The organism is Gordonia sp. UBA5067 (genome assembly GCF_002414845.1).
GTDB classification, from domain to species: Bacteria; Actinomycetota; Actinomycetes; order Mycobacteriales; family Mycobacteriaceae; genus Gordonia; species Gordonia defluvii.
The window spans coordinates 1,221-56,600 of sequence record NZ_DIAX01000034.1 but is presented as its reverse complement, the minus strand read 5'-3'; the positions used below and the strand labels follow the sequence as shown (position 1 = coordinate 56,600).

The 55,380-nt window shown below is 68.0% G+C and carries 44 protein-coding genes and 1 pseudogene; 23 read left to right on the top strand and 22 right to left on the bottom strand.

Translation table 11 applies throughout. The features are described 5' to 3' along the window. Nucleotides 1-42 precede the first annotated feature (42 nt). Complete coding sequence (locus tag B4M62_RS05505; protein ID WP_290705971.1) at nt 43-957, bottom strand: cation diffusion facilitator family transporter; 915 nt, start codon at nt 955-957, stop codon at nt 43-45. Between the two features lie 47 nt (nt 958-1,004). Here B4M62_RS05505 and B4M62_RS05500 point away from each other — a divergent pair, with 47 nt between their 5' ends. Next, on the top strand, nt 1,005-1,559 hold the full coding sequence (locus B4M62_RS05500) for a hypothetical protein (protein WP_290705994.1): 555 nt from the start codon (nt 1,005-1,007) through the stop codon (nt 1,557-1,559). Nucleotides 1,560-1,589: 30 nt separating this feature from the next. Here B4M62_RS05500 and B4M62_RS05495 read toward each other — a convergent pair whose 3' ends face one another. Next, nucleotides 1,590-2,165, bottom strand: a complete 576-nt coding sequence (locus tag B4M62_RS05495) for an HdeD family acid-resistance protein (RefSeq protein WP_290705970.1) — start codon at nt 2,163-2,165, stop codon at nt 1,590-1,592. A gap of 112 nt (nt 2,166-2,277) precedes the next feature. Here B4M62_RS05495 and B4M62_RS05490 point away from each other — a divergent pair, with 112 nt between their 5' ends. The 6 genes from B4M62_RS05490 (at nt 2,278) to B4M62_RS05465 (ending at nt 8,676) form a co-directional block, all read left to right on the top strand. Further along, entirely contained in the window at nt 2,278-3,147 is an 870-nt protein-coding gene (locus B4M62_RS05490) for an acyl-CoA thioesterase domain-containing protein (protein WP_290705969.1), read from the top strand. A 63-nt stretch (nt 3,148-3,210) separates the two neighbouring features. Then, entirely contained in the window at nt 3,211-4,275 is a 1,065-nt protein-coding gene (locus B4M62_RS05485) for a DUF4185 domain-containing protein (protein WP_290705968.1), read from the top strand. A 42-nt stretch (nt 4,276-4,317) separates the two neighbouring features. Then, nucleotides 4,318-4,581, top strand: a complete 264-nt coding sequence (locus B4M62_RS05480) for a hypothetical protein (RefSeq protein WP_414651788.1) — start codon at nt 4,318-4,320, stop codon at nt 4,579-4,581. A gap of 55 nt (nt 4,582-4,636) precedes the next feature. Next, nucleotides 4,637-5,407, top strand: a complete 771-nt coding sequence (locus tag B4M62_RS05475; protein WP_290705967.1) for a deoxyribonuclease IV — start codon at nt 4,637-4,639, stop codon at nt 5,405-5,407. 206 nt (nt 5,408-5,613) lie between these two features. Continuing rightward, complete coding sequence (locus B4M62_RS05470) at nt 5,614-7,446, top strand: acyl-CoA dehydrogenase (protein ID WP_290705966.1); 1,833 nt, start codon at nt 5,614-5,616, stop codon at nt 7,444-7,446. Nucleotides 7,447-7,617: 171 nt separating this feature from the next. Beyond that, entirely contained in the window at nt 7,618-8,676 is a 1,059-nt protein-coding gene (locus B4M62_RS05465) for a zinc-dependent alcohol dehydrogenase family protein (protein ID WP_290705965.1), read from the top strand. 74 nt (nt 8,677-8,750) lie between these two features. Here B4M62_RS05465 and B4M62_RS05460 read toward each other — a convergent pair whose 3' ends face one another. The 4 genes from B4M62_RS05460 to B4M62_RS05445 all read right to left on the bottom strand — a co-directional run bounded on the left by B4M62_RS05460 (nt 8,751) and on the right by B4M62_RS05445 (nt 14,334). Next, nucleotides 8,751-10,136 (bottom strand): glutamate decarboxylase, encoded by a 1,386-nt coding sequence (locus tag B4M62_RS05460; RefSeq protein ID WP_344716384.1) that lies wholly within the window; start codon nt 10,134-10,136, stop codon nt 8,751-8,753. A gap of 141 nt (nt 10,137-10,277) precedes the next feature. Beyond that, nucleotides 10,278-11,054, bottom strand: a complete 777-nt coding sequence (locus B4M62_RS05455; RefSeq protein WP_290705963.1) for an SDR family NAD(P)-dependent oxidoreductase — start codon at nt 11,052-11,054, stop codon at nt 10,278-10,280. A 71-nt stretch (nt 11,055-11,125) separates the two neighbouring features. Beyond that, nucleotides 11,126-12,781, bottom strand: a complete 1,656-nt coding sequence (locus B4M62_RS05450) for a VanW family protein (protein ID WP_290705962.1) — start codon at nt 12,779-12,781, stop codon at nt 11,126-11,128. Between the two features lie 113 nt (nt 12,782-12,894). Next, complete coding sequence (locus B4M62_RS05445; RefSeq protein ID WP_290705961.1) at nt 12,895-14,334, bottom strand: acetyl-CoA C-acetyltransferase; 1,440 nt, start codon at nt 14,332-14,334, stop codon at nt 12,895-12,897. Nucleotides 14,335-14,470: 136 nt separating this feature from the next. On the opposite strand from B4M62_RS05445, the gene B4M62_RS05440 reads away from it, so the two are divergent. Together B4M62_RS05440 and B4M62_RS05435 are read left to right on the top strand one after the other, a co-directional pair. Continuing rightward, nucleotides 14,471-15,838 (top strand): 3-oxoacyl-ACP reductase, encoded by a 1,368-nt coding sequence (locus tag B4M62_RS05440; protein WP_290705960.1) that lies wholly within the window; start codon nt 14,471-14,473, stop codon nt 15,836-15,838. After that, a complete protein-coding gene (locus B4M62_RS05435) occupies nt 15,838-16,728 on the top strand; it encodes a MaoC/PaaZ C-terminal domain-containing protein (RefSeq protein WP_290705959.1) in 891 nt (296 codons plus the stop codon). The genes B4M62_RS05440 and B4M62_RS05435 overlap by 1 nt, the downstream gene beginning before the upstream one ends. A gap of 121 nt (nt 16,729-16,849) precedes the next feature. Here the strand turns inward: B4M62_RS05435 and B4M62_RS05430 are convergent, their stop codons facing one another. Together B4M62_RS05430 and B4M62_RS05425 are read right to left on the bottom strand one after the other, a co-directional pair. Beyond that, nucleotides 16,850-17,470 (bottom strand): TetR/AcrR family transcriptional regulator, encoded by a 621-nt coding sequence (locus B4M62_RS05430; RefSeq protein WP_290705958.1) that lies wholly within the window; start codon nt 17,468-17,470, stop codon nt 16,850-16,852. Between the two features lie 107 nt (nt 17,471-17,577). After that, complete coding sequence (locus B4M62_RS05425) at nt 17,578-18,765, bottom strand: glycoside hydrolase family 3 N-terminal domain-containing protein (RefSeq protein WP_290705957.1); 1,188 nt, start codon at nt 18,763-18,765, stop codon at nt 17,578-17,580. Between the two features lie 24 nt (nt 18,766-18,789). Between B4M62_RS05425 and B4M62_RS05420 the strand changes: the two genes are divergently transcribed. Further along, nucleotides 18,790-18,990: a DUF2613 family protein gene (locus B4M62_RS05420; protein WP_290705956.1), complete on the top strand. Its 201-nt coding sequence runs from the start codon at nt 18,790-18,792 to the stop codon at nt 18,988-18,990. 62 nt (nt 18,991-19,052) lie between these two features. Continuing rightward, complete coding sequence (locus B4M62_RS05415) at nt 19,053-23,342, top strand: alpha-(1->3)-arabinofuranosyltransferase domain-containing protein (RefSeq protein ID WP_414651790.1); 4,290 nt, start codon at nt 19,053-19,055, stop codon at nt 23,340-23,342. Nucleotides 23,343-23,397: 55 nt separating this feature from the next. Here the strand turns inward: B4M62_RS05415 and B4M62_RS05410 are convergent, their stop codons facing one another. Beyond that, a complete protein-coding gene (locus B4M62_RS05410; protein WP_290705991.1) occupies nt 23,398-24,513 on the bottom strand; it encodes an acyltransferase family protein in 1,116 nt (371 codons plus the stop codon). Nucleotides 24,514-24,628: 115 nt separating this feature from the next. On the opposite strand from B4M62_RS05410, the gene B4M62_RS05405 reads away from it, so the two are divergent. Beyond that, nucleotides 24,629-25,645 carry a DUF3068 domain-containing protein gene (locus tag B4M62_RS05405; protein ID WP_290705955.1) on the top strand — a complete coding sequence of 339 codons (1,017 nt, stop codon included), beginning with the start codon at nt 24,629-24,631 and terminating at the stop codon, nt 25,643-25,645. Here B4M62_RS05405 and B4M62_RS05400 read toward each other — a convergent pair. After that, nucleotides 25,642-27,657: a TPM domain-containing protein gene (locus B4M62_RS05400; RefSeq protein ID WP_290705954.1), complete on the bottom strand. Its 2,016-nt coding sequence runs from the start codon at nt 27,655-27,657 to the stop codon at nt 25,642-25,644. The genes B4M62_RS05405 and B4M62_RS05400 overlap by 4 nt on opposite strands. 38 nt (nt 27,658-27,695) lie before the next feature. Between B4M62_RS05400 and B4M62_RS05395 the strand changes: the two genes are divergently transcribed. Beyond that, the gene (locus tag B4M62_RS05395; RefSeq protein WP_290705953.1) at nt 27,696-29,165 is read left to right on the top strand and encodes a phytoene desaturase family protein; all 1,470 of its coding nucleotides are present in this window, start codon (nt 27,696-27,698) and stop codon (nt 29,163-29,165) included. Here B4M62_RS05395 and B4M62_RS05390 read toward each other — a convergent pair. Beyond that, nucleotides 29,108-30,247 (bottom strand): DUF475 domain-containing protein, encoded by a 1,140-nt coding sequence (locus B4M62_RS05390; protein WP_290705952.1) that lies wholly within the window; start codon nt 30,245-30,247, stop codon nt 29,108-29,110. The two genes, B4M62_RS05395 and B4M62_RS05390, sit on opposite strands and share 58 nt — an antisense overlap. Nucleotides 30,248-30,342: 95 nt before the next feature. Here B4M62_RS05390 and B4M62_RS05385 point away from each other — a divergent pair, with 95 nt between their 5' ends. Beyond that, nucleotides 30,343-32,931, top strand: a complete 2,589-nt coding sequence (locus B4M62_RS05385; protein WP_290705951.1) for a LuxR C-terminal-related transcriptional regulator — start codon at nt 30,343-30,345, stop codon at nt 32,929-32,931. Here B4M62_RS05385 and B4M62_RS05380 read toward each other — a convergent pair. Together B4M62_RS05380 and B4M62_RS05375 are read right to left on the bottom strand one after the other, a co-directional pair. Then, on the bottom strand, nt 32,918-34,939 hold the full coding sequence (locus B4M62_RS05380; protein WP_290705950.1) for an AAA family ATPase: 2,022 nt from the start codon (nt 34,937-34,939) through the stop codon (nt 32,918-32,920). The genes B4M62_RS05385 and B4M62_RS05380 overlap by 14 nt on opposite strands. A 3-nt stretch (nt 34,940-34,942) precedes the next feature. Continuing rightward, nucleotides 34,943-35,383 carry a T3SS (YopN, CesT) and YbjN peptide-binding chaperone 1 gene (locus B4M62_RS05375; RefSeq protein WP_290705949.1) on the bottom strand — a complete coding sequence of 147 codons (441 nt, stop codon included), beginning with the start codon at nt 35,381-35,383 and terminating at the stop codon, nt 34,943-34,945. Nucleotides 35,384-35,579: 196 nt separating this feature from the next. Between B4M62_RS05375 and B4M62_RS05370 the strand changes: the two genes are divergently transcribed. Further along, the gene (locus B4M62_RS05370) at nt 35,580-35,987 is read left to right on the top strand and encodes a hypothetical protein (protein WP_290705948.1); all 408 of its coding nucleotides are present in this window, start codon (nt 35,580-35,582) and stop codon (nt 35,985-35,987) included. Here the strand turns inward: B4M62_RS05370 and mgtA are convergent. From mgtA to B4M62_RS05350, 4 genes are all read right to left on the bottom strand, one after another. Beyond that, on the bottom strand, nt 35,932-38,571 hold the full coding sequence (gene mgtA / locus B4M62_RS05365; RefSeq protein WP_290705947.1) for a magnesium-translocating P-type ATPase: 2,640 nt from the start codon (nt 38,569-38,571) through the stop codon (nt 35,932-35,934). The genes B4M62_RS05370 and mgtA overlap by 56 nt on opposite strands. A 45-nt stretch (nt 38,572-38,616) precedes the next feature. Further along, a complete protein-coding gene (locus B4M62_RS05360) occupies nt 38,617-39,606 on the bottom strand; it encodes a zinc-dependent alcohol dehydrogenase family protein (RefSeq protein WP_414651789.1) in 990 nt (329 codons plus the stop codon). Between the two features lie 108 nt (nt 39,607-39,714). Continuing rightward, nucleotides 39,715-40,809, bottom strand: coding sequence for an inositol-3-phosphate synthase (locus B4M62_RS05355; RefSeq protein ID WP_290705945.1), 1,095 nt, complete (start codon nt 40,807-40,809; stop codon nt 39,715-39,717). Continuing rightward, on the bottom strand, nt 40,802-41,401 hold the full coding sequence (locus B4M62_RS05350) for a PadR family transcriptional regulator (RefSeq protein ID WP_290705944.1): 600 nt from the start codon (nt 41,399-41,401) through the stop codon (nt 40,802-40,804). Before B4M62_RS05350 ends, B4M62_RS05355 begins: the two co-directional genes overlap by 8 nt. 173 nt (nt 41,402-41,574) lie before the next feature. Between B4M62_RS05350 and B4M62_RS05345 the strand changes: the two genes are divergently transcribed. The 3 genes from B4M62_RS05345 (at nt 41,575) to B4M62_RS05335 (ending at nt 45,856) form a co-directional block, all read left to right on the top strand. Beyond that, nucleotides 41,575-42,006, top strand: coding sequence for a DUF5318 family protein (locus B4M62_RS05345; protein ID WP_290705943.1), 432 nt, complete (start codon nt 41,575-41,577; stop codon nt 42,004-42,006). A 68-nt stretch (nt 42,007-42,074) separates the two neighbouring features. Beyond that, a complete protein-coding gene (locus B4M62_RS05340) occupies nt 42,075-44,279 on the top strand; it encodes a transglycosylase domain-containing protein (protein ID WP_290705942.1) in 2,205 nt (734 codons plus the stop codon). 17 nt (nt 44,280-44,296) lie between these two features. Beyond that, complete coding sequence (locus tag B4M62_RS05335; RefSeq protein WP_290705941.1) at nt 44,297-45,856, top strand: glycosyltransferase family 87 protein; 1,560 nt, start codon at nt 44,297-44,299, stop codon at nt 45,854-45,856. Here the strand turns inward: B4M62_RS05335 and B4M62_RS05330 are convergent. From B4M62_RS05330 to B4M62_RS05320, 3 genes and pseudogenes are all read right to left on the bottom strand, one after another. Next, nucleotides 45,857-46,378: pseudogene (locus B4M62_RS05330) on the bottom strand (GNAT family N-acetyltransferase); the annotation flags it as partial. A gap of 51 nt (nt 46,379-46,429) precedes the next feature. Next, the gene (locus B4M62_RS05325) at nt 46,430-46,819 is read right to left on the bottom strand and encodes a DUF1304 domain-containing protein (RefSeq protein ID WP_290705940.1); all 390 of its coding nucleotides are present in this window, start codon (nt 46,817-46,819) and stop codon (nt 46,430-46,432) included. A 435-nt stretch (nt 46,820-47,254) separates the two neighbouring features. After that, a complete protein-coding gene (locus B4M62_RS05320) occupies nt 47,255-48,700 on the bottom strand; it encodes a hypothetical protein (protein WP_414651787.1) in 1,446 nt (481 codons plus the stop codon). A gap of 151 nt (nt 48,701-48,851) precedes the next feature. Here B4M62_RS05320 and rpsF point away from each other — a divergent pair, with 151 nt between their 5' ends. From rpsF to rplI, 4 genes are all read left to right on the top strand, one after another. Then, a complete protein-coding gene (rpsF, locus tag B4M62_RS05315) occupies nt 48,852-49,133 on the top strand; it encodes a 30S ribosomal protein S6 (RefSeq protein WP_290705938.1) in 282 nt (93 codons plus the stop codon). Between the two features lie 131 nt (nt 49,134-49,264). After that, nucleotides 49,265-49,771, top strand: coding sequence for a single-stranded DNA-binding protein (locus tag B4M62_RS05310; protein WP_290705937.1), 507 nt, complete (start codon nt 49,265-49,267; stop codon nt 49,769-49,771). A gap of 20 nt (nt 49,772-49,791) precedes the next feature. Beyond that, entirely contained in the window at nt 49,792-50,046 is a 255-nt protein-coding gene (gene rpsR, locus B4M62_RS05305) for a 30S ribosomal protein S18 (RefSeq protein WP_290705936.1), read from the top strand. 20 nt (nt 50,047-50,066) lie between these two features. After that, a complete protein-coding gene (gene rplI, locus B4M62_RS05300; protein WP_290705935.1) occupies nt 50,067-50,519 on the top strand; it encodes a 50S ribosomal protein L9 in 453 nt (150 codons plus the stop codon). 67 nt (nt 50,520-50,586) lie between these two features. Here rplI and B4M62_RS05295 read toward each other — a convergent pair whose 3' ends face one another. Then, nucleotides 50,587-51,141: a hypothetical protein gene (locus tag B4M62_RS05295; RefSeq protein ID WP_290705934.1), complete on the bottom strand. Its 555-nt coding sequence runs from the start codon at nt 51,139-51,141 to the stop codon at nt 50,587-50,589. 592 nt (nt 51,142-51,733) lie between these two features. Here B4M62_RS05295 and dnaB point away from each other — a divergent pair. Further along, nucleotides 51,734-53,911, top strand: a complete 2,178-nt coding sequence (gene dnaB / locus B4M62_RS05290; protein WP_290705990.1) for a replicative DNA helicase — start codon at nt 51,734-51,736, stop codon at nt 53,909-53,911. A 607-nt stretch (nt 53,912-54,518) separates the two neighbouring features. On the opposite strand, the gene B4M62_RS05285 is transcribed toward dnaB, so the two are convergent. Continuing rightward, a partial coding sequence (locus B4M62_RS05285; protein ID WP_290705933.1) for a DUF932 domain-containing protein occupies nt 54,519-55,380 on the bottom strand: 862 nt, incomplete at its 5' end.

Genomic DNA, 55,380 nt, shown 5'->3' with positions numbered 1-55,380 from the left:
TTTGGGTGCCCACTCGGCGGGGTTGAGGTGCCCACTCAGCGATCAGCGGCGCCAGGACTCGTACGATCGCGGGTCCTCGATCGGCTCGAGATGGATGGTGATGTGCAGGTCCTCAACGACCTCGTGCAACCCGGCCTCCACGTCTTCAACGACGTCATGACCGCGCTGGACGGACCATTCGCCGGGGACCAGCATATGCAACTGCAGGTAGCGCAGGTGCCCGCCGACACGGGTGCGCACGTCGTGGAACTCGACATCAGGAGACCGGAAGCCGTCGAGCGCCTCCTCGATGAGCCCGACGTCCCCGTCGGGAAGCGCGGTATCCATCAAGCCCAGGGTCGACTCGGCAATCAACCGGTAGCCGACGAACAGGATGTTGATCGCCACCGCAATCGCGATGATCGGGTCGAGGATGGTCCAGCCGGTGAAGGCGACGACGCCGATGGCGACCAACACCCCGGCCGTGGTGACGAGGTCGGTCATCAGGTGCCGACCGTCAGCGGTGAGCGTGATGGACCTGTGCCGGCGTCCCGCCCGAAGCAGGATCACCGCAACCACACCGTTCACCACTGCGGCGACCACCGAGATCGCCAGACCGATACCGAGTGCCTCGAGCGGTCGAGGGTTGAGCAGCCGTTCGACGGCCGCGTAGATGATCGCGACGGCGGCCACGAAGATCAGCGCCCCCTCGACGCCGGCCGAGAAGTACTCCGCCTTTGCGTGACCGAAGTTGTGGTTGTCGTCGGCCGGCTTGGCCGCCACCCCCAACGCGATCAGCATGGCAACCGCGGCGACGAGATTGACCACCGACTCGGCGGCGTCGGACAACAGCCCGACCGATCCGGTGATCCACCACGCCCCCGTCTTCAGCGCGATGGTGACGATGGCCGTGGCAATGCTGAGCCACGCAAATCGCTGCAGGTTGTCTCGTCGAGTCACCCGCCCAGTGTCCCTCATGGTCGCGTTATGACCCCGATCACACCTCGATGAGACACACTGGGATCATGCTCGACGAGATGCAAGCCGAGGCCGTGGCCCTCTATGCCGACGGGGAGTACATGCGGGCGTTGGCGGAGTTCTCCGTGCTTGCGGAGATACGCGCTCGCCGCGAAGGACCCTACTCGCCGCTATACCTGCACAATCTGCACGACTGCATCCGATGTGCTTACGAACTGAACCGGTGGCCAGACTGTGTCGGATTGTGCACCGAATTGCACGGCAAGTACGTCCGGACACATGGTCGCGCCGAAACCGACACCGTCGACGTCGCTAAGAAGTGGGCTTGGGCCCTCCTCAACCTGCGCGACTACCAGCGCGCGGTCGAGGTCTATCTCCAGACGGCCGATGCATTGTGGGACAGCGACCCGGTTGCCGCGCGACGATTGTTGGGCGCGCCGGCGACCTATCGCACCGAGGTCGACCCCGCAACATTGGTGCGACCCTTGCGCCACGGCGCCGATCTCTTGACGACAATTGCGGAGTTGAGCAATTCGGCATTGCAACAAAACAAAGCCGACGCCAACCCGCTCACAGTGGACGGACTGGCGTCGGCCTCGTAGTTATCGCGTCGGTCCTCCGACGCGCGTTGTTCAGACCTTCTTGGGGAGAGTGAACAGCGATACGACGCTGACGACGATCAGCAGAATGCCGGCAACCCACACGAAGGTCGACAGTGCGAGCGCGGGCCAGGCGAGCATGATGATGCCGGCGGCAATCGACACGATGCCCGACAGAACGGCCATCCACACCGACGAGTGGCGCGAACCGGTTGTGGCGCTGAACAGTTCGGCGACGCCCTGGAAGATCCAGCCAATGCCGATGAAGACTGCGAGGAACCAGATCCGGTCGGCCTCGCCCCAACCACTGTTCGACGGGTGCCACAGCACCACGATGCCCGCCCAGAGAATCATCAGGCCGATAATCCCGAGAGCGAATCGCAGGCCGCCGGAAAGGAATGTGGCCGCGAAGGACTGATAGATGCGGTACAAACCGGCCACCACCAGTGCGATGCCGAGCAAGATTGCCAGGACGTTGACGGTCGCGGCGGGCCACACCAAGCAGGCGATGCCGACGGCAATGCCCACAAGAGCCGAGAAAATCACGGTGCCCCGGACGGCACCGACAACAGTTTCCGGGATTTGACGTTCGATATCAGCAATGGTCATGGGTTGAGGCTATCCCACCACCCACGTTATGTCTGTGCGAACCGGAAGGATTCTTCTTGCCCTAATCCAGGGCGGTGCTATCGGCGTGCATAGCGAGGTGTAACAAGGAGGAATGGCGACTTCCAGCTTCTTCACCGAGGAGGACGGGCACTTCGCAGCCACCGCCTTCGCCCTGAGCCTGTGGGGGCCGCGCACCCTCAACGGCCCGGCCGTTTGTGCGCTGGCCGCCCGGTCGGCCGAAATGGCCGGCCCGGCCGACGGGTTTCGGCCCGCACGCTTCACCATCGACCTGTTTCGCGCGGCCCGCCAAGACCCGACCACGACGACGGCGACGCTGCTGCGCGACGGTGGTCGCGTCCGCGTCATCGGGGTCGACGTGTATCAGTACCCCGATGGCCTCGGTACCGACCCTGTTCGGGTGGCCCATTCGACCACGGTCTTCCTGAAGTCGGCCGGCGATCCGCCCGGACAGCGGTGGTCCCGCGAAGCCACCGGTTTCCACCCCCCCGTTGTCGCCGACGACGACTTCTATCCGCGGTTCGCCGCTGATGCGACGATCGACTCCGACGGAAATGTCGTCGCGGCCATCGACTGGACCTCCGATATCGCCGCACTTCAGGGATCGGGCCGCAAGCGGCAGTGGACTCGTCCACTTCCGGTCGTCCCCGGCGAGTCGCCGTCACCGTTTGTCGGTGCCGTCACCGCCGCCGAGTCGAGCAGCTTGTTGGGCAACTGGGGGTCGACGGGGATCGGGTTCATCAATTGCGACCTCACTGTCGCGCTGGCGCGGTTGCCGCGCAGCGTGCGCGTCGGGGTCGAATCGGACTTCCACGTCGAGAACGACGGAATCTCGGTGAGCCAGTCCGTCCTCTATGACTCCGCCGGCCCCATCGGCACCGGCTTGGTGACCGCCGTCAACAACGCCAAGGCCGAGATCGACTTCACGACGGTCAAGCCCGAGGACCGCCTCCGACAGGCGTGATGCCGCCCACTCGTTACCGTCCCGAAGTCTCAACTTGGTAACACCGCTGGTAATCTGCTGCATATGATTTTCCGTGCCACCCGCGTGAAACTGATCGCCGTGGGCGCTGCCGCCGCCACCGCCGCGACCCTCGCGACCGCCACCGCCCCGAACGCGGATGCCTTCGTCATCGGCCGGGGGACCACGGTCGCCCGTATTACCGGCCCCGGTTCCATCAACGACACCGTCGGGCGTTTCAACATCGTCGGCACCGACCTGGGCATTCTGTGGGACAACGGCCACGATGAGATCCTCGCCGCCTTCGGCGACACCCAGTCTTTCAACGGCTGGTCGCTGCTGTACGGCCAACTCTTCTACATTCGGTCCAACGTGCTGCTGCGCAGCCGTGACCGGTTCCTCGCCGACGGCATGACCTTCTCCGGCCATGCCGGCCGGCCCGGGTATGCGAAGCGCTTGATCAAGCCGACGCGCCGCGAGATCACCGTCGTCCCCACCGGCGGAGTCTCGGTGAACGGCAAGCAGTACATGGGTATCCAGGCCGTCAACGTGTGGGGCGACGCTGGCCGCTGGCAGACCCGGTACGGTGCGCTCGCCGTCTCCGACGACAACGGCAACTCGTTCAAGCGCGTCGTCGCCTACCGCCCCAACTACCAGGGCAACCGTAAATTCCAGCAGACCGCCCTGATGAAGGACGGCGGCTACGTCTACGCCTACGGCACACCGAGTGGTCGCTATGGCGCGGTCTACCTCGCACGCGTTCCGGAGGCGAAGATCGAGAACGTCGGGGCGTACGAGTACTGGTCGGTGAACCGCTGGGTCAAAGACCAGCCGACCGCCGCGACACCGGTGATGAGCGCGCCGACGGGCGAGCTCTCCGTCGCCTACAACCGATATTTAGGGCGCTACGTGTCGCTCGCGACACGCGACGGCGCCCTCATGCGCACCGCGCCGAGGCCGGAGGGGCCGTGGAGCCCCGGCGAGAACATCGTCCCGGGCAACGACCCGCTGGGCGGCTATGCGCCATTCATCCACCCGTGGTCCCTCGACGGCCCGACGATGTACTTCACGTACTCGATCTGGCACGGGTACCAGGTGTATCTGATGCGCGTGAACCTCCGGCGGCCCTGATCCCGTCGGCGCAGGGGCGCTGACGCCGATTCGGCTATCCTGGTGAGCCAGATCACAGTCCGGCCGGAGGTCCCCATGCCCAATCGCTTCTTGCACTACGGCGGCAGCAAGTACATCCTCAACCGTGAGGGCGAGGCACGGTTGCAGCGGGTCTTGGAGTCCGTCTACGGGAGTGGTGTCAACCACCACTGGTTCACGCTGTACCCGGAGAGTCCGACGCCGTGCAGCCTGCTCATCGCGCCGGGCGTGCCCATGTCGGTGGAGACCGAGTACGAGATCGGCGACGACGCCGCCGTGCGGCGGTGACCGCCGACCGCACGCCGCCGACCCCGCGGCGCGGGCGGCACCTATCGTAGAGTCCATGCAAATCGGAGCGCACCTGCGCGAGGACGACGACCCGTTGGCGACTGCCGAGGAACTCGGGATCGACGTCTTTCAGATGTTCGTCACCGATCCACAGGGCTGGAACAAGCCCGTGCCGCGCCCGGACGCCGCGGCCATCGCCGCATCGCCGATCGACGTCGTCGTCCACTCCAGTTATCAGATCAACGTCGCCAGCCTCAACAACCGGTTGCGCATGCCCTCGCGCAAGGCCGTCGAACAGCAGGCGGCGGCGGCGGCGGAGCTCGGCGCATTGGGGCTCGTGGTGCACGGCGGACATCTGCGCGACGGCGAGCAGTCCGGGCTGGGGTTTGAAAACTGGCGCAAACTGTTTGAGCGCCAGCAGGATAAGGGTGGGTTCGGCGTGCCCATCCTGATCGAGAACACCGCCGGCGGGGATCACGCCATGGCCCGCACGCTCGAGTCGATCGAACGGTTGTGGGATGCCGTCGGGGATTTCGAACAAGCGGGATTCTGCCTCGACACCTGCCACGCGTGGGCCGGCGGCGAAGATCTCATCGGGTTGGTCGAGCGGGTCCGGGCGATTACCGGACGCATCGATGTGGTGCACCTGAACAACTCTCGCGACGAGTTCGACTCCGGCCGCGACCGACACGCCAATCTCGCCGACGGCAGCATTGACCCCGACGTCCTGGTGGGCGTGATCACCGCCGCACAGGCTCCCGTCGTCCTGGAGACCCCAGCTCCGGGAATACCCGATGACCTGGCATATCTTCGCGATAGCCTGTAGGTGGCAGATACCCCGCTTCGGCCATGTCGGCCCGTCGACTAGATCACAGCCGGTCCAGTTGTCGGGCATGGGAGGACGGGGTATTCTACTGTTGTTACCGGCGAGTAACTTAGTCGCCGGTACCGCCTTTCTTATTCGGCGGACAACCGCACAGCGAGATCCCCCCAGGGCGCCGACAGCCCGGAAACCCGAAGGAATGCACCACCATGGGCCATTACAAGTCCAACATGCGCGACCTCCACTTCAACCTTTTCGAGATGTACAACCTCGATAAGGTCCTGGAGTCCGGCGAGTTCGGCGACCTCGACCACGACACCGCCGTCGACATGCTGCGCGAAGTCCGCGTCCTCGCCGAGGGCCCGATCGCCGAATCATTCGCCGACGCCGACCGCAACCCCCCGATCTTCGACCCCGTCGAGCACGCGGTCGCCATTCCCGAGGGCTTCGCCAAGTCCTACCAGGCCTTTATCGACGCCGGCTGGGACAAGGTGGGCGTCGACGAGGAACTCGGCGGCCTACCGGCACCGCGGTCGCTGTACTGGGCCATGGGCGAAATGGTCCTGGGCGCCAACCCGCCGGTCTTCATGTATGCAGCCGGCTCCGGCTTCGCGAACATCTTCTACGACAATGGCACCGACGAGCAGAAGAAGTGGGCCGCGATCTGCGCCGACCGCGGCTGGGGCGCCACCATGGTCCTCACCGAACCCGATGCTGGTTCGGACGTGGGCGCCGGCACCACCAAAGCCATCGAGCAGGAGGACGGCAGCTGGCACATCGAGGGCGTTAAGCGCTTCATCACCTCGGCCGACCAGGACATGACCGAGAACATCTTCCACCTGGTCCTGGCCCGTCCCGAGGGCGCCGGCCCCGGCACCAAGGGACTGTCGCTGTTCTTCGTGCCGAAGTTCCACTTCGACCACGAGACGGGCGAGCTGGGCGAGCGCAACGGCGCCTTCGTCACCAACGTCGAGCACAAGATGGGCATCAAGGCCTCCAGCACCTGTGAGCTCACCTTCGGACAGCACGGCATCCCGGCCCAAGGCTGGCTCGTCGGTGAGACCCACGCGGGTATCGCCCAGATGTTCGACGTCATCGAGCACGCCCGCATGATGGTCGGCACCAAGGCCATCTCCACCCTGTCGACCGGGTACCTCAACGCCCTCGACTACGCCAAGCAGCGCGTGCAGGGCGCCGACCTGACCCAGATGATGGACAAGGCCGCCCCGCGCGTCACCATCACCCACCACCCCGACGTGCGCCGCTCACTGATGACCCAGAAGGCCTATGCCGAGGGCCTGCGCGCCGTGTACCTGTACACCGCATCGCACCAGGATCCCGTCGCCGCCCAGATCGTCTCGGGTGCCGACGCCAAAATGGCCCACAAGGTCAACGACCTTCTCCTCCCGATCGTCAAGGGGGTCGGCTCCGAGCGCGCCTACGAAAAGCTCACCGAGTCGCTGCAGACGTTCGGCGGGTCGGGCTTCCTGCAGGACTACCCGATCGAGCAGTACATCCGCGACTCGAAGATTGACTCGCTGTACGAGGGCACCACGGCAATCCAGGCGCAGGACTTCTTCTTCCGCAAGATCATCCGCGACAAGGGCGAAGCCCTCGCACATGTGGCCGGGCAGATCCAGGAGTTCATCTCCACCGACCAGGTCGACGGCCGACTCAAGGGTGAGCGCGCCCTGCTGAACACCGCCCTCGAAGACGTGCAGGCCATGGCCGCAACACTGACCGGCTTCCTGATGGCCGCCCAGGAAGATCCGAAGCAGCTGTACAAGATCGGCACCGGCTCGGTCCGCTTCCTGCTCGCCATCGGCGACGTCGTCATCGGCTGGCTGCTACTGCGTCAGGCCGAGGTCGCCCTCGCCGCGCTGGACAACGGGGCCACCGGCGACGACAAGGCCTTCTACGAGGGTAAGGTCGCCGTCGCGACCTTCTTCGCAAAGAACATGCTGCCCCAGCTGACCGCGACCCGCGGCATCGTGGCGAACGTCGACAACGACATCATGGAGCTCGACGAAGCGGCTTTCTGACCTCGAGCCCACCGCAACACGTCGACCCCCGCACCGAACCGGTGCGGGGGTCGACGTGTGCTCGGCTCCGTCCCGTCCCGCCGCACCATGGTCTCCTCGGTGGCGGAACCCACCCGTAGCGTTGCGGCAGCTTCTAGGGTGGGCTGCACAAGCCGAGATAGGGAGACCCACATGAAGGCACTTGTGTACCACGGACCCGGCCAGAAGTCATGGGACGAGGTTCCGGATGCGAAGATCCTTCAACCGTCCGACGTGATCGTGAAGATGGACGCCACCACCATCTGCGGCACCGATCTCCACATCCTCCGGGGCGACGTACCCGCCGTGACACCTGGCCGCATCCTGGGCCACGAAGGTGTCGGGACCATCACCGAGGTGGGTGGCGCGGTAACCACGCTCAAGCGCGGCGACCAGGTGATCCTGGCGTGCATCAGCGCGTGCGGCAAGTGCGGCTTCTGCAAGGAAGGGGTCTACTCGCACTGCCAGGGCGAGGAGGGTGCACCCGGTATCGGATGGATATTCGGGCATCTGATCGACGGTACGCAGGCCGAGTATGTCCGCGTTCCCTATGCTGAGAACTCCGTGTACAAGCTGCCTGCCACGGTCTCGCCCGAGCAGGGGGTCATCCTGTCAGACATCTTGCCCACCGGCCATGAGATCGGCGTGCAGTACGGCAAGGTGAAGGCGGGCGACGTGGTCGCCGTCGTCGGCGCCGGCCCCGTCGGCCTCGCCTCGATGACCACCGCCAAACTCTACGGACCCAGTCGGATCATCGCGATCGACCTCGATGCGAACCGGGTCGACGAGGCCAAGAAGTTCGGGGCCACGGACGGCATCGTCGCCTCGGATCCCGAGTGGCGGGACAAGGTCATGGCGATGACCGACGGCCTCGGTGTCGATGTCGCCATTGAGGCGGTCGGCATCCCGCAAACTTTCCAGATGTGCCTGGACGTGGTCCGCCCGGCGGGCACCGTGGCCAATGTGGGTGTGCACGGCCAGGCCGTCCAACTGCCACTGCAGGACCTGTGGATCAGCAACATCGCGGTCACCATGGGTTTGGTGAACACCGACACCCTCGGCACGCTGCTGAAAATGGTCGCCACCCGGCAACTGGATCCCGACGTCTTCATCAGCCACCGATTCGCGCTCGACGACATCATGGACGCCTACGAGGTCTTTGCGAACGCCGCGGAGACCAAGGCGCTCAAGGTCGTGCTGAACGCCCGATAGCAGACACTGGGAGTAGCGCAAACTGCCACGCCGGCACCCGGGTGCCGGCGTGGCAGCTTTGCGTGGCCGTGAATTCAGTGAGTGAACTGTTTGGTCACCGAGTCTTCGCGCGGCATCGGGCCGTCGAGCGAGTCCAAGAACGCGACCTGCGTCTTGATTTCCGCGACGAGCTGGTCCGCCAGGTCGTGGCTCAGCCCGTTGCGCACGACAATTCGCTGCACTGTCAGGCCGTCCAGGTTGTCCGGCATCGGGTAGGCCGGCACCAGCCAGCCCTTCAGCCGCAGCCGGTCCGCGAGGTCGTAGAGCGTCCAATTCTTGCTGGCACCCTCCTTGAGGTACCAGGCGAAGACCGGGATGTCCGAACCGTCGTTCCACAACTCGAACGGGGCCAGCTTGGCGATTTCCTTCGCCAGGTAGCCGGCGACGTCGAGACAGTTCTGCTGCACGCGCTGGTAGCCGTCGAAGCCGAGGCGCAGGAACAAGTAGTACTGCAGCAGCACCTGCGCGCCGGGGCGGGAGAAATTCAGCGCCAGCGTCGGCATGTCGCCGCCGAGGTAGCTCACGTAGAAGATCAGGTCGTCGGGCATGACGTCCTTGCTGCGCCAGACCACCCAGCCCAGACCCGGATAGACCAGACCGTACTTGTGGCCGGAGGTGTTGATCGACACCACGCGCTCGACGCGGAAGTCCCACTCCAAGTCTGGCTGACAGAACGGTGCGATGAACCCGCCCGACGCCCCGTCGACGTGGATCGAGATGTCCAGACCGGTTTCCTTCTCGATCTCGTCGAGTTTGGCGGCGATCTGCTTCACCGGCTCATACATCCCGGTGTAGGTGACGCCCATGATGGCGACGACGCCGATGGTGTTCTCGTCGACGTACTTCTCCAGCTCGTACCCGTCGAGGACTTTGTGGTCGTAGCTGATCGGCACGAACCGCGGCTCGACGTCCCAGTAGTTGCAGAACTTCTCCCAGCACACCTGGACCCCGGTCGACAGCACCAGGTTCGGCTTGTCGGTCGACTTGCCGGCCGCCTTGCGGGCGTGCTGCCAGCGGCGCTTCATCGCCAGGCCGCCGAGCATGGCCGCCTCGGACGAGCCGATGGTGGACGTGCCGATCGTGGTGTCGGGGTCGGGCGCGTTCCACAGGTCGGCCATCATCGTCACACAGCGCGCCTCGATCGCGGCGGTCGCCGGGTACTCGTCCTTGTCGATCATGTTCTTGTCGAGGGCCTCGGTGTAGAGCTTGACCGCTTCGTCGTCCATCCAGGTTCCGACGAAAGTGGCCAGGTTCAACCGGGCGTTGCCGTCGAGCATCGACTGGTCGTGCACCACCTGGTACGCGGTCGACGGGAGGCTCTCACTCGACGGAAAGCGATCCGCCGGATACGATGTCGCCTCGCCCGGCCGGGTGAAGATGGGGTTGATGTCGAGATCGCCGCCGTCGTTCTGCTGTGCCATGAATTTACTGAGCCTTCCACTAGAATCGGACATCCCTGCTCACCGTACGATACCGTGCGGTGCCTCGCACCGGACACCGACGACAAACGCCTCCCGCCCCGCGAGAATGCGGGAATCGGGAGGCGTTCGGAACTGAAACGACTACTTCGGTGGCATCCGAATGCCGCCGTCGACGCGGACGACCTCGGCATTCATGTACGAGTTGGTGATCAGTTCCTCGACCATGGAGGCCAGCTCGTCGGGGATGCCGAGCCGCTTCGGGAACAGGACGCTCTCGCCGAGCTTGGCCTTGAACGCCTCCGACTCGGGCCCCTCGCCGTAGATCGGCGTGTCGATCAGTCCGGGGGCGATGCAGTTCACCCGGACGCCCACCGCAGACAGGTCGCGCGCGACCGGCAGGGTCATGCCGACGACGCCCCCCTTGGACGACGAGTAGGCGGCCTGCCCGATCTGGCCGTCGAAGGCCGCGACGCTGGCCAGGTTGACGATGGCGCCGCGCTCACCGTTCTCGTTGGGCTCGTTGCGGCTCATCGCCGTCGCAGCCAGGCGCACCATGTCGAAGGTGCCGATCAGGTTGATGGCGATGACCTTCTTGTACAGGTCCAGGTTGTGGGCCGAGGCGAACTCGCCGTCTTTGCCGATGGTGCGCTGCGCCCAGCCGATACCGGCCGAGTTCACCACCGCGCGCAGTGGCCCCAGTTCGACCGCGGCATTGATCGCGGCCTCGATCTGCCCGGTGTCGGTGACGTCGACGGCGACGAACGTGCCGCCGATCTCCGCTGCGATCTTCTCGCCGTCCTCGGCCTTCAGGTCGGCGATGACGACCTTGGCGCCGCGGTTGGCGAGGCGGCGGGCAGAGGCCGCGCCGATGCCCGACGCACCACCGGTGACGATTGCACTTGCTCCCTTGATATCCATAGGGCCGAGGATACGAGGGCTGTGATCTGCGTTACCGACGGGGTCGGGTTGCCGCGCCCGAGTCCGGTCCGCTACTTGCAGGTGACGTTCGGCTCGGGATCGTACTTAACCGTGCGCGTCGTCCGCGAGACCACCTGGCCCGTCTTGGCATCGGTGATGATGCGGGTGTTCGACGTGGTGAAGCCGCGGCTGCCACTGGATGGGACGCAGTCATCCCCTTTGGGCAGCACCAGCTTCGGCGGGTCGGTATAGGCGTAGCGCGTGCCGGTGACCGACTCCACGTTCACCGTCTTGGTACTCCACAGCCGCACCGTGACCGCCGACGGGGACCACGACGTCTCGATATAGATGCCGTACGGCGTGTTATTGCGGAACACGAGGTCTATCGCACCCTCGAACACGGTGGCCTCCCGCGCCTCGGGGTAGCGCGAAATGTAGTAGCTGTGCTCGGTGTGGTGGATGTCCTCGAGGCCGGCGAAGTAGGCAGCGTTGTACAGCGTGGTGGCGAACTGCGAGATGCCGCCGCCGACCGCTTTCGCCGCGTGGCCGTGGTCGATGATCGTCGACGACACGTAGCCCTGGGCCGCCCCGCGCGGACCGGTGAAGTTGTTGAGCGAGAACTTGTTTCCGGGTTTGACGAGGGCACCGTTAACCTGGTCCGCGACGCGGCGGATGTTCTCCCCCGACATCTGGGAGAAGCCCGACGTCGAGTACTCGCTGACCACCTCGCGGATACCGAGTCTGCGGGCCGCCTCGGTGGTCAGCCGCGGCTTGTCCTCGCGGTAGGCGACGTCGGCAGTCCGATTGCCGAGCACCGCACCGGCCAGGGCGGCGGCCGTTCCGGGCCAGTCGACGGTGAAGCCGGAGTGCCCCGGGACCACGGTCGGCTTCCCGCTCCTCATGGTGATCTGCGCGTTGCGGGGCTTGGACTCGGTTGCCGTCAGGGCGGCGAGTTGGGTTTTGAGCTTGCCGTCGTCGACTTTCGGCACCAGCGCACCCTTGCCGTCGGGCGCGAAGACCAGCAGGCCGGCGAACTCCTTGGGTGCGATGCTGATGGTCTTGCCGCGGGCCTTCATCGTGACCGGTCTCGAAACCGCCTGGCGCGCCGGGCCGTTGAGCACCGCGTAGACCGCTGCCGCAGACACCGTCGGCGCGAAGGGCTCCATCGGCAGCAGGATCTCGTCCCCCTCGAGCCAATGCGAGGCGGTCCGCGCGGCGGCGAGGTCGCGGTTGATCCGCAGACCACTCGAGGGCAGGTCCGGCTGCGGTTCGACCCGGTCGCCCTCGACGGTGAAGTGGACACCACCCTCGACGGCGGCCTTCTCCAGAGTTTTGCGTTCCGTGTCGAGCGCCTTGTCGAACGCGCTGCGGTCCACCGTGACGACCGGATGGACGTGCCGCTTGACCCCGAAGACGGCCAGGAAGCGCCAGAACGGATTGCGCGGCTGCTCCAGGGCGCGGGCGAGGGTCGCCTTCTCGTCGAAGGACAGGCCCAGTTGCCCGGCGGTGAACTGTGCGCGGCCCGAGGAAGTCCGGACGCGTACCGGGGCGGCGGCGATTCGCTGCAGCTCGTCGAGCCCCTTGTCGACGTCGGCCACCACCTTGTTGCCCAGTGGAACACCGGCGACGGTCGTGCCCCGGGCGGTTCGCCCGTGCGTGGCCAACGCGTCGCCGGCCGTGACGGCACTGAACAGCAACAGCGCCGCCACCGCGACGCGGCCGGTCATGGCCCATCGTCGGCGTGGGGCGGCTGGCGCGTTCATCGCGAACAAATCTACTGGCACGACGCCCTGGTTGCCTCATTGAGGCAACCAGGGCGTCGTCGAACAGCAGTACCCGATCAGCCTTCGATGATCGCGGTGACGCCCTGGCCGCCGGCGGCGCAGATCGAGATCAGCGCACGGCCGCCGCCGTTCTCCTTGATCTGCTTGGCCGCCTGCGCGACGATGCGCCCACCGGTCGCGGCGAACGGGTGTCCGGCCGCCAGCGACGAGCCGTTCACGTTGAGCTTGCTGCGGTCGATCGCCCCCAGCGCCTTCTTCAGGCCCAGGCGCTCGGTGCAGTACTCGGTCGACTCCCACGCGGCCAGCGTCGCCAGCACCACCGAGGCGAAGGCCTCGTGGATCTCATAGAAGTCGAAGTCCTGCAGGGTGAGGCCATTGCGCTCGAGCAGGCGCGGCACCGCGTACGTCGGGGCCATCAGCAGTCCGTCGGGGCCGTTGACGTAGTCGACGGCAGCGGTCTCGCTGTCCACGAAGTACGCGAGCACCGGCAGGCCCTTCTCAGCGGCCCACTCATCGGTGGACAGCAGGACCGTCGACGCACCGTCGGTCAGCGGCGTCGAGTTGCCGGCGGTCATCGTTGCGTCGCCGAGCGAGACGCCGAACACCGGCTTGAGCGTGGCCAGCTTCTCCACCGCCGAGTTGGGGCGCAGGTTTTCGTCGCGCGTCAGCCCGCGGTACGGCGTGACCAGGTCGTCGAAGAATCCGCGATCGTAGGCCTTGCCCATCTTCTGGTGACTCGCGGCGGCCAGCTGGTCCTGGTCCTCGCGCTTGACACCAAACTCCTTGGCGGTGATGGCGGCGTGCTCACCCATCGACAGCCCGGTGCGCGGCTCGCCGTTACGGGGGATCTCGATGCCCAGCTTGGTGGCCAGCGACAGCGCCGCCTTGATGCGGTCGGCGGTCGTCTTGGCGCGGTTGATCTCCAGCATCTGGCGGCGCATGGCCTCCGAGATACCGATCGGGGCGTCCGAGGTGGTGTCCACGCCGCCACCGATCGCCACGTCGTAGCGGCCCGATGCGATCCCGTCGGAGACGGCGGTGATGGCCTGCAGTCCGGTGCCGCACGCCTGCTGGATGTCGAAGGCGGGAGTGTACGGCGAGAGCTCGGAGCCGAGCACCGACTCACGGATCAGGTTGAAGTCGCGCGAGTGTTTGAGCACCGCGCCGGCCGCGACCATGCCGAGGCGTTCGCCCTGCAGGTTGAACCGGCTCACCAGGCCGGACAGTGCCGCGGTGAACATCTCCTGGTTGCTCGCCGTCGCGTAGGACTTGTCCTGGCGCGCGAAGGGGATGCGGTTACCGCCGAGGATGGCGACCTTGCGCTTGGGCTGGGTGGCGAAGGCACCGATCTTGCTGGCGGCAGCCGTGGGCGCAGTCGCCTTGGCGGGCGTAACCTTCTTGGCGGGTGCGGCCTTCTTGGCGGGTGCAGCTTGCTTGGCGGCGGTCTTCTTGGCAGGCGCGGCCTGCTTCGCCGGCGTGCTGGGGGTGGTGGCCATTGGCTTCGAACTCCTGAAAGAGGGGACGTGCTTCTCGTAGAGTATTCTTACTCCCGAGTAAGTTGCTTGTCGACTCGGGTCGAGCCGTCAGCAGCCCAACGCAGCGAAAATCACACACTCTCGAAGGAGTTCTTCCGTGTCCGGTAAAGCCAACAAGGACCTCTACTCGACCTTCGTCACCTCCGGTCCTGGTTCGTTCATCGCCAGCCGCGTCGGCCTGCCGCAGCCGCCGACCCTGCGCCGCTACTCGCCGTCGCAGACCCCGCTCTCGGGCCCGGTCGTCCTCGGCGGCGAGGGCCGCCTCGTCGAACCGCTGCGCGAAATCCTGGCCGCTGCCGACGGCTACGATCTGATCAGCAACAACACCTCCGGGCGCAGCGCCGACAAGCTCGGCGCCGCCGTCTTCGACGCCACCGGCATCACCGACCCGGCCGGCCTCGACGCCCTGTTCGAGTTCTTCACCCCTGTCATGCGGTCCACGGGCAGCTCGGCACGCTTCGTGGTCGTCGGCACCCACCCCGAGCTGTGCCGCACGCCCGGCGAGCAGATCGCCCAGCGCGCCCTGGAAGGCTTCACCCGTTCGCTCGGCAAAGAGTTGCGCAACGGCGCCACCGCCCAGCTCGTGTATGTCCACCCGAAGGCCAAGACCGGCCTGTCCGGTGTCGAGTCGACGCTGCGCTTCCTGCTGTCGGGCAAGTCGGCCTACGTCGACGCCCAGGTGATCCGCATCGGCGAGGCTGACGCGACCGCCCCGAAGGACTGGGACAAGCCGCTGGCCGGCCGCGTCGCCCTGGTGACCGGCGCCGCCCGCGGCATCGGCGCCACCATCGCCGAGGTCCTGGCCCGCGACGGCGCCCACGTCATCGCCGCCGACATCCCGGCCGCCGGCGAAGCGCTCAGCGAAACCGCCAACCGCGTCAAGGGCACCGCCCTGCCGCTCGACGTCACCTCCCCCGACGCCGGCAAGACGATCGCCGCGCACGTCCTCGAGCGCCACGGCGGCTTGGACATCATCGTGAACAACGCCGGCATCACCCGCGACAAACTGCTCGCCAACATGGATGAGGCGCGCTGGAACTCGGTGATCGGCGTGAACCTGCTCGCCCCACAGCGCCTCGTCGACGATCTCGTCGCGGCCAAGGCGCTGCGCGCGGGCGGCGCGGTCATCGACGTGTCGTCGATCGCCGGCATTGCCGGCAACCGTGGCCAGACGAACTACGGCACCTCCAAGGCCGGGGTGATCGGCCTGGTCAATGCCTACGCGCCGATCCTCGCCAAGGAAGGCATCACGATCAACGCGGTGGCACCCGGATTCATCGAGACCGCGATGACCGCGGCGATCCCGCTGGCCACCCGCGAGGTCGGCCGCCGGATGAACTCCTTGCAGCAGGGCGGCCAGACCGTCGACGTCGCCGAGACCGTCGCCTGGTACGCCAGCCCCGCGTCGAACGCGGTGACCGGCAACATCGTCCGCGTCTGCGGCCAGAGCCTGCTGGGCGCCTGATGGGCCGGGTCATCACGCTCGACGCGGTGCCGTCGACGCTGGACGTGTACTCGCGCGCGCTCACCGCGATGTTGCCGGTGATCGGCAAGTCCGGTCCGGTGCGTCCCGACGCCGCGGTGCCCGACACCGTCTACCGGCTCACCACCGAGCCGGCCGACCTGAACCGGCTGCAGGAGTACTGCCGCACAACGGGTCTGCAGCTGGGCAACAACCTGCCGCTGACCTACCCGTTCGTGCTGCAGTTCCCGCTCGTCATGAAGCTCATGACGAGTCGGGAGTTCCCGTTCAGCGCGGTCGGTTCGGTGCACGTGGAGAACCGCATCCGCCGCTTCCGCCCGATCGCGGTGACCGAGCGGCTCACGATCAGCACCCAGGCCGGAAACCTGCGCGAGCACCGCAAGGGGATGCTGCTCGATGTCACCTCGCGGTTCGAGGTGGGCGGCGATCTGGTCTGCGAGCAGGTGGGCACCTTCCTGTCGCAGCAGCGGACCAGCCTGTCCGAGCAGGAGCGCGGTCCGGCGCCCAAAGAGACCACCCCGCCCCCGCCGGATGCGGTGCTCTCGGTCAACCTCGGGCAGATCCGCAACTACGCGGCGGCCTCGCGCGATCGCAACCCGATCCACATGAGCAACGTGTCGGCCAAGGCCTTCGGCTTCCCCCGCGCGATCGCTCACGGGATGTGGAGTGCGGCGGCGGCCATCGCCAATGTCAGCGCCCGGCTGCCCGGCGCGGTGGACTACCAGGTCCGCTTCGGCAAGCCGATCCTGCTGCCGGCCACGGTGAACCTGTACACCGCACCGGCCGGCGGCGCCGGGGACTACGACATCTCGATCCTGGACCGTAAGAAGGGCTTTCCGCACCTGACGGCGACCACGCGACAGATCCCATAGCGCAATCTCGTAGCGCGACTGTCATTCGCTGACCAACAAGACCCCCCGCCGGTTCGGTGGGGGGTCTTGTTCGATCTGCCCGAGCCGTGCCCGGCTTCTCGCCGAACGTGTCCCGGGTCCGTCAGGCTTCCGCCGACGCGTCGTCATGGACGCCGACGCCCCGCAGGCCGCGCCAGGTGATTCCGACGAGCAGATCGGTGGCCGTCTCGACCGAGATGTCGCCATCACTGATACGATCGCCGACGGCCTCGCCCGCGCCGACCAGGGCGACGGCGGTGAGCTCGAAGTCGACATCGGTCGCACCTTCGACGGTGGTGCCCTGCTTGATCAGCTCGGCCACCATCTCGATCACGCGGCTGCGACTCTGGTCCACCAGATCGGAAAAGCTGGCCGTGCCGGTGGCAACGCGGTACAGCACGCGCCAGGAATCGGCGTTCTCGTGCACGTACCGAAGAAACTCGCGGACCACCGTTCGGGTCTGGTCGCGCTGCCGCAGCGCCGGGTTGAACCCGACGGACATCGCGTCGATGAACTTTGCGGATTCCCGGGCGAGGCAGGCGCTGAACAGCTCATCCTTCGAGCCGTAGTACAGATAGAGCATCGGTTTGCTGATCTGCGCCTGCGCCGCGATCGCATCCATCGACGCGTCGCTGAACCCGTTCGCGGCAAAAACCTTCACCGCCGCGTCGAGCATCTGCTGCTCACGCACCGCGCGCGGCAATCGCTTTGTCCCACCGGCCAACGTCGTCAACTCCCGTCACAAGTCGTCAACCAGTCTACCGCACTTATTACCGGTGAGTAAGTTCGAGTTCGGCGGGCCGGTCGCCGCACCGCGTCACGGCTGCGAAATCAGCACCGTTCGAGGCGCTTCGCACGCAAGATGCGCGTGACCGCGGCATCGACCTGGGCCATCGACAGCCTGCCGCCGGCGACCGCCTTCTCCAGCGCGTCGAGGACCACGCTCACCTTGTCGGTGGTAAGCCACAGTGCGATATCGGACCCGGCGGCCAAGGCCATCGGCACCGCCTGCTCGATCGGGTACTTCTCGCTGATCGCCGCCATGCCGGACAGGTCGTCGGAGAAGATCACCCCGTGGAACGCTGGGCCGTTGTACCCGCGCCCGGTCCGCAGCATCCCAATCGCCTTCGGGTTGACACTCGCCGGCAGCTCCGGGCCGGTCAGACCGGGCACAATCAGGTGCCCGACCATCGCAGCCACCCCGGGCATCTTGAGCAGTGTGCGAAACGGCACCAGATCGTTGGTCGCCAAGTCTGACAGCGGCGGCGTGCGCACCGTTCCGGTGTGCGAATCACCGGAACCGTGGCCGTGGCCCGGGAAGTGCTTGAAGACCGGCAGGACCCCGGCGTCACGCAGGCCGGCGGCAAAAGCGCGCCCGTACTTTGTGACGGTCACCGGATTACTGGAGAACGACCGGTCGCCGATCACGGTATCGGCCCCCTGGTCGCTGACGTCGATGACCGGCGCGAAGTCCACCGTCACCCCCAATGCGCGCAACTGCTTGCCGATCCCGAGTGCCAGTTGCCGCACCTGCTCGGGCGTCTTCGTCTTCGCCAGTTCCCGCGGCGACGGCGAGTCGATGCCGATCGCCTTGAGCCGCGATACCCGGCCGCCCTCCTGATCGACCGACACCATGACCGGCACCGTCCCGGTGGAGAGTTTCTTGGCGGCGCCCGACGTCAAGATCGACTTGTCGGTCCAACTACCCACGAAAACCCCGCCGACGTGCTCCTTGCGGACGATGGCCTGCGCGTCGGCGGCGTCCTTGACCCCGACCATCAGCATCTGCGCCAGCTTGCGTCGGGTGCTCATCTTCGCCACCACGCCACTGATGCATCCGGGCGCCACCGCGACCATCGACGCGGCGGACGCCGACGACGGCGAGGAGGCCGACGGCGAGGACGAGCCGGGCTCGCGCGGGGACTCCGGCGTCGAGCATCCGCCGATCGCCAGCGCACTGACCGCGATAACCGTGACGAAACCGAATGATGTCCGCGTATGCATGCCGTCGAGTCTCACACGTCGGATGGTAGTTTCAAGGCCATGCTCAACAACCGCCTGGTCGCCGGTGCCGCCGCCGCTGGTATCGGCATCCTCGTCGGAGTCGTCGGAATTCTTGCTGCGGCCTGGATCGCCACCAGTTCCAGCCCCGCAACCGACGCCAACCGTGTCAACCCCGTCGACGGGTTCGTTCCCGGCAGCGTCGACTACGGCTCGCGTGGCGTCGCCGGAGCCGCCAACTGAGAGCGTTCGGGACCGCGACGCCTGCGCCCCCCCAATCCGCGCAGGTCCTGACCCGGCGCGGCATCGCCGTCGTCTGCGCCGCCGCACTCCTGCTCGCCTTCACCCAGTCGCCCGGCCGGATTGCCGCCGACACCAAACTCGACCTGACGGCCAACCCGCTGGGCTTTCTGTCCCGCGCGGCGCACCTGTGGACCCCGACCGCCCCGCTCGGCCAGGTGCAGAACCAGGCCTACGGCTACTTCTTCCCGCACGGGGCGTTCTTCGCCCTCGGCCACCTCCTGCACCTCCCGCCGTGGATCACGCAACGGCTGTGGTGGGCGGTGCTGCTCGCCGTCGGCGTCATCGGGATTGTGCGGGTCGCGGAGGCGCTGGACATCGGCTCGCCCGGGTCGCGCCTGTTCGCCGGCACGGTGTTCGCGCTGAGCCCACGGGTGCTGACGACGATCGGCTCCATCTCGTCGGAAACGCTTCCCATGATGCTGGCGCCCTGGGTCCTGCTCGGCGTCGTCGTCGGGCTGTCGTCGACCTCGGCGCCGCTGTGGCGGCTGGGTTTGCGCGCGGCCGTGCCAATCACGTTGATGGGCGCGGTGAACGCGGTCGCGACAATTGCGGCGACATCGGTGGGGGCACTGTGGTGGGCGCTGCAGTTCCGGCCGGCCGATCGGCGACGATGGGCCGGATTCGGCGCCTGGTGGGCCGCGGCCACCGCGTTGGTCTGCGCGTGGTGGATCATTCCGCTCGCACTGCTGTCGCGGGTGAGTCCGCCGTTTCTCGACTTCATCGAGTCTTCGCGCGTCACGACCCAATGGTCGTCGCTGACCGAAGTGCTGCGCGGGGCCAGTTCGTGGACGCCCTTCGTCTCACCCGAACGCGTCGCCGGGGCGATTCTGGTCACCCAGCCCGCCGCCGTGCTGGCCACCGGCGTACTGGCCGCGGCCGGACTGGCGGGCCTCACGATGACCGCGATGCCGATGCGCCGGACGCTGGTCGCCATCCTGGGCGCCGGCCTACTCCTGATGTGCCTGGGGTACGCCGGCCAGTGGGGCGCACCGATCGCCGAACCGGTGCGTGCCTTCCTCGACGGTCCGGGCGCACCACTGCGCAACCTGCACAAATTTGACCCGCTGCTGCGAATTCCGCTGGTCCTCGGCGTCGCACATCTGGTGGCGCGCGTTCGGCTCCCACCCGAGGTCTCGGTGCGGGAGTCCCTCGCCGGTTTCGCCCATCCGCAACGCTCGCGCCCCGTCGCCGCCGCGATCGTCCTGCTCGTCGCACTACTCGGGGCCGGCACCCTCGCCTGGACCGGCGGACTGGCCGGTGACGCGGCGTACCGCCAGCTTCCCGGCTACTGGCGCGACGCGGCGGCGTGGCTCGACCAGCACAGCGACACCGGACCTGACGCCGGCCCCGCCCGAGCGCTGGTCATCCCCGGATCGCCGTTCGCCCAACAACTCTGGGGCACCACGCGCGACGAGCCGATGCAGGCCCTCGCCGCGTCGCCGTGGGCGGTCCGCGACGCCATCCCGCTGGTTCCCCCGACGGCGATCCGCGCCCTCGACGCGGTGCAGCGCGACGTCGCCAATGGTCGCGGCTCCTTGTCGCTGGCACCGGCACTGGCCCAGCTGGGCGTCGGTTTCGTGGTCTTACGCGCCGATCTTGATCCGCGCGAATCCCGTTCTGCCCGTCCGCTTCTCGCACAGCAGGCGCTACTCGAATCGCCCGGCATCACCAAGGTGGCCCAGTTCGGCCCGCCCGTCGCACCGGCCGTCGTGCGCGGTGTCGTCGTCGACGACGGCCTGCGCCCGCCGCTGCCGGCCATCCAGATCTTTGCCATCGAGGAGCGACTATTCCCCGGTACCGGACCCGTGCTGGCCGACCTGAACACGATGCCCCGCGTTCTCGGCGGCCCCGAGGACCTGCCTGCGGGCCGGCTATCGGTGCTCGACGCCGACGTCCGCGCCGCCCGACTGGATCGGTCGAGTGCGGCCCGGCAGGTTCTCGATTCATTGCCGGTATGGATCACCGACTCCCCCACCGACCGCGAGACCGACTTCGGCCGCGTCGACGACAACCGGTCGGCGATCCGCGCGCCGGACGATCCGCGGCGCACCAAGAATGCAGTCGCCGACTATCCAGCCACATCATGGACGGGCCCGGCGCGTTCGGGTGCCGGCCCGCGCGACGGCGAGCCGCGGCGCGTCGCCGCCCAGTGGCTGCTCGACAACGTGCCCGGCGCGGTCCGGGTGGGCGCGTCGTCGTCGGCATCCGATGCCACCCAGCCCGGCCAGACCACGCCGGCTCACTCGACGGCGGCCGCGTTCGACGACGACGGTTCGACGTCGTGGGTCAGCGCCGGACTCGACCGCGCCGTCGGCCAGTGGGTGTCGCTGGAGTTCACCCGGCCGCGCGCCGACCTGGCAGTCACGGTGACGACCGCGAAGGCCCTGGGTCCCGACGTCAACGGAATCCTGATCACCACCGAGCAGGGCACCACGGTGGCCCAAGGGGTGAAACCCGGTGAGCCGGTGACGGTTGCGCTCCCGCCGGGCCTGACCGACCGCATCCAGATCCGCGCCATCTCGACGGCCGACGGCACCGCCGGCAATCAGTTCGCCCTCGCCGAGGTCGCCCTGACCGACCTCGCCACCGACCGGCCCCTGCGCATCAGACACCGCGTCGTCCTGCCCGCCGATCAGGGCACGAGGGTCGCCGGCTGGTTGTTGCGGCAGGAACAACCGGGCCGCGGCGAATGCGTCGCCGACCGCCACCAGGTCCGCTGCTCACCCGGACTGAGCGTGGCGCCGGAGACCTCGGGCGCCTTCTCCCGCGTGCTGTCGGTGCCGGTGCCGGGCCCCGTGGACGCCACGGTGACCCTGCGCGCCCGCCCCGGCGACCGGCGCAATGCCCTGCTCGCCCAGCCCGGCCGGGTCCAGGCCAGCGGGGACAGTGCCGTCACCGATCCACGCGGGGAGGCCGCGGCCGCCATCGACGGTGATCCCGCGACGACGTGGATCGCACCGGAAGCCAGCGCCGAGACGACCGCGGCGCCGCCCCGGGAGGGTAAGCGCCGCAAACCGCCGAAGACGGCCAAGGCGGCACGGGTGGAGTTGCGCCTGCCCGCGCCGCAGCGCGTCGAGAAACTCGTCCTCGGCCGCCCGCGCGGCGGCTATCCGGCCGCACCGGTCGAGGTCGCCGTCGACCTCGGCACCGGCAACCAGATCCGCCGGGTCGGTGCCGACGGCGTCGTCGCGCTCGACCCCACCGTCACCGATCGCATCGTCCTGACCGTTCGGCGGGGCAGCGACCTCGTCAACGTCAACAACCTGGGTTTCGCGCGACCGGCGCCGGTGGGGATCACCGAGATCGGCATCGTCCCCGCCGCCCCGATGCCGGTGCCGGACGATTCGCGCCCCATCCACCTCGGTTGTGATGCGGGAATGACGCTGAATGTCTCCGGCCAGATCGTCCCGCTGCGGGCCGACACGACGGCCGGCGCCGTGCGATCCGGTGCACCGGTGACCGCGACGCCGTGCGGCCCCGTGCTCCTCGGCCACGGCCAGCAGGAGCTCACCATCAACCCGAGTAGCGGTTTCACCGTCGACCAGGTCGCTCTCACGACCTCCCCCGGGTCCACTCCGCCCGTTCAGTGGTCGGGTGCCGGCGGGCCGGCGTATCGTGCCCCCCCAACCACCCGCTGGGACGCGACCAATCGCAACGTGCGGGTCGAGGCCGGCCCGGCCGAGCGCGTGCTGGTCGTCCCGGAGAGCGTCAACCCCGGCTGGCGAGCCCAGCTGAACGGCACGCGCCTGGCACCGCTGACCGTCAACGGCTGGCAGCAGGGCTGGCTCATCCCGGCCGGTATGAGCGGGACGATCGCGCTGACCTATCCGCTCGACGGCCCGTATCGCTGGGCGCTCGGCCTCGGCCTGGCCATCCTGGCGGCCGGCCTCATCCTGGCCGTTGTCCCGGTGCGCCCACGTCGCCGATCGAGTGCCGGCGAAGTGGGCGACGCCGGACTTTCGAAAACCCTGCACCCCGGCCCCACCGGCGCGATCGGCCCCGCCGGCGCCACCCTCACCGCCTCCTGGCTTCTCGCGGGCTGGGCCGGTCTGGCGCTGTCCGCCTCCGTCGGCGCCGCGACCTGGTGGTGGGCCGGCCAGCACCGCTACCGCGGCGCACCGGTCGTCGCCGCGTTCACACTGTTCTTCGCCGCGACCTGCGGGCTGGCGGCCGGGCCATGGCGCTCACCCACCGGTTACCGCGGATTCGATTGGTGGGTACAGGGATTGGCCGTGGCCGCAGTGGCCGTCACGATGTGGCGATCGGTGTTCGATCAACAACATCCCGAATAGCCCCCGTCGTCGGCAGTACTCCCCCGGCCCCGGCTCGTTTCAGCCGATCGTCGACTCAGCGGTTGGCCCACCGGCGGATCGGGTCCTCGAGGAACGCAAAACTGGCCGCGGCAATCCCGATCGACAGTGCGGCGGTGATCGCCCACACCAGCGGGAACGAGCCGCTGAACGGGATGATCCCGAACAGCCCGAACACCACCGACAGCACCGCGACGTGCCAGATGAAGATCCCGTAGGACCATCGGCCCAGCGTCGTCATCACCGGCGATGCCAGGAATCGGAACCGGTTCGACTCGGCCCGATCGCCGGCGGTCCCGGCCAGTGCCAGCGGGGCCAGGATCGCGTACGCCCCGATCGCGCCGAGGAGGATCTTCGTCGCAAACCCCGCCGCGCTCAGTTCACCCATTCCGACCGGCCCGGCCAGCGGGGTACAGGCCAGGCCGAACGCGACGGCGAAAACCGCCAGCATCAGCAGCCGGTTCGAACTGAGCGCCGACACCCGCGCCGCCCAGGGCGGCATCGGCCCGCCCCCACCATCGCTCCCCGCTCGCATGGCCGCCAACTCCGCCAGCAGCAGACCCGCGACGAACCACGGCAGATGCCCGAACAGCCAGTTCTGCGCCTCCACACCGTCCGGGGCCGGGATCAGTGCCGCGACCGGACCCCACAGCAGCCCTGCCAGGCCGAAGCCCAGCACGCCCAGTACTCGCCACCGCGCCCGTTCCCCGCGCAGCGCTGCCAGCGACCACGCCAGCACCGGCAACAGCGCATAGAAGAGGACCTCGACCGACAGGCTCCACATTTGCGTCAGCCCGGCTGTCAACGACAACGGTACGAAGACCTGCGTCAACGTCAGGTTCGCCAGCCACACCACCGGATCGCTGGTCCGCGCCTCCGGCGCCAGTGTCAATACTGCCGCGACCACGACGGCGTACGCCGGCCAAATTCGCCAAAATCGATGGCGCGCGTATCGCAGCAAACCCGGTTCTGGGCCCAGCCCGCGCGCAGCCGCGGCATGCGGCCGCCACAGCAGGAACCCCGACAACGCGAAGAACAGTGCGACGGCCAGGTCCAGCCGCCCCAACGCCCGCCCGACGACGGGCCAGGCGACCGCCCCGGTCTGAAATGCGACGTGCGTGGTGAGCACGCCGAGCGCCGCCACCGCCCGCATTCCCTCCAGCTGCGGGTAGTAGTGGCGCCCTGCGGTGCTACTCGTCGCGGACTGCTCCCGCGTCAATTCCTCGCTGGTCGGCACCCGACCAGCGTAGAGCGGTAGTCTCGCCAGCGTGTCCGACGCCCCGACCAGCCGCTGGTCCACCCACCAGTTACTCCCGCCGACGCTGGTCTTCCTCGCCGCCCTGTGCGCGACGGTGGCGATCGCCGCGCCGACGATCCTCGCGCCGCAACTGGCCCGCATCTCGCTGGACACGAACCTCGTCTCCACCGCCGCGTCGACGACGCCGGTGGTCACCCTGGACCGATGCTCGCTCGACCGCCCGATGGCGGCGATGCTCCCGCCGCGCATGCTGCTGCGCAGCCAGCGCGTCGTCGTCGTCCGGCCGGCCGATCGGCGCATTGCGACGCTGCAGGCGGGCACGGTGGTCCGCCGCGATGCCACCACCACCGCCGGCTGCACCGACCCGGTGCTCATCGCATCCGTCGATCGCGTGACCGTTGACCGCACCACCGCCGTGCCGGTCGGCCCGGCCAGCATCCAAACCGATTCGACGCGCCCGGCCGCCGTCCTGCCCGACCGGATCGGCATCACCTATCTCTTCGCGCCGCAGTCGCGCAGGAACACCGCGGTCCGCTTCTTCGACCCGGTCACCCGTCGCAGCGTCCCGCTCGTGCCCACCGGCACCGACACCGTCAACGGGCTCGACCTCACCCGGCTGCGCGCCGACATTCCCGACACCAACCTCGCCGCACTCCCCGGCGCCGATCCGCGCACCCGGCTCACCAAACCGGCCTCGTGGTTCGGTTGGCCGGGCGGCATCGTCACCGCCGAGGTCCACCAGCGGGGCAGCTACACGCTGTGGGTCGACGAGCGGTCGGGCCTCATCGTCGACGCCACGATTAGCCTCTCGCGCGAATACCGGGCCGGCGCGCAGCGCCTGCCCGAGTTCGACGCCACGCTGCGCTACGACGCCAAGACCCGCGCGTCGCTGGCCGAGGCGGCCCGCAGCCAGTCGCGGCCGGCGTGGCTGGCCGGACGAATCGTTCCCCTGATCGCCGGGATCGCCGCGCTGTGCGCCGCAGCCGGCGCGTGGGCCATCCGCCGACGACCAGGCCGGTCGGCCTAGAACCGACCGCCGACGCCGATGCGTCCCGAACTGCTCGACCCGCCGAAGGAGCCGGGCGAGCGCCCCGCATACGAGTAACCGTCGCCGCCCCGGTTGACGGGTCCGCCGGTGTCGATGCGCCCACCGCCGCGCAAGAAGCTGTCGACGAGGATGCCACCGAGAACCGCGCCGATCGCCGTCGCGTCGCCGCCCTGGCTGGCGGGCTGCTCGGCCTGCTGCCAGGAGACGACGTCGCTCTGCGCGCTCATCAGTGCCTCGTCCGCGAGGGCGCCCGCGCTGCGCGCCTCGTCGACCGCTTCGAAGTCCTCGGCCGCCGACCGGCCTTGCGCCGACGTCAACAGCCGCTCGGCCTCCGACAACCGGGTTCGGGCATCGGCCTGCACGGCACCGCGGCGCGTCGCGATGAAGTCCCGCGCCGCCGAGACCTTGGCCGCCGCGGCCGCGACGCCCTGCTCGCGCAACTCGACATTGCGCTGCCGGCGGCTCGCCTCGGCCCGCCCGGTCTCAAGTTCCCGGTCCAGCTCGGCATCAGTGTCGACCAGCGTGGTGAAGGAGCCCAGCGGGTCGCTCTGGGCATTGGCCGCCGCGTAATCCAGGGCGGCTTGGGCCGCCCCGGCGGCCTCGGCGAGCGACGGGGTCGAGTCCAGGGTCGCCGCCTCGGCCAGCTCCGCGGTGACCTCCTCGATGAGCGCGGGCAGCCGGGTGGCCGCCTGCGCTATCGAGGTGTCCGCATTGGCGATGGCGTCGAGCAGCTTGCCTGCCTGGGCGACGGCGCCCTCGGCGGCACGGATCGCGGCGACCGCCGCCCCCTGACGTCCGGCGGGCCGCTGGGTGGCCTCGCGACCGTCGTGCACATTCTCCTGCGCAAACGAGATCTGCTTCTCGGCCAGCTCGACGTTGTGGGCGACGGCCTGCACCCGGTCCTCGCCATGCTTGGCGATCAGCAGCGCTAGGGTCGCCTCCGCCGTCTCGGCGCGGGTCGCGAGGTCGACGATGCTGCGCGTCAGATCGTCGAGCCGATCGGGGGCGCCGAGCAGCAGGTTGCGCAACTCGTCGAAGGCGCGCACCTGCTCGTCCAGGGCGCCGTCGACGTCGTGGCAGGTCGTGATGATCTGGATGAGCATCGACCGGCGCTGCTCGGCCGACTCCTCGATGGCGTCATCGAGGCGCTGGCGCAGCACGAAGGATTCGGCCACACCCTTCTTCGCCGCGCGCACCGCCGTCCGGAAGGGGGCGGTGTCCTGTTCGCCGAACTCGTCGACGGCCAGCCGCAACTCCTCGGCGCTGGTGCGCACGGCATTGTCGGTGTCGGTGAGGACTTCCTTGGACCAGTCGTCGAGCGTCTCGATCGACTGGGTGGCCAGCTGGTCGACGGTGAGTTCGTCGGACGCCTCGCGCAACGACTCCAGCTGCGCCTTCGCCTCTTGCTCGCGCCGCCGGCGCGTGTACAGGTACGCGCCGCCGCCCGCGACGACGGCGCCCCCGCCGACCCCGGCGGCCACATACGCCAGGGTGTTCGACGGCGCCAGCGCCTTGTCGATGCCGTTCGCCGCACCGATACCGGCCTGGGCCCACTGCCCGTTCTTGAGTTGTGGCTCGACATCCTTGGCCGCGATGTTGTTGATCGCGTCGCGGCCGAGACCTTCGGGAGCCGACAGGTAGTAGCGCCGCGCGTCGGTGGCGACCGCGAGCAGGACATCACGCTCGGTGAACTCGCTGGCCGTGATGACCTGACCGGCCCAGTCCGCCGCGGTCCGGTTGTCGAAAGACTTCACGTAGACCACCCACAGGCTCAGGCCGTGATCGTTGTAGAGGCTCTCGATCGCCTTCTGCAGCTTCGCCCGATCGGCGGCGCTGATCACCCCGGCGGCGTCGTGGATCTGCATCTGCTCCGGCAGGGTCATCGGTGGTTCGGCGTGGGCCGCCGAGCCTGCGGCCAACCCGATGGCGCCCGACGCGAACAGGACGATCGCAGCGGCACACTGGCGAAGGATCAAACGCGCGAAAGCCATGGCTTCAAGATAGCCCGTCGCCGTGGGATAGTGGCGCGGTGCAGTCACCGCGTGGCACGAGCAGCTTCGACGCCGTCGTCGTCGGATCCGGGCCCAACGGTCTGACCGCCGCGGCGAAGCTGGCCCGCGCCGGCCGCCGAGTGCTCGTGATCGAAGCCGCCGACACCATCGGCGGCGGCACGCGCTCCGCCGAACTCTTCGAATCGGGTGTCCGCCATGACGTGTGCTCGGCGGTCCATCCGCTGGGCCGCGTCTCCCCCGCCTTCGCCGAACTCGACCTCACTGCCCATGGCCTCACCTGGGCCACCCCGCCAGTCTGTTTGACCCACGTGTTCGACCGGCACCGCGCGCGCAGCGTCTGCCACGATCGCGACGCCACCGCGCGGGAACTCGGCGCCGACGCGCGGGCGTGGCGGCGGCTCGTCGAGGTCGACGATGCCGACCTGGGTGCGCTGCTCGACGAGCTGCTGCGGCCGCTGCGCCTGCCGCAGCATCGCCGGCTGATGACACGCTTCGGACTGCGGGCGCTGCAGCCCGTCGACCGGTTCACCCGAGCCTTCGGTGATGAGATGACCCGCACCCTGTTCGCCGGGGTGGCCGCGCACGCAATGATCCCCCTGTCGGCGGCGGCGTCATCGGGTCCGGGTCTGTTGCTGCTCGCGCCCGCCTCGGTGACCGGCTGGCCGATCGCCGTCGGCGGTTCGCAGTCCATCGCCGATGCGCTGGCGTCCTGCTTGATCGCGGCCGGCGGCGAGATCGTGACCGGCCGGCCCATCACGCGTTTCGATGAGCTCCCCAGCGCACCGCAGTACTACTTCGACACCTCGGTGCACAGCCTCGTCGACATTCTAGGTGACCGGCTGGCGCCGCAGGCCCGACGTCGCTACCGGCGCTGGCGCTACGGTCCGGGGGTCTGCAAGATCGACTTCCTGCTCGCCGAGCCCATCCCGTGGCCGATGTCGGCACCGACGCGCACGGCCACCGTGCACGTCGCACAGGACTACCGTCAGATCGCCGACGCCGAATCGGCTGTCGCCCGGGGCGAGCACCCGCGTCGGCCGTGGCTGCTGGCCGGGGAGCCGACGCGGCTCGATCCGTCGCGCGCGGGCAACACCGGCCGCCATGTCGCCTGGGCGTACTGCCACGTGCCCAACGGGTCGACGGCGGACATGGGTGCGGCCATGGTCGACGAGTTGGAGCGCTGCGCGCCCGGGTTTCGCGATGTCATCGTCGCCTCGCGGGTGACGACGGCTCAACAGCTCGGCGAGTACGACGCCAACTTCGTCGGCGGCGACATCGGGTCGGGTGCGACTTCGCTGCGCCAGGTGCTCGCCCGGCCGCGGCCCCCGGTGAATCCGCTCAGCCCGAACCCGTACGCCACCGGTGTGCCCGGCGTCTACCTGTGCTCATCGGCCACCGCCCCCGGCGGGGGGGTGCACGGGATGAGCGGCTACTGGGCGGCGACCTTCGGGCTGGCCGCCGCGGAATCCTCGCGCCGGCGCAGGTAGACGCTGGACAAGAACGCGGCGGCGATGATGAATACGCCGGTCAGGCCGGTGACGACCTCGGGGATGCGGTGTCCGATGGAGATGAGCAGCATCACCGCCAGCGCGCCAATCGCCCAGTGCGCGCCGTGCTCGAGGTAGACGTACTGGTCCAGGGTGCCCCGGCGCACCATGAAGACCGTCAGTGACCGCACAAACATTGCACCGATCAGGCCCAGACCCAACGCAATGATGATCGGGTCCGCGGTGATCGCGAAGGCACCGATGACACCGTCGAAGGAGAAGGACGCGTCGAGCACCTCCAGATAGAGGAACAGCATGAATGCGGCCTTGCCGGCGACCTGGACGGCCGGACCGGGACCGGCGTTTCGGGCCGGTGAGCCGGCGAAGTCCAGTGAGGCGGCCATCGGCGGTTCGTCGGGCGGTTCGATGTGGAAATAGGTGGATAGCCCGTTGACGAGGAGGTACGTCAGCATGCCCAGCACGCCGGCGACGAGGACGACGTGGCGGTTGTGGTCGTCGGCGAGGAACTGCGCGGTGACCAGCATCGCGATGAGCGCGAAGATCACCGATGCCTGCTCGAGGCGACCCGCCCGTTGCAGCGGGCGCTCGAGCCAGCCGATCCAGGTGCGGTCCTTCTGGCTCAGCACGAAATCAAGGAACAGCATCAGCAGGAACATTCCGCCGAACGCCGCGATCTGCGGGTGTGCGGCGGTGATGATCGACTCGTAGGTGGGTCTCCCGTCGGTCGGCGGGTCGAGCGCGAGCCGCAGAGCGGCGACCGGACCCAACCGCGGATCCGTCGTCGCCCAGACCAGGAGCAGCGGGAAGACCAGCCGCATACCGAAGACGGCGATGAGTATGCCGACGGTGAGGAACATCCGCTGCCAGAACGGGCTCATCCGGCGCAGAATCGACGCGTTGATCACCGCGTTGTCGAAGGACAGGGAGATCTCGAGGATGCCCAGGATGAGGACCAGCGCGACGGCTTGCGCCGCACCCAGCGACGAGGTCGGGCCATAGAAGTACGCGGCCACCAGCGCACCGGCGGAAACGAGCGCCGACAACCCGAAGATGCGGATCACCCGATCATTCTTTCAGGTCGACGATGCCGCGATCGGCCGGACCAGTTCCGCGAACTATGACCACCGGATGCCCGATTCCACTTAGTCTTCTGACGATGGCTCCGCGATGGCCCCTGGTGGGGAGGGCGAGCGAGGTCGCCCGCTTGTGTAGCGGACTCGATGAGGGGGTCCGCACCGTACTCGTGTCCGGCCCCGCCGGCATCGGAAAGACCCGCCTCGCCCACGAAGTGACGCACGAGTTGCCCAATGTGCGGTGGGTCCGTGGCAGCGTGTCGGCGACAACGGTTCCGCTCGGCGCATACGCGGAGTTCGTCCGCGCCGACCCCGTGGATCCGGTGCTGCGCATCGGCCAGCTGATCGCGGCACTGTCGTCTCCCCCCAGCGATTCGGTGGTGGTGATCGACGACATCCAATACCTGGATCCGCTGTCAATCCTCGTCACGCGCGCCCTGGCAGTGTCCGAGGCGGTGCGTGTGGTACTGACCTGGCGCACCGGCGAGGCATTGACCCCGGAATTGGCCGAACTACTCCGTGTCGACGGCCTGCCGCGGGTCGAGCTCGCCCCGCTCTCGCGCACCGCAATCGATGAGCTGGCGCGCGGGGTGCTCGGTGACGACCTCACCGATCGGACCGGCTCGGAGGTGCAGCGCCTGACCGAGGGCAACCCCTTGTTCCTGACCGCGCTGCTGGCCGACCCGGTCGTGGCCGGCCGTCGGCTCACCGGCTGCGCGCGGACTCTCCCGCCGACTCTGCTGGACGTGATCGAGTCGCGGCTGACGGCATTGCCCGCGGGGGTTCGCGGCGTGCTCGACCTCGTCGCACTCGGAGAACCGGTGCCGGTCGCGGCGATCACATCGCTAACCAGCACGGCCGCCCTGGAACGGGCCGAAGCGGCGGACGTGGTGCTGGTCGATGACCGGCGGCGCCAATCGCAGGGCTGTTGCGCCGACGTGCGCCTGACTCATCCGCTCTACGGTGAGGCACGGCTGAACACGATGCCCGAATCGCAACAGCGGCGGCTGCGCGCACAGCTGGTCGATGCGCTGGGCGGGATCGATGCCCCCGATGTGCAGGCCAAGGTCAAGCGCGCCGTATTGGCCAGCCGGGCCGATCCGTCACCGCACTCCGACCAGGCCCTCGTTGCCGGTGCCGTCGCCGCGATGGGCCTGGCCGCACTACCGCTGGCGGTCGAACTCGCGGCCCTGGTGGGCCCCGGCGAATACCTGGCCACCGCGCAGCTCACCGCCGCCCACGCGATGACGGTGCTCGGCGATGCCGACGGGGCACAGGCCATGTACGCCCGCATCAGCGTGGCGGACCTGACGGCGCCACAGTGGGAGTCGCTGCTGGTGCTGGAGGCCTATACGCAGCTGTGGACGCGAAACGACGCCGCTGGCGCGGCGCGCATCGTGACTCGTGCCCGCGCGGCCGATGCCGGGACGGCGGCCCTCGCCGCGGAGGGGATGCTGCTGACCGCGGCCGGCCGGCCGGTCGATGCGTTGCGGGTCATCGAGGAGTTCCACGCGTCGGCACCGGGGAGCGAGCAGGCACGGATCACCGTCGGCTGGGCCGAACTGACCGCCCTGTCGGAGGTCGGCCGGATCGCCGACGTCGAGCAGCGGGTGCGCAGCAGCGCCGCCCTCGCCGAGTCGTCGGCGCTCATCGCCTACTGGCGCCTCACCCTGACATTCCCCCATCTGCGGGCGCAGAAGCTCGCCGGCTCCCCCGAACGGGTCCGCCAGATCTGGGAAGCGGTGCAGACACAGGTGCCCGCGCAGCCGGGGGCGGTGATGGGGTGGCTGACCGGGTTCGCCGGTGTCACGGCGAGTGCGCGCGGCGACCTGCGCGCGGCCGGGGCGACACTCGACGCGGCGCTCGCGATATTCGGCGAGGCCGGCGCCGGGCCCGAAATGTGGTTCGGATTCGCCCTGGAGCGCGCCGAGGTTGCCGCACAGACCAATGACGGCGCCCTCCTCAACTCGTTGCTGGAACGATTGAGCGTCGGCGAGCACGACGGGTACGGTTCGATGTTGCCGGTCTGGCAGGCTGTCGCGGCGTGGGTCGACGCCAACGACGGCGCGCTGTCGGCGGCAATCGCACAGGTCCTCGAGGCGGCCCGCGTCGCGCGGACCGCCGGGCAGTCCGCCTACGAGGTGTTGTGCCTGCAGACCGCCGCCCGATTCGGATCGACGGAGGTCGCACCGCGGCTGGCCGAGCTGGCCGTCGAGCTCCCCGACATGCCCCGGGCGCGGCTGGCCGCCGTCCACGCCGCTGCCCTGGCCGCGGGCGACGGTGCCGCACTGGTTGCCAGCAGCGAGGAGTACGAGCACTACGGCTTGTTGCTCGGCGCGGTGGACGCCGCCGCCCAGGCAGCAACCGCCTACCGTGCGGAGCGCCGCGCGGGGTCGGCGATGACGGCGACCGACCGGATGCGGGTCCTCGCCGATCAGACCGGGGCGAACACTCCCGCAATGGCCGCGGTTATCGCCGACGACGGCCTCACCGACCGGCAACGAGAAATCGTCCGGCTGGGCGCAATCGGATTGTCCAACAAAGAGATTGCCGAGCGCCTGGTCGTCTCGGTGCGGACCGTCGAGGGCCACGTGTACCGCGCGTCACAGATCCTCGGCGCGCCGGTGCGCGGGACGCAGCCCCCCGCCGCCCCCCGTTTCACGTCTCCGTGATGACGACGTCGCCGTCGCGGACGCCGGCCCGGACGCTGGACACCCCCCGCTCGGAAAAGGTGACCAAGTCGGCGAGTAGCCGGCGCTCAATGTTGCGCTGGAGATGCCGGGCCCCATATTCCGGGTCATAGCCCGTCGTGGCGAGCCAGTTGATCACGTCATCGTCGACCGTGACCGTCCACCCGCGACCGGCCAACATGTCGATCGCGCTGTCGACCTCGGCGCGCGCAATCTCGGCAATCGCCTGCGGCGACAACGCCGCGAACTGTGCCACCTCGTCGATGCGGTTGAGCAACTCCGGTGGCATCGTTCCCTTCAGCGCTGCCAAGGCCAGCTCGCGGGACCGCTCCGGGCTGCTGGCCGTCCCGAAACCCAGCGGCCTCGAGTTCGCCTCCTGCACACCAATATTGCTTGTCATCACGATCACTGCATCCCGGAAGTCCGCCGTCACACCACGACTGTCGGTCAGGCGCCCGGCATCGAAGACCTGGAGGAAGGTGTTCCAGACAACCGGGTGGGCTTTCTCAATCTCGTCGAGCAGGACAACGCACCGCGGGCGGCTGGCGACCTTGGTCGTCAGCCAGTCATCCGGATTGTCTGAGCCGACGTAGCCGGGCATCGGCCCGGTGAGCCGGCTGACGCCCCAGCTCTCGGCGTACTCCGACATATCGAGACGGATCAGCGCATCCTCACCCCCGTATTCGGCGCGGGCGATCTCCCGGGCGAGTTCGGTCTTGCCAACACCGGTCGGCCCGATGAACAGGAACACGCCGTTGGGGCGCTCGGGACGCAGGTCCAGGTTCGCGCGGGTCAGGGCGAGACGCCGGGTGACGGCGTCGATCGCCTGGTCCTGACCTTTGACCCGGGCCTTCATCGCCGCCGACATCTCGACGACCGTGCGCCGCAGCGCAGGTGCCGATCCGTCGCGGCGCAAGTCGAGCACCGTCGCTATCGCACGGCGCGCCACAGCGGCGCGTGCCAAAGCGATGTCGAGCCGCCGGGCCGCCAGCCCGGGGTGGACGAACTGCTCCGTTCGTACCGGGGGTGCCTCGATCGCCGACCTCAATTCAGCGTCGGCCTCGACCTCGCGGTACCGCTGCGCAACCTCGGCAGCAGCGCAGTCGATCGCGGCCTTCGCCGCCCTTTCGTCGAGCGACGGCAGCGGCACGAGGTGACCGAAGTCGGCGGCATACGAGTCGAATCGGCCGATACTCGCCTGTTCGAGGACCACCACCACCCGGGCCTCGGCGCTCTCACCGGCAATCCGCAATGACCGCAGCATCTCCAGCAACGGGTGCTGATCCCGCAGCATCGCGCGCTGATCGAAATCGTCGATGACGATGACGGCGTCCCGCGGCGCCTGTCGCAGCAGTCGGTGGAGATCGTCGGGGCTCAGTTCCCGAGTACGCGGAACTGCGAAGACGGTACAGTCGATCCCCGCCGCGGCAAGCGCGGGCGGGAGACCCCGGATGAAGCTTGTCCGACCCGATCCGCGCCGTCCGGCCACCACGATCGGACCGGTCGACGCCGCCAGCAGCAATGCCGCGACCTCCCGATGCTCGGCGTCCCGGCCGACGATCTGCTCACCGTCGATTCGCTCCGCCAGGCCGAGGATCTGGTCGCGCGCACTCGCCGGCTGCTCACCCTCGGCCACCGGTTCACCACTCTCAACCGCCGCCGCTAGCCCTACCGGCAGCGGCGCCGAAACCTGGTCCGCGCCCGGCGCCGGGCCGTCGGCAACGAGCCCGGCCAGCTTCTTCAGGATCGCGTCCCGCGAATCACCGGCCAATAGGGCACGCACCCCGGTCTCATCGCCGAGGTAGCCGGCATTGACCAGCCGCTCCTCGATCGGCCCGAGGCCGTGTTCGCCGAAGACCTCGTGAAACTCCTCGGGCCACCGGCGCGCCAGGACGACGGCGAGGTGCAGGAATCCCGGACTCTCCCCACCCCACCGTTTGACCTCCGATCTACTCGCGTCGACCAGGTTCTCGAGCTCGCCACCGGCCATGGATCAGCCGTCTTCGTGGAAGCGCTCGCCACCGAACCGGGCCTTGAGTTCATCATCGATCTGGTCGGCGACATAGGCCAGCATCAGCACGGCTTCCATGAGTTCGGGCTCATCGAGGTAGTCGCCGAGCACGTTGTGCTCGAGGACAACCGAGACTTCGCGGGCATCCTCGTCGTCGGCACGAAGGAACAAGGTGCCGAAGACGAACTGGCCCGCGTGGAACGCGATGTACTCGTACAACTCCGGCGACCGGGGCACGTCGAATAGGACGGGGACCTCGACTTTGACCAGGGTGTACTTCTCGGCCCATTCCTCGACCTCGACAAACACCCGGCTCGAACCGTGGCGCACGTTGAAGCCACCATTCTTCGTCAACTGGACATTGTTGAGATTGGTGCTGAGCATCTGCTGGACCTTGACCTTGACGGCATCGAGGTTCGCCATGTGCTGATTTTCTCCTTGTTCGACGATGACTGGGGGTCAATATATCCACGGCCGCTGACATCTGTAGGTGGCGGCCGGATCACCCGGGGTGCTCGGGCTCACAGCGTTCTCCCAGCGAATTCCCTGGTTCAGGTCACATTCGTACGTCATTCTGAAATGCGAATCAAGGATTGCCGATATTGAGGAGAGCAACCCAGTGAACAGGACCACTGCCGTGGTACTCAGCGCGGCGGGATGCGTCGTGGCCGGCGTCCTCGCCGCCCCAACCGCCTCCGCGACCGTCCAGTCAGCCGTCGGGGTCGCCGCCCCCTCATCGTTCTCCAACTACACCATCGGCTGCCGCTACGAGGTCCGCGTCAAGGTGGACGATGCCGCAACTCCGGTGAAGCTCGCCGAGGGTCCGGCCGGTTCGACGCTGCGCTCAGTCGTCGCGACGACTATTCCGGCGGCCGATACCGCAATCTTCGGCTGGACTCCGACCACGGAGGGGCGCCGCACCCTGCAGGCGGTCCAGGCGACCGACGGCAAGCAGGTCTACGGCAAGCCGATCACGGTGACGGTGTCCCGCGGCCTCGTCGTCGGCCCGTTCTGCTTCTCGATCTAGCAGGACGCTGGCGCACCGCGGGTCGCCGAACCATTGCCGGTGTCGCGCTGCGTGGCCAGAAGAACGCCTTGGTCACCTCGGTGGTCACGACGTAGCCCACCACGATCACCAGCAGAAGTCCCACCAGCCGGCCCGGGAGCGGCTCGAGGTGCAGAAACGGCCCGACCGGCGAGAACGGCATCGCCACCGCGATGATTGCGCTGACCACAGCCATGCCGAGCAGCGGCGACGACGGCCGCGAGCGCCAGAACGGATGCCTGGTGCGCAAGACGAAGATCACCGCGATCTCGGTGAGTACCGAGGCGACGAACCAGGCGGACTGGAATTCGGTCTCGCCCGCATGGAATCCGCGGCGCAGAACGACGAAGGTGACGATGTCGAAAACAGAACTGACGACACCGAATACGAGCATGAACCGGACCAGGACGCGCAGATTCCAGCGCTGCGGCTGCGCGAGCCGTTCGCGGTCGACTTGGTCAGTCGCGATGGCGGTCGCCGGCAGGTCGGTGAGCAGGTTGATCATCAAGATCTGCGACGCCAGCAACGGCAGGAACGGCAGGACCACCGCGGCGACGGCCATGGAGACCATGTTCCCGAAGTTCGCGCTGGTGGTCATGTAGATGTACTTCATCGTGTTGGCAAACGTGCGACGGCCCTGGCGCATCGCCTCCAGCAGCGACGGCAGATCATTCTCCAGCATGACGAACGACGCCGCTTCCGCCGCGACATCGGCCGCACCCTTCACTGAGATGCCGAGGTCGGCGGCACGCAGGGCGGGCGCATCATTGATACCGTCGCCCATGTACCCGACCGTCGCCCCAGTACCGGTGAGCGCGGTGATCACCCGCTCCTTGTGCCGCGGCGTCGTCTCACAGAAGACCTGCACCCCGCCGACGGCACTACCGAGGGCGGCGTCATCGAGCTTGTCGATCTGCGGGCCGGTCAGAATCGCCGCGGGATCCAAGCCGAGTTCGCCGGCGATGTACGCCGCCACCGGATGCGCGTCACCGGTAATCATCCGGACCGCCACACCGGCCTTCGCGAACTCCTCGATGGTGTCGGCCGCGTCGGGTTTCACCGGGTCGGCGAAGGCCAGCAGCCCCTGCAGCACCAGGTTCGACTCGTCGTGGACCGAACACGACGACACGGCCGGCATCGGCTTGGTGGCGACCGCGAGAATGCGCATCCCCCGGGCGCCCAAGCTCTCCACCACCGTCTCGACGCCGGTTCGGGCCGATGCCATCGGGCGGGTACCGCCGTCGGGATCGCGCACCTGGGCACAGACGCCCAGCACCGGATCGACGGCGCCCTTGGTCACCAGCACGCGACCGTCGGGCCCATCGACCAGAATCGACAGGCGCTTGCGGTTGAAGTCGTAGGGGACCTCGTCGACGGCCCGCGCGCCACCCAGGTCCACCTGCGCCGACGCGACGGCTTCGGCGATCGCGTCGTCCAGCGGATTGCGCAATCCGCGCTGCAAGGTGGCGTTCCACCCGGCGATGCGCAGCAAATCGGGGCGCGGTGAGCCGTCGACGGCGAGCGCCTCGTCCAGGTGGATGCTGCCCTGCGTCATCGTCCCGGTCTTGTCGGTGCACAGCACCGTCATCGCGCCGAAGTCTTCAATCGAGTTGAGCCGCTTGACAATCACCCGGTGCTTGGCAATCGCCCGGGCACCGCGCGACAGGCTGATCCCGACGATCGCCGGCAGCAACTGGGGAGTGAGCCCCACGGCCAGCGACAACGAGAACAGCGCTGAATCGACGAGCGGTCGGTGCAGCACCAGGTTGACGATGAAGATGGCGATGACCAAGACCACCATCAGGCGCGCGAGCAGGAGTCCGAAGCGGGTCATGCCGCGCTCGAATCCGGTCGTCCGGGCGCGCGCGTGCAACGACGCCTGGACTCTGCCGAACTCGGTGTCGCGACCGGTGGCCACCACCAGCGCGGTCCCGGAGCCGCTGGCGACGTGGGTGCCGTTGCACAGCAGGTTGGTGCGGTCTCCCAGCGGGGCGGCGGCCGGCACTTCCCCGGGAGTCTTCGGCGCCGGAAAGGTCTCCCCGGTCAGGCTGGCCTGGTCCATCTCCAGGTCGTCGGCGGTGAGCACGATCGCGTCGGCGGGTGCGATGTCGCCGCCGCTCACGGCGATCAGGTCGCCGGGGACGACCTCGTCGAAGGGCACCTCGACGCGCTGCCCGTCGCGCAGCACGGTCGCGGTGGGCCGCACCGCGCCGAGCAATCCGTCCATCGTGACCGCGGCCCCGCGTTCCTGGGCGAAATCGAGGAGCCCGGACAACACCACGATGGTCAAAATGATGACGGCGTCCAGCCAGTCGCCAAGAACACCCGACAGCAGGGTCGCGATGATCAGGATGATGATGATCGGGCTGGTGAACTGGGTGAGGAGAAGTCGCCACCAGGCGGTCCGCTGATGCCCCGACGCCGCGCGCGCCCGAGTGGCGGGCAGTGCGTCGGCGGCAGCTTGGGCGGTGAGTCCGGCGGGTCCGGAACCGAGGGCGGCGGCCAGTTCGCCGACCGGCCGTGACCACGGTGCGTCGACGTCTTGAGAGTCGATCGCCCGCGTCACGCGCTCATTATGCGCCGGGCCGGTATCCGTTGCCACCGGCGCGGGTCAGCCGAGTTCGACGACGAGACTGCCGCGGGCGCGTTCGGCGCGCAGGTCGTCGAGCGCGCGGTCGACCTCGTCGAACCGGTACCGGGTTACTTCCGGGGCGATCGCCAAATGTCGGGCCAGCCGCAGGAACTCATCGCCGTCGGCGCGGGTGTTGGCGGTGACGCTGCGCAGGTCGCGCTCGCCGAACAGGAGGTCGTCGTAGCTGAACTCGGGGATCGCCGACATGTGGATGCCCGCACTGACGACGGTGCCGCCGCGGACCGTGGCCGCCAGCGCGGTGAGCATGATCGCGCCGACGGGGGCGAAGACGATGGCGCTGTCGAGCGGCGCCGGCGGGACGGCGCCGGAATCGCCGACGAAGGGCAGGCCCAACTCGCGGGCCAAGCGCTGATTACGCTCGCCGCGCGTCATCGCATAGACCCGCGCCCCGCCGGCCGTCGCGAGCCGCGCGGCGATATGCGCACTCGAGCCGAAGCCGTAGATGCCCAGCGTGCCGCCCGGCGGCAGGTTCGCCCGCGACAGCGCCCGGTAACCGATGATGCCCGCGCACAACAGCGGTGCCGTCTCGACCGGATCGGTATCGGGCAGCAGGCGATAGGCGAAGGCGGCGCTCACGACCGCGAACTCGGCGTAGCCGCCGTCGGCGTCCCAACCGGTGAACTCGGCTCCCGGGCACAGGTTCTCGCGGCCGCTGCGGCAAAACCGGCAGGACCCGCAGGTGCGGCGCAGCCACGCGATCCCGACCCGATCGCCGGCGGCCCAGCCGGTGACGCCCGAGCCGAATTCGACGATGTCGCCGACCACCTGATGCCCCGGCACCACCCGATCGCGGTGGGCCGGGATGTCCTCGTCGACGACGTGCAGGTCGGTCCGGCAGACGCCGCAGGCCAGAACCCGCACCAGCAACTCGCCGGGCCCGGGCACCGGAACCGGCACCTGACGCGCAATCAGGGTTGCCGCGCCGCGATCAGTCGTCCACGCCTGCATGGTCGCCATAACGACAGCCTACGGCGCAGCTGCGTCCGCCCGCCCCGGGAAGAGAGCCGGGGCGGGCGGATGGCTAGCAGGAGTCTTACTCCGCGTCGATCAGGAGTCTTACTCCGCGTCGATGATGAAGGCTTCGAGCTGTGCGCGCGCGACGTCGTCGGCGATCTGCTCGGGCGGGCTCTTCATCAGGTAAGCCGAGGCCGGCAGGATCGGGCCGCCGAGGCCGCGGTCCTTGGCGATCTTCGCGGCACGCACGGCGTCGATGATGATGCCGGCCGAGTTCGGCGAATCCCACACCTCGAGCTTGTACTCCAGGTTCAGCGGGGCGTCACCGAAGGCACGGCCCTCGAGGCGGACGTAGGCCCACTTGCGGTCGTCGAGCCACGCGACGTAGTCCGACGGGCCGATGTGCACATTCTTGTCGTAGACCTTGCCGGCCAGCGAACCGCTCAGGTTGCTCGTGACGGCCTGCGTCTTAGACACCTTCTTCGACTCCAGGCGCTCACGCTCGAGCATGTTCTTGAAGTCCATGTTGCCGCCGACGTTGAGCTGGTAGGTGCGGTCGAGGGCGACGCCGCGGTCCTCGAACAGCTTGGCCATCACGCGGTGGGTGATGGTCGCGCCGACCTGGCTCTTGATGTCGTCACCGACGATGGGCACGCCCGCGTCGGCGAACTTCTTCGCCCACACCGGGTCGGAGGCGATGAAGACCGGCAGGGCGTTGACGAATGCGACGCCCGCGTCGATGGCGCACTGCGCGTAGAACTTGTCGGCCTCTTCCGAGCCCACCGGCAGGTAGGAGACGAGCACGTCGACGTCGGCGTCCTTGAGTGCCTTGACGATGTCCACGCCGGTGCCGTCGGCCTCGGTGATCGTCTCGCGGTAGTACTTGCCCAGACCGTCGAGGGTGTGGCCGCGCTGCACCGGAATGTTCAGCGGGGGCACGTCGCTGATCTTGATGGTGTTGTTCTCACTGGCGTTGATCGCCTCGGACAGGTCGAAGCCGACCTTCTTGGCGTCGACGTCGAAGGCGGCGACGAATTCGACGTCACGCACGTGGTACCGGCCGAATTTGACGTGCATCAGACCGGGGACGGTCGCATTTTCGTCGGCGTCCTTGTAGTACTGGACTCCCTGGACCAAGGATGAGGCGCAGTTTCCCACGCCAGCAATGGCCACACGAACCTTGTTGGGCTCACCCATGGTCGGGCTCTCCTTTTCTTCTCGACGCCGCAGCTTCCTTCGCCGTCGTTGTATTACTTGGTGTTTCATCGGCGTCAGAGGCTTCTGCCGCGATGAGTTCATTGAGCCAGCGGACTTCGCGTTCGCTGGATTCCAGGCTCAGCTCGTGGAGCTGCCGGCTGTAGCGGTCGTCGGCGCGACCGGTCCGGCCGAGCATGTCGCGCAGCCCTTCCCGCCGTTCCTCGACCTGCCGTCGGCGACCCTCGAGAATGCGCATCCGGGCCACCGCCGGGGTACGGCTGAAGAACGCCAGGTGCACACCGAAGCCGTCGTCGGTGTAATTCTGCGGGCCGGTGTCGGCGACGAGTTCGGTGAAACGAACCCGGCCGGCCTCGGTCAGCACGTAGACGCGACGACCACGACGCACCTTGGCGCCGTCGGGACTCGTGTCTTCATCGATCAACCCGTCGGCCTGCATCCGGCGCAGCGTCGGGTAGAGCGACCCGTACGAGAACGCACGGAACGCGCCCAACAGCCCGGTGAGCCGCTTGCGCAGCTCGTAGCCGTGCATCGGCGATTCGAGGAGGAGTCCGAGGATTGCCAGTTCGAGCACAACCCCTCCTTCCACTAGACCGCACACCACCGCGCGATCGGGCCTATCACGATGAGCCATCAGATCGATGCTGAAGTTAAATGTATCGCAGCGATATATAGCGACGCCACTCCAGTGCTCTACATCACTGTCCTGCGGCAGTGCCGCAAAGTGCGCGAGTACGCTCTGAAGGCATGGCGGCACCCAGTCACGAACTCCCCTCGTGGGACGAGGCCGCGCCCAGACAGGTCGTCGACTACGCCCTCCGCCGGCGGGCCCGGCTGGCCGAGGTCGACTCGGGCCGCGTCGGCGTCGGCGAGGTGTGCGATGCCAACCCGTACCTGCGCACCGCCGCGGCCTTCCACGGCGTACCGTCCGACGTCTCCTGCCCGATCTGCCGCAAGGAGAACCTGACGATGGTGTCGTGGGTGTTCGGCGACCGACTCGGCCAGGCCTCAGGATCGGCGCGGTCGGCCGCCGAGATCGGCCAGCTCGCACGCCGGTACGCCGAGTTCTCCGTCCACGTGGTCGAGGTGTGCCGGACCTGCCATTGGAACCATCTGGTCCGCTCCTACGTTTCCGGCCTGAAATCCCAGCCGCCGCGAACGCGTAAAATGGCTAAGTGATTCTTGCGCCGACCGCATCCTGTCGTGTCTGACGACGGCGCGCGGCGCGGCACACCGAAAGGCAACATATGAGCAGCGCGAACGGTTCGCACAGCGGCGATACCCCCAGCTCAAGTAGCAAGTCGGGCTCGGCGTCGAGCAAGTCGCTGGCGGCCGCCCGCGAGCAGAAGACGGTATCCAGGCAGAAGCGCATCGCGTGGGGCGCCGGCCTGGTCGGCGCCTTCGTGCCGATCATCGCGGTTATCGGCATACTGGCCTTCTTGATCACCTATGTCTTCGCGCATGTACCGGCCTCCGGTGAGATCAAGCACAACCAGGTCGCCAACATCTTGTACAAGGACGGCTCACTGATGACCAAGGTCATCCCGCCGGAGGGCAACCGCACCGACGTCAAGATCACCGACATCCCCAAGTCGCTGCAGGACGCCGTCATCGCCGCCGAGGACCGCGAGTTCCGCAGCAATTCCGGCTTCTCGGTCCGCGGCCTCGGCCGCGCCGTCGTCGGCCGCCTGACCAACCGCGAGGATGCCGGCGGCGGGTCGACGATCACCCAGCAATACGTGAAGAACGCCCTCGTCGGCGACGAGCACTCGTACAAGCGCAAGTTCACCGAACTGGCCATTGCCACCAAGATGAGCAACGAGTGGACCAAAGACGACATCATGGCCGCCTACCTCAATACGATCTACTTCGGTCGTGGCGCCTATGGCGTCTCCGCCGCGGCGCAGGCGTACTTCAAGAAGGACGTCGCCAAGCTGACTCCCGCGGAGTCGGCGGTCCTCGCCGCATCGATCCGCTCCCCATCTAATTACGATCCTGACACCAATCCCGAAGCAGCCCACCTGCGGTGGAACTATGTCCTCGACGGCATGGTGACGATCGGGGCACTCACCCCCGCGGACCGCGCGAGCCTGAAATACCCGAAGGTCGTGAAGTACCGGGAGGGCTCGACCCAGCAGGACGACGGCCCGATGGGCCTGGTCAAACGCCAGGTACTCGCCGAGTTGGGCGAGCTCAACATCACCGAACAGCAGGTCCGGACCGAGGGCCTGAAGATCACCACCACAATTGACAAACAGAACCAGAAGGCGGCCACCGAGGCCGCCACGTCGAAGCTCGCCGAGTACCCGAAGACGACGCGTACCGGCATCGTCTCGATCGACCCGGGCACCGGCGGGATCACCGGCTACTACGGCGGCAAGGACGGTCAGGGCTGGGACTACGCGAGCGCCGGTCTGCAAACCGGATCGTCTTTCAAGGTCTTCGCGCTGGTCGCAGCCCTGCAGCAGGATATTCCGCTGTCGAAGATCTACAGCTCGGCCCCCTATGAGGGCTCGGGCGGGCTCGTCGTGACCAACTCCGACGGTGAGTCGTGTGGGTCGTGCAACCTGGCGACGGCGATGAAGATGTCGCTCAACACCGTCTACTACCGACTGATGATGGACCTCAACGGGCAGGCGCAGGCCGTGGCCGACGCGGCGCACAGGGCCGGCGTGGCGGAGAGCTTCGGCGACATCCCGCACACGCTGCAAGAGACGAACGGCGGCACCGAGGGTGGCGTGGTCCTGGGGCAGTACGCCTCGCGGGTGCTGGACATGGCGTCCGCCTATGCGACGCTCGCCGCGTCGGGCATCTACCGCAAGCCGCACTTCGTGACGAAGGTCGAGAACAACGACGGCGTCGTACTCTTCGACCGCAAGCCGGACCCGGGCAAACGGGTCTTCGAGGCGAAGGTCGCCGACAACGTGACGGCCGCCCTGCAGCCGATCGCCGCCTACTCCAACGGCAACAGCCTGTACGACTCGACCTACGGCACCCGGCCGTCGGCCGCCAAGACCGGCACCGCACAGCTCGGTGACACCGGTCAGAACAAGGATGCCTGGATGGTCGGGTACACCCCGCAGCTGTCGACGGCGGTGTGGGTCGGCACCGACAAGGGCACCGCACTGAAGACCTCGTGGGGCGGTCCGATGTACGGCTCGGGTCTGCCCGCGCAGATCTGGAAGGCCACGATGGACGGCGCGCTCGAGGGCGACCAGATCAAGCAGTTCCCGACGCCCGAGGCGGTCGGCGGGCAGGCCGGTGTCCCCTACGAGGCCCCGCCGCCCCCGAAGCACACCCCGCGCACCAGCGAGCGCGAGTTCCAGCGGCCCCGCCTTCCCGGCGAGGGTGATGACGGCAATGTCACCGTCGCACCGGGCATCACCATTCCGGTGCCCGGGCAGCGCGCGCCACGCCCACGTCGGCCGCAGCGCCCAGATCCCGGCTACTGACGCGGGTTCGGGGTCGCGTGAGTTCACCGGTGCCGTTGGCACCTGACCATGATCGGTCGGTCCGGCGGTGGGCGCCGTCGCGCGACGATCCGCTCGTCGCCCCGGCGGCGGACCGGATCGGCGGACCGCTGGGCCGACACGCAGCCGTGGGGCGGGCACGATTCTCCGCGCTGCGAGTGCTCTTCGTGTTGGCGCTGCTCGGGCTGGCGATCGGGTGGTCGGGCAAGGCGGCGTGCCTGCAACAGACCCCGACCGCTCCCGTCGCCGCCGACGGGTCCGGCGCGGCGTCGAGTCCGCCCACTGCCGCGTCGTCGCGCGGGTCCGCCGACAAGGGGAAGCGCCTCAACTGGGACAACCAGCGCGAGTGGTATTCGTTGTGCTTCACCACGATCGCCCCGACGTACTCGCGCAAACACCTCGCCGACGGGGTGCCCTACTGGACGTCGTGGCGCGAGCAAGGCAACGGCACCACCCTGACCCACCGCATGGATGAGCCCGTCGGCCTCGGGTTCGCCGCCTACGGCGCGGCCCGGGCAACGGCGGGCTGGCAGTGGCTGCACACGCACTGGGGGGTTCCATCGGCGATCAGCCCGGTGGTGTTCTTCACCATCGTGGCGGTGCTGTTGGCGCTGTGCTGGCTGGTGACCATCTGGGTGCTGGTGAAGATCGCCGGCGAGCGCCGCTGGTTCGTGTGGGTGGCAGCGCTGTCGCCGGTGCTCTTCGTGCATGCGTTCACGGCCTTCGATCTGCTGACGGTGGCGCTGGTGATGACCGGGTTGCTGGCCTGGGATCGGCGCCGATGGTGGTTGGCCGGAATCCTGTTCGGGCTCGCCTGCACGACCGGAATATGGCCGCTGCTCGTCCTGTTCGCCCTCTTCCTCGACGCGCTCAACGGCCGGCAGTACCCTTCGGTGCCCGAGCAGCCGCACCCGCGCGACGCCCTCCTGCGAACTACGGTGGCAGTGCTGGCGACGTGGCTCACCGTGAATCTGCCGGTGATGATCGGCGCGTCCGACGGATGGTCGCTGTACTGGCGCTTCTGGACCGCCCGCGCCCCCGAACCCGACAGCATCTACGGCGCCATCGCCCTGCTGACCAAGATGAACCTCAACATCGCCGTGGTGAACGTGATTTCGCTGGTGCTGGGGGTGGCGATGATCGTCGCGACCAGCGTCGTCGTGCTGCGTTCCCCCCGACGGTTCAACGTCTACGCGATCGCCTTCCTGCTCATCTCCGGAATCCTGATGGTCGCCAAGGTGTGGAGCCCGCAGAGTGCGTTGTGGTTGGTGCCGCTGGCGGTACTCGCGGTGCGCTCGAGCCGGGTGTTGATGGCCTGGATGCTCGTCGAGGCGTTGACCTGGGTGCCCCGTGCCGGCGTGTACCTCGCTCCGGAGCATCACTGGTTGCCGCCGCAGATCTACCCGTTGGCCGTGGTGGTGCGACTGATCGCGCTGGTGGGAGTGTGTCTATACATCGTGTGGGAGCACTGGGATGACGAACCCGGGGATGACGAACCCGGGCCCGCGGTGGCCGCCGTTGCCCCACACTTCGACCGCTCACCTGCAGCGGCGCGATAGTCAGCCGCGGCCACCGGCAAGCCGGTCGAGCAGTCGCTCCCGTTCCGCCGGCCAGTCGTCATCGGTCATCGCATACTGGGCGGTCGTGCGCCAGCCGTCGCCGAACCGGCGGTGTTTGCGGAGCAATCCCTCAAAGGTGGCGCCGAGTTTCGCAATCGCCGCCCGGGATTGGGCGTTGTCCTCATGGGTGTGCCACACCACCCGTACCGCCCCGCACGCCTCAACGGCGTGCCGCAAGAGGAGGAACTTGCCGGCCGGATTGATAACGGTGCCGTGGGCCGACTCGGTGTAGAACGTATAGCCGATCGCCGTGCTCAGCGATCCCGGGTCGATCTCGTAATAGCTGGTCGTGCCGACGACGATGCCATCACGCAGCACCGCGAAGGCGGTTCGGGTCCCGGCCTCCCGGGCGCGCAACGCCGAGTCGATGAAGGTGGCTGCCTGCGCACCGGTCGCGGGAACACCCGGCATCCAGCGGAACACCTCGGGATCGCCGACCAGGCCACCGAGCGGGTCCGTGTCACACGCCCCACGCTACGGCGCGAACCGCCGCGGGGCGAAGCGGTTTTCGGGTCAGGCCGCCAACCCGACGACGATCAGCACGACGGCCACCAGCGGCAACGCCCCCTGCTTGATCGCCGGTGTCCGCCGCGATGCCCCAGACAATGCGAGGACCACGGCCGCCCCCAGCATGGCGCCGACGCCGGCGAGCACCAGCGCCACCCCGACGCCGCGGTGATTGCTCATCCACACGATCGCCGCGCCCACCACGACCAGCACCGCGAGGAACAGGTTGTAGAACCCCTGGTTGTAGGCCAGCTCGCGCGTGGCCTCGGCTTCTTCCCTGCTTGTGCCGAACACCGCACGTGCCGCCGGCGACGTCCAGGCGATCGACTCCAGATAGAAGATGTACCCGTGTAGCGCCGCGGCCCCCAGCGCGAAGACCAGCCCAGCAGTCAGCATCTGCTCAGTATGCACCCTGAATTCTGCAGCTCGTGGATGGTACGAGGGAGCAGTTCCCTCGGGCGTGACGCTGTCTACGGATCTCAGGGACACTCGACCCGATCCCCGTTGCCCTCGCCTGCGCCAGTCGGTGCCTACCCGACGACGAGTGGATAGCCGCGGTCGGCAGCGTCTACCACCAGAAGCTGTTCAACGGTCGGCAACTGTGTGACGATGACGCCGCTTCGGGCACCGAATCGATTGCGCGCGTGCGGCTACGGGCAGTCGGCTACCTCCCGCGCCGCTTCCAGCTCAACCGCGTCCTGTCCGATTGGCGCGGCGTCCTGACGGAGGTGCGGCGCTTCACCGACCGCGACAGGCATCGCCGGCGGGGACCCGACTACCCCTGACATCTGCACACTGTTACGGCTCCGAGGGAACCACTCCCCCGCCGGGTCATCGATTGGCAGTTGTCAGGGGAGACCTGCGGAACCCGAACGACGCCAACGGTTCCCGCGGCTGAGCCTTGACGAACGCGAAGATCAGATAGACCAGCAGCACGGCGTGCACCCATACCCCGAAGTTGACTCCGCCGATGACCCACCACTTCATCGGCGGATGCGCCGGGTCGTTGAGGATCCCGAACAGCCGGAAAATCGTGAGGTCCAGGGCAAGGTCGGCCAGCAGGTAGCCGACGATCACCGGCCACCGAACCTTGAGCAGCACGAAGAACGGCAGGATCCACAGCGTGTACTGCGGCGAGTGCACCTTGTGGAACAGCATGAAGCCGGCGAGCATGGCGCCGCACACGCCGATCCACGGGTACACGCCCAGGGTCACCTTGTCCGGGGAGTACACCCGCCACCCCAGCCACACGGCCAAGACGAAGGATGCGGCGATGAGCAGCGGCGACGCGACGCCGACGAGCGTGTTGTACAGGTCGGTCTGCCCCCCGGTCAGGTGCCGCAGGCCCCAGTACCAGATCGAGTTGGTGTCGATATCGGCCTTGCGCTTGCCCTGAAAGGAAAGCGACCCCCGCCAGCCCGGCCAGCCGAAGATCATGAACGGCGCCTGGGTCGCCGTCACCGCCGCGGTCGCCGCGCCGATCGTGTACCAGAATCCCCGCCAGTCCAGGTCGGACACCACATCTTTCGGCGAGCGGAACCGGCTGATGAACCCACCCCCACGGGTCAGCACATACAACGCCAGTGGCAGCACGAAGAAGCCGGGATACATCTTCAAACTGAAGCCGATGCCGAACAGGATGGCCGCCCAGACCGCGGCGGCCCGCACTGAAAGTCGTGGATTGCCGTCGGTGTCCAGGGACGCGCCCCAGGCGACGACGGCGATGCCGCCGACACACGTCGCGACGACGGGCAGCTCCCAGTTGTGGAACGCGTACAGGACCAGGGGCGGCGTCGCGGCCCACAGCAGCGCCCACCAGCGCACCAGGTAGACGAGCAGCAGGGTGACGAGGATGCCGAACGGGGCGAGGATGATCGCCGAGTGGATGAGGAACGACAGGTCGCTGTGGGCGCCGATCGCGCCGAGCCACATCAGCATCCCCGACAGCACCGGGTATTCGACGGCCCCGCCGACGAGATGGCCCTGTTCGGTGATGGCGCCGTGGAGGTAGGGGAAGACGTGGTTGTTGATGTCGCGCCCGATCCACAGGTTCATCTGGTCGCTGTAGCAGGGGATGATCGCGTGGGGATCGCCGACGGGCCAGCGCCGAGAGCGTCCCTCCGCGTTGAACGGCGCGCCGCCGCACTTGACCTTCGCGTGAAAACTCCAGGCCATCGCCAGGCAGGTGAATACCACCGACACCAGGGCGGCGAGCACCGCCTCCCCGCGTCGCGTGCGGTCCAACGGCCCCAGCTCCAGGTCCTTAGACATGCGCATGAGACTAGCCCAGGCCAGTCCGGGCGAGCGCAGAGGCGCGATTTCGCAGGTCAGCCCCTTCTCATGTATCTTGGACCGGTTGCCGACGCAGGCGACCCTCCTGCCGCGGACCGTCCGTGGCCGATTAGCCCATAGGAGGTGATGTGGTCTTATGCGTCACTACGAATTGATGGTGATCCTCGATCCGAGCTTGGACGAGCGCACCGTCGCACCCTCACTGGATACCTTCCTCAATGTCGTCCGCAAGGATGGCGGCTCGGTGGATGGTGTCGATATCTGGGGCAAGCGCCGTCTTGCCTACGAGATCGAGAAGAACAATGAAGGCATCTACGCCGTCATCGATCTGAACGCCACGCCGGACACGGTGAACGAGCTCGATCGTCAGCTGAAGCTGAACGAGTCGGTGCTGCGTACCAAGGTCCTGCGCAAGTGAGCCTGCGCGAGTTCGCGTAACGGCTCGCGTATGTCGGTGCCGCTCCTTAGGCTGGGCCACAAACCCAGGCTGGATCGGCACGTCGAGCACTCGCCGACCACCGACACACCACGAACCTCGAGGGGAAGCACATGGCTGGAGAAACGGTTATCACCGTCGTCGGGAATCTGACGGCCGACCCGGAGCTGCGTTTTACGCCGTCCGGTGCCGCGGTCGCCAACTTCACGGTGGCGTCGACGCCGCGCACCTTCGACCGTCAGACCAATGAATGGAAAGACGGCGAAGCACTGTTCCTGCGGTGCAACATCTGGCGCGAGGCGGCCGAGAATGTGACGGAGTCCCTGACCAAGGGCACCCGCGTCATTGTTTCCGGTCGCCTCAAGCAGCGCTCCTTCGAGACTCGCGAGGGTGAGAAGCGGACGGTCTACGAACTCGACGTCGATGAGATCGGCCCATCGTTGCGGTATGCCACGGCCAAGGTCACGCGCGCTTCGCGCGGTGGCGGCGGCGGTGGTGGTTTCGGTTCGGGTGGCGGCGGAGGCCGTCCCGCGTCGAGCCAGCCCGCGGCGAATGAGGACCCGTGGGGCAGCGCGCCCGCGGCGGGTGCCTCCGGCGGTGCCGAAGAACCACCATTCTGAAGATCTACCTGGAGTAATTCATGCCAAAGCAAAAGGGTCGGAAGCCCCGCGTCGAAAAGGTCGTCAAGGCCAAGGCGTGCAGCTTCTGCAAAGACAAGCCCCCGGTTATCGACTACAAGGACACCGCGCTGCTGCGCCGGTTCCTGTCGGACCGCGGCAAGATTCGGTCGCGTCGCGTGACTGGTAACTGCGTGCAGCACCAGCGCGACATCGCGATCGCCGTCAAGAACTCGCGCGAGGTGGCGCTGTTGCCGTTCACCTCGACGGGTCGCTGAGCAGGAAGGGATACGAACTCATGAAGCTCATCCTCACTGCTGCTGTTGAGAACCTCGGTGTCGCCGGCGACACCGTCGAGGTCAAGGACGGCTACGGACGCAACTACCTGTTGCCGCGCGGCCTGGCGATTGTCGCCACCAAGGGCGCCGAGAAGCAGGTTGCCGGCATCAAGCGGGCGCGCGACACCCGCGAGGTGCGCGATGTCGAACACGCCAACGAGCTGAAGCAGGCCCTGGAGGGTCTTGCCTCGGTGTCGCTCGGTGTGAAGACGCACGATTCGGGCAAGCTGTTCGGCTCGGTCACCGTCAGTGACGTCGTCGGCGCCATCAAGAGCGCTGGCGGCCCCGCGGTCGACAAGCGCGCCGTGGAGCTGCCCAAGGGCCACATCAAGGCCATCGGCAGCTACCCGGTGACTGTGAAGCTGCACCCGAACGTCGCCGCCATCTTCGATTTGGCCGTCGTCGCGGAGTAGTCCCACGCACAACGAAAGCCGCCGCCTGGTAATCCAGGCGGCGGCTTTCGTTCGTGGTGCAGGCGGACTAGCGCAGACTCGGCGGCAGCCGGTCGGCCGGCGGGTTCGCGTCGCGAACGCCGGCCGGTGCGTAGAACTTGTGCCACTTGGGGCTAATGACGAAGGCGCGGCCGCGCGAGCTGCAGGACACGACAGCGGCGCGTGGTTGCGCGCACACGACGTCATAGATGCCGATGCTGCGCCCGACGGGGAGTTCGGGCGCCGCGAAGCGCGCGTTGGGCAGCAGCGAGATGTTAGGGGCGGCGGTGCCCGTGGGGGTGACCCACCATGGGCCCTGGCTGTTGTTGAGCAGCACCCCCTGGCTACCGTGCGGCGCGGTCGCGACGGATCCCTTACAGGCGACGCGGCCGGGGTACTGCCCGATGGAGCAGTAGAAGCCCGCGGCACGGAAGAAGGCCCGGCCGTTGTTGTCGTAGTTGTAGGAGACGTAGCGATTGGCGTCGACACGCGGGTATTTGCTGAAGTCGAGTTCGGGGGGCGGGGCGGCCGAGGCGACCGCCGGCGCAAGTGCAGACGCGGCGACGAGCATCGCCATCAGCGCGCATTGAACTGCTCTTCTCATGCGGTTCCCCCTTGCCGGTAGTTACCCGCCATTCCATCATGCGCCGCGAGGACGCACGAACCTACTGGGGATAATCCACGGCCGTGCCCACCATGTTGACACCCGAGGCCATCCGTTGTGACGCCGTTCACATTCTGGATACCTACGCGGAGTTGAGGGTTTGCTTGAGGGTTCCTTCGGCGCGTTGCCCGCGACACGCCGTAGACTTTTGAAGCCGTGCCGTGTGGACAAGTTTTACCTCATCTGACCTGGGAAGACAGTCTGCCCACCATTGTTACTCCCAAGTTTTCCCCGACGTTTCCCACAGCACGTCCCGCAGAACCGGAAATTGTCCACACGTTGTCCACAGAACTATCCACAGCCCGGTTTGAGTGCGCTCGCCAACCGCAATAGTCTCATCCGGTGGTATTGACCGCCACCTCGCCATCCGGCGTCGGGACCTGACAGGCAGCCCGGACGACGCCCGATGTCAGAGGTGGCGGGTAGTAAGGGAGCAACGGCGAGCCGGCGCGGCTCAGACGATGGGGCTGCTTCACGAGTCCGAATAGGGGGTGGGCGAGTGTCGGTGACCGAAGATCAGGGTCACGAACCAATGCCCGAGGAATTGCCGACCGAGGAATTCGGCAGGCAGCCCCCGCAAGACCAGGCGGCCGAGCAGTCGGTGCTCGGCGGCATGATGCTCTCCAAAGACGCCATCGCCGACGTGCTGGAGAAGATCCGGCCCGGCGACTTCTACCTGCCGTCGCACCAGGTGGTGTACAACGCGATCCTGGAGCTGTACGGCAAAGGCGAGCCGGCCGACGCGGTCACGGTTGCCGCCGAGCTGGACCGCCGGGGCGACCTCAAACGTGTCGGCGGGGCCCCCTATCTGCACACCCTGATCTCGACGGTGCCGACGGCGGCCAACGCCGGTTTTTACGCGGAAATCGTCGCGGAGAAGGCAATTCTGCGGCGCCTCGTCGAGGCCGGCACCCGGATCGTGCAGTTCGGCTACGCCGGCGGTGAGGGCCAGGATGTGGCCGAGGTCGTCGATCGCGCACAGGCCGAGGTGTATGACGTCACCGAGCGCCGTACCGCCGAGGACTATCTCCCCCTCGAAGAGTTGCTGCAGCCGACGATGGACGAGCTGGACGCCATCGCCTCGCGCGGCGGGATCTCCCTCGGTGTGCCGACCGGGTTTGCCGATCTGGACAAGCTGACCAACGGGCTGCACCCCGGACAGATGATCATCGTCGCCGCACGACCCGGCGTCGGTAAGGCGCTTGCGCTCGACACCCCGCTGCCGACGCCGACCGGCTGGACGACGATGGGTAACGTCGCTGTCGGCGATGAGCTGCTCGACGCCGATGGGCGGCCGACGCGGGTCGTTGCGAGTACCGACGTGCTCACCGAGCGGCCTTGCTACGCGGTGCGGTTCAACGATGGAGCCGTATTGGTCGCCGATGCGAACCACCAGTGGGAGGCGCAGATCGACGACCAACGGGTCGTCGTCACCACCGAGGAGCTGCGGCCGCACGTCGGGTGCGCCGGAGTCCGCCACGCTGCGCCGCTGGAGCTGCCGAATCGGCGTTTCGCCTACGGCCCGTACACGGTGGGCGCACTGGCCGGGATGGCGTTCAATGACCCGGAGATCTCGATGCGCATCGACGCCGAGGGCGAAGTCGATGTGATGACACTGATGGCCGACCTGGGCGGGCAGGTACCCGTGGAGTATCTGCGCGGCTCGATCGCGCAGCGCCGCGCCCTGCTCGCCGGCATCCTCGACGCACGGGCCGTCGTCGAGGACGACGGCCGGATCACGGTCGCGGCGGCGACCCGGCACATGACGTTCATCGTCGCCGATCTGGTGGCCGGACTGGGTTACTCGTATCGGCGACTCTCGTCGGGGTGGCTCAGTGTTGACGCCGATGACGACGTGTTCACCGTGCACCGCAAGGCGATTCGGCACAAGGAGTTGCGGCAGGTGTCGCGGTCGCGGCGGATCATCGCGGTCACGGCGGTGCCCAGTGTGCCGGTGCGCTGCGTGCAGGTCGACAATCCGGCGCACCTGTATCTGGCCGGCGAGGCAATGGTGCCGACGCACAATTCGACGCTGGCCATGGATTTTCTGCGGTCGTGCTCGATTACGCATGGGCGCACCAGTGCCATGTTCTCGCTGGAAATGAGTAAGAACGAGATTGTCATGCGGCTGCTCTCGGCCGAGGCGAAGGTGAAGCTGTCGGACATGCGCGCCGGCTCGATGAGCGACGACGACTGGACGCGTCTGGCGCGGCGGATGGGTGAGATCTCCGAGGCCCCGCTGTTTATCGACGATTCGCCGAACCTGACGATGATGGAGATCCGCGCCAAAGCGCGCCGGCTCAAGCAGCGCCACGACCTGAAGATGGTCGTGGTGGACTACATGCAGCTGATGACCTCGGGTAAGAAGGTGGAGTCGCGCCAGCAAGAGGTCTCGGAGTTTTCCCGCTCGCTGAAGTTGTTGGCCAAGGAACTCGAGGTTCCGGTCATTGCGATCTCGCAGCTGAACCGTGGACCAGAGCAGCGCACCGACAAGCGCCCACAGGTCTCCGACCTGCGCGAATCAGGCTCACTCGAGCAGGATGCCGACATGGTCATCCTGTTGCACCGACCGGATTCCATCGAGCGCGACGACCCGCGGGCCGGCGAGGCCGACATCATCGTCGGCAAGCACCGCAACGGCCCGACGGCAACGATCACCGTCGCCCACCAGCTGCATTTGAGCCGGTTTGTCGATATGGCCCGGGGCTAGTACCCCCCCCCCCCCCCCCCCCCACGCCCCGCGGGTTTGTGGTCGGCCCCCCCGGGCGGACACCACGCGCAGCAGGCGGGGCGGCGGGGGGGGGGGGGAAGAGCGGGGGGGGGGGGGGGGGGGGGGCGGCGGTGGCGGGGGCGGGGGCGGGGGGGGGGCCGCGCGCGGGCGGGGGGGGGGGGGAGGGGCGGGGGGGGGGGGGGGGGGGCGGGGGGGCACGCGGGGGGGGGGGGCGGGGAGCCGATCGAACTCGTCGGTGACGTGGAGATCCTCGAGCAGCGCGTTGAAGAGCCCACGCGTCCACCCGAGACCGTCAGCACCATCGGCGAGCGCGCGAAGCGCGTCGATGCGATGGCGCTCTCTCCAGTGCTGCACCTGGACGCGCTCGGGCGTCCAGGTGCGTGGGTGCGACGTGATGGTCCGTCGGCGAATGGATCCGTCGCGCATGGCAGACACCTCCGGCAGAGCGCCTGGCTCTGGGAGCGAAGGCGGCCACCTGGCGCGACGGTCCGTCGCGACGGGGCAGGAAATGGACGTGGCGGGGCGCCAGCGTCCGTTGTGACGTGGTGTGGTGCCGCGGGCTGGGCCCGATCGGCGACGACCTGGTCTAGTTGACCGCGGTCAGGAGGCGACCGGCGGCTCGATCGAGCACAAACCGCCCGTCCTGCCAGGGCGTGCGTTGACTCAAGCGGGTGAGCCCCTGCACGTAGCCCCACACGGATCGGGGGTTCTGCTCGAACGTGTCCGCGAGCGCGTACGCCTCGCCAGCCTGCTTCTGCGACAGATCCAGTCGCTGCACGGCTGTGTCGATCACCGCCTCACGAGTCGATCCCAACTCCCGGGACTGGGCCCGCAGGAGCACGAGTCGATCGTCGGCGACGTCTGCATTCAGGCTGGAACGCACGGCCGCAAGCGAGGCCGTCCACTCGTCCTGGATCGACGCTCCCACGTGTCGGCGCCGGAAGCCGGCCACGTGCTGGAACCCCCAGATGATGTTGTTGCCGCAGATCACGCGGTAGAGGAACACATCCAGGGTCAAGGCGGCGGCACCGACGTCGCTGTTCCGGAGAATGAACCCGCGGAACAAGCCAGCGTGCGACGCGTCGGTGGGGTCGTCGAGATCGCGGTTGCCGTCCACGACGAGCAGGAACATGTCTCGATCCCCCAGGTAGGCGCCAGACGGAACCCGTTCAGCGCCGTACACGCCGTCCTTGTAGCCGAGCGGCAAGTGCCAGGCGGGATGCGCGGCCATGAGGTCGAGCACTCGCGCGGCCAGCTCGTCGTGGTGCACCCGCGCATACCTCGGCGAGGTGATGGCGTGCACCGTCCACGGATCGTCGCGGTCGAGGAGCAGCTGATGCTGCTCACGACGTTGACGGCGCAGCCCGTAGTTGATCGCATCGGAGGCGATCGTGGCGGGCAGCGTTCGGAGGTACTTCGGCGGGGCCCCGGCGATGCCGGCGAGCTGC

Coding starts and splice junctions, on each gene's coding strand:
- B4M62_RS05295 (WP_290705934.1), bottom strand. CDS start 51,141: ATGAGAAGAGCAGTTCAATGCGCGCTGATGGCGATGCTCGTCGCCGCG.
- B4M62_RS05435 (WP_290705959.1), top strand. CDS start 15,838: ATGGGCCGGGTCATCACGCTCGACGCGGTGCCGTCGACGCTGGACGTG.
- B4M62_RS05400 (WP_290705954.1), bottom strand. CDS start 27,657: ATGGCTTTCGCGCGTTTGATCCTTCGCCAGTGTGCCGCTGCGATCGTC.
- B4M62_RS05345 (WP_290705943.1), top strand. CDS start 41,575: ATGGCGGCACCCAGTCACGAACTCCCCTCGTGGGACGAGGCCGCGCCC.
- rpsF (WP_290705938.1), top strand. CDS start 48,852: ATGCGTCACTACGAATTGATGGTGATCCTCGATCCGAGCTTGGACGAG.
- B4M62_RS05450 (WP_290705962.1), bottom strand. CDS start 12,781: ATGACCGGCCGCGTCGCGGTGGCGGCGCTGTTGCTGTTCAGTGCCGTC.
- rpsR (WP_290705936.1), top strand. CDS start 49,792: ATGCCAAAGCAAAAGGGTCGGAAGCCCCGCGTCGAAAAGGTCGTCAAG.
- B4M62_RS05490 (WP_290705969.1), top strand. CDS start 2,278: ATGGCGACTTCCAGCTTCTTCACCGAGGAGGACGGGCACTTCGCAGCC.
- B4M62_RS05445 (WP_290705961.1), bottom strand. CDS start 14,334: ATGGCCACCACCCCCAGCACGCCGGCGAAGCAGGCCGCGCCTGCCAAG.
- B4M62_RS05420 (WP_290705956.1), top strand. CDS start 18,790: ATGCTCAACAACCGCCTGGTCGCCGGTGCCGCCGCCGCTGGTATCGGC.
- B4M62_RS05410 (WP_290705991.1), bottom strand. CDS start 24,513: ATGCGGGCGGTGGCGGCGCTCGGCGTGCTCACCACGCACGTCGCATTT.
- B4M62_RS05380 (WP_290705950.1), bottom strand. CDS start 34,939: ATGGCCGGTGGCGAGCTCGAGAACCTGGTCGACGCGAGTAGATCGGAG.
- B4M62_RS05495 (WP_290705970.1), bottom strand. CDS start 2,165: ATGACCATTGCTGATATCGAACGTCAAATCCCGGAAACTGTTGTCGGT.
- B4M62_RS05320 (WP_414651787.1), bottom strand. CDS start 48,700: ATGCGCATGTCTAAGGACCTGGAGCTGGGGCCGTTGGACCGCACGCGA.
- B4M62_RS05355 (WP_290705945.1), bottom strand. CDS start 40,809: ATGGGTGAGCCCAACAAGGTTCGTGTGGCCATTGCTGGCGTGGGAAAC.
- B4M62_RS05375 (WP_290705949.1), bottom strand. CDS start 35,383: ATGGCGAACCTCGATGCCGTCAAGGTCAAGGTCCAGCAGATGCTCAGC.
- B4M62_RS05385 (WP_290705951.1), top strand. CDS start 30,343: ATGGCTCCGCGATGGCCCCTGGTGGGGAGGGCGAGCGAGGTCGCCCGC.
- B4M62_RS05340 (WP_290705942.1), top strand. CDS start 42,075: ATGAGCAGCGCGAACGGTTCGCACAGCGGCGATACCCCCAGCTCAAGT.
- B4M62_RS05465 (WP_290705965.1), top strand. CDS start 7,618: ATGAAGGCACTTGTGTACCACGGACCCGGCCAGAAGTCATGGGACGAG.
- B4M62_RS05460 (WP_344716384.1), bottom strand. CDS start 10,136: ATGGCACAGCAGAACGACGGCGGCGATCTCGACATCAACCCCATCTTC.
- B4M62_RS05310 (WP_290705937.1), top strand. CDS start 49,265: ATGGCTGGAGAAACGGTTATCACCGTCGTCGGGAATCTGACGGCCGAC.
- B4M62_RS05485 (WP_290705968.1), top strand. CDS start 3,211: ATGATTTTCCGTGCCACCCGCGTGAAACTGATCGCCGTGGGCGCTGCC.
- B4M62_RS05505 (WP_290705971.1), bottom strand. CDS start 957: ATGAGGGACACTGGGCGGGTGACTCGACGAGACAACCTGCAGCGATTT.
- rplI (WP_290705935.1), top strand. CDS start 50,067: ATGAAGCTCATCCTCACTGCTGCTGTTGAGAACCTCGGTGTCGCCGGC.
- B4M62_RS05475 (WP_290705967.1), top strand. CDS start 4,637: ATGCAAATCGGAGCGCACCTGCGCGAGGACGACGACCCGTTGGCGACT.
- B4M62_RS05325 (WP_290705940.1), bottom strand. CDS start 46,819: ATGCTGACTGCTGGGCTGGTCTTCGCGCTGGGGGCCGCGGCGCTACAC.
- B4M62_RS05360 (WP_414651789.1), bottom strand. CDS start 39,606: ATGCAGGCGTGGACGACTGATCGCGGCGCGGCAACCCTGATTGCGCGT.
- B4M62_RS05470 (WP_290705966.1), top strand. CDS start 5,614: ATGGGCCATTACAAGTCCAACATGCGCGACCTCCACTTCAACCTTTTC.
- B4M62_RS05455 (WP_290705963.1), bottom strand. CDS start 11,054: ATGGATATCAAGGGAGCAAGTGCAATCGTCACCGGTGGTGCGTCGGGC.
- dnaB (WP_290705990.1), top strand. CDS start 51,734: ATGCCCGAGGAATTGCCGACCGAGGAATTCGGCAGGCAGCCCCCGCAA.
- B4M62_RS05500 (WP_290705994.1), top strand. CDS start 1,005: ATGCTCGACGAGATGCAAGCCGAGGCCGTGGCCCTCTATGCCGACGGG.